Annotated in this window: 52 protein-coding genes, 1 tRNA gene and 1 riboswitch (2 of these 54 cut by a window edge); of the genes, 23 read left to right on the top strand and 30 right to left on the bottom strand. The window is 46.6% G+C overall.

All coding sequences use genetic code 11. The features are described from left to right. Window positions 1-742: the 5' end (the start) of a glycoside hydrolase family 2 TIM barrel-domain containing protein gene (locus ACI3EZ_RS03425; RefSeq protein ID WP_405025533.1), read on the bottom strand. The gene continues 2,276 nt to the left of window position 1, outside the view; the window shows 742 of its 3,018 coding nt (coding positions 1-742); the start codon lies at window positions 740-742; its stop codon lies beyond the left edge, outside the window. A 152-nt stretch (window positions 743-894) separates the two neighbouring features. On the opposite strand from ACI3EZ_RS03425, the gene ACI3EZ_RS03430 reads away from it, so the two are divergent. Continuing rightward, window positions 895-1,152 carry a hypothetical protein gene (locus ACI3EZ_RS03430; protein WP_405024545.1) on the top strand — a complete coding sequence of 86 codons (258 nt, stop codon included), beginning with the start codon at window positions 895-897 and terminating at the stop codon, window positions 1,150-1,152. 35 nt (window positions 1,153-1,187) lie between these two features. On the opposite strand, the gene ACI3EZ_RS03435 is transcribed toward ACI3EZ_RS03430, so the two are convergent. The 5 genes from ACI3EZ_RS03435 to mnmE form a co-directional block, all read right to left on the bottom strand. Next, entirely contained in the window at window positions 1,188-1,835 is a 648-nt protein-coding gene (locus ACI3EZ_RS03435; protein WP_405024611.1) for a uracil-DNA glycosylase, read from the bottom strand. A gap of 401 nt (window positions 1,836-2,236) precedes the next feature. Further along, window positions 2,237-4,198 (bottom strand): GH25 family lysozyme, encoded by a 1,962-nt coding sequence (locus ACI3EZ_RS03440; protein ID WP_405025534.1) that lies wholly within the window; start codon window positions 4,196-4,198, stop codon window positions 2,237-2,239. A gap of 154 nt (window positions 4,199-4,352) precedes the next feature. After that, window positions 4,353-5,780: a flippase gene (locus ACI3EZ_RS03445; RefSeq protein WP_405024547.1), complete on the bottom strand. Its 1,428-nt coding sequence runs from the start codon at window positions 5,778-5,780 to the stop codon at window positions 4,353-4,355. 263 nt (window positions 5,781-6,043) lie between these two features. Beyond that, a complete protein-coding gene (mnmG, locus tag ACI3EZ_RS03450) occupies window positions 6,044-7,951 on the bottom strand; it encodes a tRNA uridine-5-carboxymethylaminomethyl(34) synthesis enzyme MnmG (RefSeq protein WP_405024548.1) in 1,908 nt (635 codons plus the stop codon). A 13-nt stretch (window positions 7,952-7,964) separates the two neighbouring features. Next, window positions 7,965-9,359, bottom strand: a complete 1,395-nt coding sequence (mnmE, locus tag ACI3EZ_RS03455; protein WP_405024549.1) for a tRNA uridine-5-carboxymethylaminomethyl(34) synthesis GTPase MnmE — start codon at window positions 9,357-9,359, stop codon at window positions 7,965-7,967. Between the two features lie 196 nt (window positions 9,360-9,555). Here mnmE and ACI3EZ_RS03460 point away from each other — a divergent pair, with 196 nt between their 5' ends. After that, the gene (locus ACI3EZ_RS03460; protein ID WP_405024550.1) at window positions 9,556-10,533 is read left to right on the top strand and encodes an FAD:protein FMN transferase; all 978 of its coding nucleotides are present in this window, start codon (window positions 9,556-9,558) and stop codon (window positions 10,531-10,533) included. A 153-nt stretch (window positions 10,534-10,686) separates the two neighbouring features. Here ACI3EZ_RS03460 and ACI3EZ_RS03465 read toward each other — a convergent pair whose 3' ends face one another. The 16 genes from ACI3EZ_RS03465 to ACI3EZ_RS03540 form a co-directional block, all read right to left on the bottom strand. Further along, complete coding sequence (locus tag ACI3EZ_RS03465; RefSeq protein WP_405024551.1) at window positions 10,687-11,061, bottom strand: hypothetical protein; 375 nt, start codon at window positions 11,059-11,061, stop codon at window positions 10,687-10,689. A gap of 172 nt (window positions 11,062-11,233) precedes the next feature. Further along, entirely contained in the window at window positions 11,234-11,797 is a 564-nt protein-coding gene (locus ACI3EZ_RS03470; protein ID WP_405024552.1) for a redoxin domain-containing protein, read from the bottom strand. Between the two features lie 99 nt (window positions 11,798-11,896). Beyond that, complete coding sequence (locus ACI3EZ_RS03475) at window positions 11,897-12,781, bottom strand: LysR family transcriptional regulator (RefSeq protein ID WP_405024553.1); 885 nt, start codon at window positions 12,779-12,781, stop codon at window positions 11,897-11,899. 700 nt (window positions 12,782-13,481) lie between these two features. Then, window positions 13,482-14,777: an adenylosuccinate synthase gene (locus ACI3EZ_RS03480; protein WP_405024554.1), complete on the bottom strand. Its 1,296-nt coding sequence runs from the start codon at window positions 14,775-14,777 to the stop codon at window positions 13,482-13,484. Between the two features lie 149 nt (window positions 14,778-14,926). Then, a complete protein-coding gene (locus ACI3EZ_RS03485; protein WP_405025568.1) occupies window positions 14,927-15,706 on the bottom strand; it encodes an alpha/beta fold hydrolase in 780 nt (259 codons plus the stop codon). Continuing rightward, window positions 15,687-17,117, bottom strand: coding sequence for a citrate lyase holo-[acyl-carrier protein] synthase (citX, locus tag ACI3EZ_RS03490; protein ID WP_405025535.1), 1,431 nt, complete (start codon window positions 17,115-17,117; stop codon window positions 15,687-15,689). Before citX ends, ACI3EZ_RS03485 begins: the two co-directional genes overlap by 20 nt. A gap of 93 nt (window positions 17,118-17,210) precedes the next feature. Beyond that, the gene (gene citF, locus ACI3EZ_RS03495; RefSeq protein ID WP_405024556.1) at window positions 17,211-18,746 is read right to left on the bottom strand and encodes a citrate lyase subunit alpha; all 1,536 of its coding nucleotides are present in this window, start codon (window positions 18,744-18,746) and stop codon (window positions 17,211-17,213) included. Beyond that, window positions 18,736-19,641 (bottom strand): citrate (pro-3S)-lyase subunit beta, encoded by a 906-nt coding sequence (gene citE, locus ACI3EZ_RS03500; protein ID WP_405025536.1) that lies wholly within the window; start codon window positions 19,639-19,641, stop codon window positions 18,736-18,738. Before citE ends, citF begins: the two co-directional genes overlap by 11 nt. A 2-nt stretch (window positions 19,642-19,643) precedes the next feature. Further along, the gene (gene citD, locus ACI3EZ_RS03505; RefSeq protein ID WP_405024558.1) at window positions 19,644-19,934 is read right to left on the bottom strand and encodes a citrate lyase acyl carrier protein; all 291 of its coding nucleotides are present in this window, start codon (window positions 19,932-19,934) and stop codon (window positions 19,644-19,646) included. Then, a complete protein-coding gene (gene citC, locus ACI3EZ_RS03510; RefSeq protein ID WP_405025537.1) occupies window positions 19,924-20,976 on the bottom strand; it encodes a [citrate (pro-3S)-lyase] ligase in 1,053 nt (350 codons plus the stop codon). Before citC ends, citD begins: the two co-directional genes overlap by 11 nt. Window positions 20,977-21,361: 385 nt before the next feature. Continuing rightward, window positions 21,362-22,303: a DMT family transporter gene (locus ACI3EZ_RS03515; protein ID WP_405024560.1), complete on the bottom strand. Its 942-nt coding sequence runs from the start codon at window positions 22,301-22,303 to the stop codon at window positions 21,362-21,364. 150 nt (window positions 22,304-22,453) lie between these two features. Further along, window positions 22,454-23,875 (bottom strand): DASS family sodium-coupled anion symporter, encoded by a 1,422-nt coding sequence (locus ACI3EZ_RS03520; protein WP_405024561.1) that lies wholly within the window; start codon window positions 23,873-23,875, stop codon window positions 22,454-22,456. A gap of 258 nt (window positions 23,876-24,133) precedes the next feature. Continuing rightward, on the bottom strand, window positions 24,134-25,588 hold the full coding sequence (locus ACI3EZ_RS03525; protein WP_405025538.1) for an amino acid permease: 1,455 nt from the start codon (window positions 25,586-25,588) through the stop codon (window positions 24,134-24,136). A 197-nt stretch (window positions 25,589-25,785) separates the two neighbouring features. Continuing rightward, window positions 25,786-27,186, bottom strand: a complete 1,401-nt coding sequence (dnaB, locus tag ACI3EZ_RS03530) for a replicative DNA helicase (RefSeq protein ID WP_405024563.1) — start codon at window positions 27,184-27,186, stop codon at window positions 25,786-25,788. A 155-nt stretch (window positions 27,187-27,341) separates the two neighbouring features. Next, window positions 27,342-27,791, bottom strand: a complete 450-nt coding sequence (gene rplI, locus ACI3EZ_RS03535; protein WP_405024564.1) for a 50S ribosomal protein L9 — start codon at window positions 27,789-27,791, stop codon at window positions 27,342-27,344. An 11-nt stretch (window positions 27,792-27,802) separates the two neighbouring features. Then, window positions 27,803-29,845, bottom strand: a complete 2,043-nt coding sequence (locus tag ACI3EZ_RS03540) for a DHH family phosphoesterase (RefSeq protein WP_405024565.1) — start codon at window positions 29,843-29,845, stop codon at window positions 27,803-27,805. Window positions 29,846-30,989: 1,144 nt separating this feature from the next. On the opposite strand from ACI3EZ_RS03540, the gene nrdI reads away from it, so the two are divergent. Genes nrdI through ACI3EZ_RS03555 form a run of 3 tightly spaced genes read left to right on the top strand, consistent with a single transcriptional unit; the run spans window position 30,990 to window position 32,852 of the window. Then, complete coding sequence (gene nrdI, locus ACI3EZ_RS03545; RefSeq protein ID WP_405025539.1) at window positions 30,990-31,442, top strand: class Ib ribonucleoside-diphosphate reductase assembly flavoprotein NrdI; 453 nt, start codon at window positions 30,990-30,992, stop codon at window positions 31,440-31,442. Window positions 31,443-31,465: 23 nt separating this feature from the next. Next, window positions 31,466-32,446, top strand: coding sequence for a class 1b ribonucleoside-diphosphate reductase subunit beta (nrdF, locus tag ACI3EZ_RS03550; protein ID WP_405025540.1), 981 nt, complete (start codon window positions 31,466-31,468; stop codon window positions 32,444-32,446). Between the two features lie 25 nt (window positions 32,447-32,471). Beyond that, complete coding sequence (locus tag ACI3EZ_RS03555) at window positions 32,472-32,852, top strand: hypothetical protein (protein ID WP_405025541.1); 381 nt, start codon at window positions 32,472-32,474, stop codon at window positions 32,850-32,852. Window positions 32,853-33,077: 225 nt separating this feature from the next. Here the strand turns inward: ACI3EZ_RS03555 and ACI3EZ_RS03560 are convergent, their stop codons facing one another. From ACI3EZ_RS03560 to rpmH, 3 genes are all read right to left on the bottom strand, one after another. Continuing rightward, window positions 33,078-33,923 carry a membrane protein insertase YidC gene (locus tag ACI3EZ_RS03560; protein ID WP_405024569.1) on the bottom strand — a complete coding sequence of 282 codons (846 nt, stop codon included), beginning with the start codon at window positions 33,921-33,923 and terminating at the stop codon, window positions 33,078-33,080. Window positions 33,924-33,935: 12 nt separating this feature from the next. Beyond that, complete coding sequence (gene rnpA, locus ACI3EZ_RS03565; protein ID WP_405024570.1) at window positions 33,936-34,280, bottom strand: ribonuclease P protein component; 345 nt, start codon at window positions 34,278-34,280, stop codon at window positions 33,936-33,938. A gap of 73 nt (window positions 34,281-34,353) precedes the next feature. Continuing rightward, the gene (gene rpmH / locus ACI3EZ_RS03570) at window positions 34,354-34,488 is read right to left on the bottom strand and encodes a 50S ribosomal protein L34 (RefSeq protein WP_010581276.1); all 135 of its coding nucleotides are present in this window, start codon (window positions 34,486-34,488) and stop codon (window positions 34,354-34,356) included. A 543-nt stretch (window positions 34,489-35,031) separates the two neighbouring features. On the opposite strand from rpmH, the gene dnaA reads away from it, so the two are divergent. The 13 genes from dnaA (at window position 35,032) to ACI3EZ_RS03635 (ending at window position 48,215) form a co-directional block, all read left to right on the top strand. Further along, the gene (gene dnaA, locus ACI3EZ_RS03575) at window positions 35,032-36,429 is read left to right on the top strand and encodes a chromosomal replication initiator protein DnaA (RefSeq protein ID WP_405025542.1); all 1,398 of its coding nucleotides are present in this window, start codon (window positions 35,032-35,034) and stop codon (window positions 36,427-36,429) included. Between the two features lie 164 nt (window positions 36,430-36,593). Beyond that, window positions 36,594-37,733 carry a DNA polymerase III subunit beta gene (gene dnaN, locus ACI3EZ_RS03580; RefSeq protein WP_405025543.1) on the top strand — a complete coding sequence of 380 codons (1,140 nt, stop codon included), beginning with the start codon at window positions 36,594-36,596 and terminating at the stop codon, window positions 37,731-37,733. A gap of 249 nt (window positions 37,734-37,982) precedes the next feature. Next, window positions 37,983-38,219 carry a S4 domain-containing protein YaaA gene (gene yaaA / locus ACI3EZ_RS03585; RefSeq protein WP_405025544.1) on the top strand — a complete coding sequence of 79 codons (237 nt, stop codon included), beginning with the start codon at window positions 37,983-37,985 and terminating at the stop codon, window positions 38,217-38,219. Continuing rightward, window positions 38,206-39,366 carry a DNA replication/repair protein RecF gene (gene recF / locus ACI3EZ_RS03590; protein WP_405025545.1) on the top strand — a complete coding sequence of 387 codons (1,161 nt, stop codon included), beginning with the start codon at window positions 38,206-38,208 and terminating at the stop codon, window positions 39,364-39,366. Before yaaA ends, recF begins: the two co-directional genes overlap by 14 nt. Window positions 39,367-39,396: 30 nt before the next feature. Next, entirely contained in the window at window positions 39,397-41,355 is a 1,959-nt protein-coding gene (gene gyrB, locus ACI3EZ_RS03595) for a DNA topoisomerase (ATP-hydrolyzing) subunit B (RefSeq protein ID WP_405025546.1), read from the top strand. A gap of 73 nt (window positions 41,356-41,428) precedes the next feature. Continuing rightward, window positions 41,429-43,909: a DNA gyrase subunit A gene (gene gyrA / locus ACI3EZ_RS03600; protein WP_405025547.1), complete on the top strand. Its 2,481-nt coding sequence runs from the start codon at window positions 41,429-41,431 to the stop codon at window positions 43,907-43,909. A 180-nt stretch (window positions 43,910-44,089) separates the two neighbouring features. Further along, complete coding sequence (gene rpsF / locus ACI3EZ_RS03605; RefSeq protein ID WP_405024577.1) at window positions 44,090-44,380, top strand: 30S ribosomal protein S6; 291 nt, start codon at window positions 44,090-44,092, stop codon at window positions 44,378-44,380. A gap of 34 nt (window positions 44,381-44,414) precedes the next feature. Further along, window positions 44,415-44,975: a single-stranded DNA-binding protein gene (gene ssb / locus ACI3EZ_RS03610; RefSeq protein ID WP_405025548.1), complete on the top strand. Its 561-nt coding sequence runs from the start codon at window positions 44,415-44,417 to the stop codon at window positions 44,973-44,975. Between the two features lie 20 nt (window positions 44,976-44,995). Then, the gene (gene rpsR / locus ACI3EZ_RS03615; RefSeq protein ID WP_405024579.1) at window positions 44,996-45,232 is read left to right on the top strand and encodes a 30S ribosomal protein S18; all 237 of its coding nucleotides are present in this window, start codon (window positions 44,996-44,998) and stop codon (window positions 45,230-45,232) included. Between the two features lie 79 nt (window positions 45,233-45,311). Continuing rightward, window positions 45,312-45,542, top strand: a complete 231-nt coding sequence (locus tag ACI3EZ_RS03620) for a hypothetical protein (protein WP_405024580.1) — start codon at window positions 45,312-45,314, stop codon at window positions 45,540-45,542. Further along, window positions 45,542-46,462: an RluA family pseudouridine synthase gene (locus tag ACI3EZ_RS03625; RefSeq protein WP_405025549.1), complete on the top strand. Its 921-nt coding sequence runs from the start codon at window positions 45,542-45,544 to the stop codon at window positions 46,460-46,462. Before ACI3EZ_RS03620 ends, ACI3EZ_RS03625 begins: the two co-directional genes overlap by 1 nt. Further along, the gene (locus tag ACI3EZ_RS03630) at window positions 46,459-47,577 is read left to right on the top strand and encodes a glycosyltransferase (RefSeq protein WP_405025550.1); all 1,119 of its coding nucleotides are present in this window, start codon (window positions 46,459-46,461) and stop codon (window positions 47,575-47,577) included. The genes ACI3EZ_RS03625 and ACI3EZ_RS03630 overlap by 4 nt, the downstream gene beginning before the upstream one ends. A 92-nt stretch (window positions 47,578-47,669) precedes the next feature. Continuing rightward, window positions 47,670-48,215, top strand: a complete 546-nt coding sequence (locus tag ACI3EZ_RS03635; RefSeq protein WP_405024583.1) for a biotin transporter BioY — start codon at window positions 47,670-47,672, stop codon at window positions 48,213-48,215. A gap of 53 nt (window positions 48,216-48,268) precedes the next feature. Here the strand turns inward: ACI3EZ_RS03635 and ACI3EZ_RS03640 are convergent, their stop codons facing one another. From ACI3EZ_RS03640 to ACI3EZ_RS03650, 3 genes are all read right to left on the bottom strand, one after another. Continuing rightward, entirely contained in the window at window positions 48,269-48,961 is a 693-nt protein-coding gene (locus tag ACI3EZ_RS03640; protein ID WP_405024584.1) for a VIT family protein, read from the bottom strand. 12 nt (window positions 48,962-48,973) lie between these two features. Next, the gene (locus tag ACI3EZ_RS03645) at window positions 48,974-49,666 is read right to left on the bottom strand and encodes a VIT family protein (RefSeq protein WP_405024585.1); all 693 of its coding nucleotides are present in this window, start codon (window positions 49,664-49,666) and stop codon (window positions 48,974-48,976) included. A 301-nt stretch (window positions 49,667-49,967) separates the two neighbouring features. After that, complete coding sequence (locus tag ACI3EZ_RS03650) at window positions 49,968-50,411, bottom strand: universal stress protein (protein WP_405025551.1); 444 nt, start codon at window positions 50,409-50,411, stop codon at window positions 49,968-49,970. A 161-nt stretch (window positions 50,412-50,572) separates the two neighbouring features. Here ACI3EZ_RS03650 and ACI3EZ_RS03655 point away from each other — a divergent pair, with 161 nt between their 5' ends. From ACI3EZ_RS03655 to ACI3EZ_RS03665, 3 genes are all read left to right on the top strand, one after another. Beyond that, a complete protein-coding gene (locus ACI3EZ_RS03655) occupies window positions 50,573-52,156 on the top strand; it encodes an Nramp family divalent metal transporter (RefSeq protein ID WP_405025552.1) in 1,584 nt (527 codons plus the stop codon). A gap of 317 nt (window positions 52,157-52,473) precedes the next feature. After that, window positions 52,474-52,573, top strand: a riboswitch (TPP riboswitch). Between the two features lie 38 nt (window positions 52,574-52,611). Continuing rightward, a complete protein-coding gene (gene thiT / locus ACI3EZ_RS03660) occupies window positions 52,612-53,187 on the top strand; it encodes an energy-coupled thiamine transporter ThiT (RefSeq protein WP_405025553.1) in 576 nt (191 codons plus the stop codon). Window positions 53,188-53,299: 112 nt separating this feature from the next. After that, window positions 53,300-54,526 carry a NupC/NupG family nucleoside CNT transporter gene (locus ACI3EZ_RS03665; protein ID WP_405024589.1) on the top strand — a complete coding sequence of 409 codons (1,227 nt, stop codon included), beginning with the start codon at window positions 53,300-53,302 and terminating at the stop codon, window positions 54,524-54,526. 80 nt (window positions 54,527-54,606) lie between these two features. Here the strand turns inward: ACI3EZ_RS03665 and ACI3EZ_RS03670 are convergent, their stop codons facing one another. After that, complete coding sequence (locus ACI3EZ_RS03670) at window positions 54,607-55,065, bottom strand: MarR family winged helix-turn-helix transcriptional regulator (RefSeq protein ID WP_405024590.1); 459 nt, start codon at window positions 55,063-55,065, stop codon at window positions 54,607-54,609. 238 nt (window positions 55,066-55,303) lie between these two features. Beyond that, window positions 55,304-55,376 (bottom strand) — tRNA-Lys (locus ACI3EZ_RS03675). 206 nt (window positions 55,377-55,582) lie between these two features. On the opposite strand from ACI3EZ_RS03675, the gene yycF reads away from it, so the two are divergent. Next, the gene (gene yycF, locus ACI3EZ_RS03680; protein ID WP_405024591.1) at window positions 55,583-56,293 is read left to right on the top strand and encodes a response regulator YycF; all 711 of its coding nucleotides are present in this window, start codon (window positions 55,583-55,585) and stop codon (window positions 56,291-56,293) included. Window positions 56,294-56,302: 9 nt separating this feature from the next. Further along, window positions 56,303-57,671 carry the 5' portion of a cell wall metabolism sensor histidine kinase WalK gene (gene walK / locus ACI3EZ_RS03685; RefSeq protein ID WP_405025554.1) on the top strand. Its footprint extends 506 nt past the window's final position, so only the first 1,369 of its 1,875 coding nucleotides appear in the window; the start codon lies at window positions 56,303-56,305; its stop codon lies beyond the right edge, outside the window.

The following is a 57,671-nucleotide window of genomic DNA, read 5'->3' on the forward strand; positions in this document are numbered from 1 at the left end:
CTCCCAGCTTCAAATCAAGGTTTAACCGTCCTTTCGTGTACGTTTCATCGAGGTCCGGTTTAGCAAAAAGATCCATGACATGCGTATCCGGCACCGCGTACAGGAAAACATCCCGGAAAATTCCGGATAACCGCCACATATCCTGATCCTCAATCCAGCTAGCACTGGAATATTTGTATACTTCTACTGCAAGTTTATTGTCCCCTTCCTTAAGGTATTGGGTTACTTCGAACTCACTAGGGGTAAACGAATCTTCGCTATAGCCTACAAAGTGACCGTTCAGCCACACGTACATGGCCGTTTGCACCCCTTGAAAGGAGATAAACGTCCGTTTCCCCTTCAATCCATTAGCCACCCGAAAGGTTTTTACGTAACTTGCAACCGGATTATCCGCCATTGAAACGTACGGGGGCCGCAGGTTCTCCTTCCCATCCCAGGGGTACTGGGTATTTACGTACTGCGGCTTACCAAAACCTTCCATTTCAAGGTTGCTTGGAACGCGGACAGTATCAAACCCACTGCAATCAAAATCTGGTTGATAAAATTCCTTTGCCCGGAGTGCCGGACCATTTACCCAGGAAACCCGCCATACACCGTTAAGGCTTTGCTTTAAACTCGACTTATCGTGGACGGCCTCCTCCTGATTCTGGTAAAAATCAAAATCCGCGTGAGCCGCTACCCGGTTCACCGCAAACACCGTTGGATCCGTTAACCAGTCTAATGTTGGTTCCGTTGCGTTCATGTAAACTCCTCCTAATGCACTGCATTATTCTCTTCTACACTCATTATTGCCAGGAAAATCCCTTCCCTGTCATTATACCAAACCACTCCTCATTCCCCACGATCACAAATTAATGTACAATAAAACTAGATTATTTCCGGGGGAATATTTCCATGAAACACTTAAAACGCAACCTAATTCTTATTACAGGATTTACCATGATTTTAGCGGTTCTTTCCGTAATGGCAACCATTATCGTCACGCTGCTTACCCCTAAAAAAGGGGTCATCCTTGGCGCCATGTTTATTACCTTTTTGGCCCTCACCGCTTTTTTTACGGCTGTGACGGTAGATGTCCAGGTTATTCGGTGGTTGCGCCGAACGCAGAAAGAGAATAACCAGGTAAATAATAGGACTTCTAATGATAAATAACTAATCCCCGCTGGATAGAAATCCGCGGGGATTAGTTATTTACCGGTCGCAACGTACCTTGCAACCCGCCGCCAGTCTGCCTCAATTTGGGGCTGAAGTTTACGGTTGTAAAACACTGCTGCGGGATGAAACAAAGGAATCACCGCTGTCGGGCAGGCTGCCCGTTCGTATTTTCCGGTTAACCGGTTAGCTGCCCGTTGCAACGGTTGCATAAAGAGTTGACCGTGAACCGTTCCGACGGTATAACGGGATCCCAGTAACCGTTGAAGAGCAGTATTCCCGACAGTTGCAATTAACTGCGGGGCAACCTGATCCACTTCCCAGTCAAAAACCGGCGCAAACGCTCGCACTTCTCGCTTAGTCGGGGGGCGGTTAGGCCGTTTTTCAACGACCTGTCCACTCCGTTTGTCCCGAACGTGCTTGATCGCATACGGTCGACTCCGCACCACACTTGTAATGTATACGTCATCCCGATTAAGGCCGATTGTTGCTAATGATTTTGTTAATTCTTTTCCTGCCGCCCCACAAAACGGAACGTGCGTTTCAATTTCGGTTCTTCCGGGAGCCTCTCCCACAACCATTAGTTGCGGGTGGCATGGCCCCCGCCCAGTCACTAAACCTTCAAGTTGCTGTCCTGCTAGCTCTGCATTAACCCGCTGAATTAGCTTATCAGGATACCTCATTTTCATCCCTATTCCTCCGTTCGCCCAGCTTCTTCCCTACCATACCATGCTTTTCCTAAGAACGGTTCTTAAAATCGCCGTCCTTTTTAAGGATTTTACCCATACTATTCTTAAAAAGAGCAGCAAAAACTTACTTGATTATCATCAGGTTTTCAAGACAACCCCGTTATTCACTTGATAAAATGCAGGTGAAATCAAGGAAGGAGCTGTTTTCCCATAACATTAATTACTGAAGTAATGGATACGTTTGTTCGGTGTGCAGGCGCTCTGCCGCAAGAACCAATTAACCAGGCAGCAACGATCGCCAAGGAAAAGGAGTGCCGGAAGTAATGGCTGATGATAATAATAAACGCCCGTAGCGGATAAGAATTACCGCTACGGGCGTTTATTATTTTTTCTTACTAAACAAGGTTTCCTAAACCATCATAGTAAACAGCTTTGTTCTTATCCGCCAAATAGACATATTTATTCTTAGCTTGCGCACCAGTCTGCGGATCAAAGTACTGCCAGTGACCGTTGATGTACTGTTCACCGTAAACCATATTACCTAGCCCATCGTAGTAGACTTCTTCGTTCTTATCGCTCAGCCATACGTACCGGTTCTTGGCTTGCGCGCCAGTCTGCGGGTCAAAGTATTGCCAGTGACCATTAATGTATTGTTCACCATGAACCATGTTCCCTAACCCATCGTAGTAAACTTCTTCGTTCTTATCGCCCAGCCATACGTACTGGTTCTTGGCTTGCGCGCCAGTCTGCAGATCAAAGTACTGCTGCTGACCATCAATAGTTTGTTCGCCGTAAACCATGTTACCTACGCCGTCATAGTAAACTTCCTCATTCTTGTCACTCAGCCATACATAACGGTTCTTCGCCTGTGCGCCAGTCTGCGGGTCAAAGTACTGCCGATGGCCATTAATGGTCTGCTCGCCATAAACCATGTTGCCCATACCATCATAGTAGACTTCCTCATTCTTATCGTCTAACCATACATACTGGTTCTTAGCTTGCGCGCCGGTTTGCGGATCGAAGTATTGCTGGTGACCATTAATGGTCTGCTCACCATAAACCATGTTGCCCATACCATCATAGTAGACTTCCTCATTCTTATCGTCTAACCATACATACTGGTTTTTAGCTTGTGCGCCAGTTTGCGGATCAAAGTATTGCCAATGGCCGTTAATACATTGTTCACCATGAACCATGTTCCCCTGAGCATCATAATAAACTTCAATATTCTGCCCGGAAATCCACTCATAACCCTGAGAATGTTGCGCAGTGTTTTGCGTCTGCATCGGCAGCACGTTTACACTAGAATCAACGTTCATTCCCTTCCAGTTATCAGTGTACTGCCACATGATAACCCCATCAGTACTTGGAAAATAATTAAAATCAGGACCATCAACTGCTGCCGTCGTTGGATATGATGCGATCCATAGACAATTTCCAAACCGGCCAGTAATTGCGCTTAAATTAAGGTTGGTCTTCATGTAATATGCCCCAGAATATAGAAGTGGAATGTACCCAGCATCCTTAATTCGTTGCATGAATTCAATAACCGCATTTGTATTGGCATTAACGTCCCCACTTGCGTATTGTTCGTAGTCACATGCCAGGTACGTCCCCTTAGGTAACCCTACTTGCTGAGCGGCAGCAATGGCATGGGCCGCCTCAGCGTCAGCCGCGCCAGAATTTCCCCCAAACGTTGCGTAGTGGTACCCCTGCGTCATCATTCCGTTTGCTTCTGACGAACTAATCTGGCCAGCAGCATTAGGATTTACGTATCCCGTTCCTTGCGAAACCTTAACGATTGAGAACGTTGCTCCTGCCTGTGCGTACGAAGACATGTCCGTTCCCTGGTAACTTGAAACGTCAACCCCTAAGCTCCGGTTAGAAACCACGCCTGCTGAAAAGCAAGTCATGTTGTAAATATTTGCATTCTGGTTTTCCCGAAGTGTATTCTTTCCATTATCTAGAATTTGCTGATTGGTAGCCTCTTGCGTTGCCGTGATATTCGTCTGAGGAGTATCATTCTTCTCTTGACTTTGTTCATTTGCCGCCTTTGTTGCTGGTTGGGATGAAGCTGAACTTAACTGCGCATCCTTCTGTTGGGTAGAAGCACTTGCTCCGGTCGTTGCCGAAGAACTACTTGCTGCGGTCGCCGGTGTGTTCCGCAAAACAACTGTCCGGGAAGATTGAGCCACTGGCGTTGTTGTTGATTGCGTTGTTGCCGTTGCGGGTGCATCCGCCTTTACCCGGTGATTACCAACAGTAACCGTTCCAATCGTCGCTACTGCCGTAGTAATTCCCGCAATTACCCACTGCTTGCCACTTTTATACATCTTAAAATGCTTTTTCTTTTCCATGGTAACCTCCAAATAAATATCCTGAAGGCATTATGAAAGAAGCACTGCTTTTTTGTCAATTTAAAATCAACATTGTTATCCGTTTTTTAACCTTCCCTAAATAAAAAGCCGAATGATTTTCTCATTCGACACATAATTATTAGTTATTAACAAATCAATCGGCCCGCCGTTGCTTTATCAAAGCAACGGCTTCCCGCACAATTGCTGGATGTAAAAGAATGACCAAGACAACATAAATTACCGCGCCTAGGATGATCTCGATTGCAAAGTGAATTATTCCAGGTGTTAACGTATAGTTAAGGTAGAACACTGGAACAAACATTCCAGCTCCAGCTAGCAAATACTTCCACACGTTTTTAAACATTGCCTGGAACCGAACAATGTGGCGAATCGACCATAACTGATAACTTGTTACCACGATTTCTGATAACACGGTTGAAACCATTGCCCCGTTTAGCCCCCAGGTCTTGATTAGGAAAAAATTTGCACAAATATTAAATAACGATCCTGCAATAATCGACACCGTATACGGCCGAACCCGGTTAGTCGGAACCAAGAATTGCGTCCCAATGACATTACTCCACCCGATTACAAGAAGGACAACCGATTCAATCACCATCGCAGGACCAACCGGTTGAAATCCCTTCCCGTAAAACCACGGCCCAAGGCGCAAGCTAACCGCCGCCACCCCAAAGAACATCGCAGTACACAGCAGACTCATGGCATCAAACGACTTATACAGGAGTTCATTAATTTTCTCCTGGTTCCCCTTCGCAAACTCAGCTGCCACGTGGGGCAGCATTACAACTCCCAATGCCGTTGCAACCGACAATACCATTTTAATTACTTGATCAGAGTTATAGTAATACCCCGAATAAGTTGCACCAATCATTACCCCAAGCATTGTTTTATTTAACTGAACATAAATTTGGGTTGCAATAGTCGGAATAAATAAACTGATTGTTGGCCCGATGTGCCGCAAAGGACGAAGATCATGAAGTCGAACCGGTCGAAGAATCCGTCTCATATGCGGCCACAGGGTAAGATTACCCGCCAGATTAGAGCCAGCAACAATTAATATATATAATCCAACATCATGGATATTTCGAACCAGCGTAAAAATCAAAACAACGGACAGTAACCGAACAACCGTATTCTTAACAGCCGTTCGCTTAAAATCCTCGAGCCCCATATAAGCCCACGAAATATCAAACGCAACCCCGACAATATTAATCGCTTGAATTGCTAAAAAGTAAACGTACTTATTGTATGTCCTAACAAAAAGAAAGAAAATTATCAACGACACCATCGTCATAATAATCTTCACAATTTGAATTTCCCAGAAAACTTGTGATAATTTTCTCGGGTTTTCCCGTACATACGCAATTTCCCGGTTCCCGTACGTCTCGATTCCTAATCCAGCTAACAGCACAAAGTACTGCACAATTGAATTTGTGTACGCATTAATTCCCACCCCCCCGGCGTGTAAAACCCGGCTAATGTAGGGAGCCGTAACAAACGGGACAATTAATACTAAAAGCTGATAGCCCGCATTGTACAGAAAATTTTTAATGACCTTCATTTTAATTCACCGTGACCGTTCAATTAATTCACCCTATAATTTAGCACATTTTAATTCACTGGCGGTAATATAGTTTGCTTATTTTTTATTTAAGGTAATTTCCCGGGAAATATTTTGGCTTAATAAGTAAACGCATACCAAAGTTAAAAATAACCATAACGCAAGCTACAAAACTCACGGCTGGTGCATTCCTTCTCAGTTCGGTTATTTGTATCCAGCGAACGTAAAAAGGCTAGGACTGCTGTCCCAACCTTTATTCCTTACTATTCTGCTGGTAACTTATCAATCTTTCCCTGTTCGATGTACACCGCTAAAATCGACAGGTCTGCTGGATTAACCCCACTAATTCGACTGGCTTGAGCCATTGTTTCGGGCCGAATCTTATCGAACTTTTGCCGCGCTTCGGTTGCTAGTCCCTCAATCGCATCATAATTGATCCGGTCCGGAATCTTCTTGGCTTCCATCTTCTTTAACTTCTCAACGTTCCGTTCTTCCTTTTTGATATACCCTTCATACTTGAACTGGATTTCAACTTGTTCAATTTCCCGCCGTTTTAACGGTGTTTCAGGTGCCGGAATGAATTGAAGTAAGTCCCGATACGTTACCTCTGGCCGCCGAAGGAAATCAGCCGCTAACACGGCATCCTTCAACGGATGAGCACCGTGGGCTTTCAAAAATTCATCAACTTCCTTTCCCGGTTTAATCCGCAGACGGCGCAGCCGGTCCTTTTCAGCAGCAATCGTTGCCCGCTTCTGTTTAAACCGGGCGTACCGTTCCTCGTTAATTAAACCAAGTTCATACCCAAGGTCAGTTAAGCGTAAATCCGCATTATCGTGGCGGAGAAGTAGCCGGTATTCCGCCCGGGAAGTTAACAACCGGTACGGTTCGTTCGTTCCCTTCGTTACCAGGTCATCAATCATAACACCGATATATGCCTCACTCCGTTTAAGGACAACTTCGCTTTTCCCAAGTGCGTGCCGTCCCGCATTAATTCCGGCAATCATTCCCTGACCGGCAGCCTCTTCGTACCCGGAAGTTCCGTTTGTCTGACCGGCTGTATATAACCCCTTCACTAACTTTGTTTCCAGGGTTGGGCGTAACTGGTAGGGTTCAATAATGTCATACTCAATGGCGTAACCGGGACGCATCATTTGGGCGTGGTGCATTCCTTGGATTCCGTGGATCATCTCCTGCTGGACCTCTTCGGGCATTGAGGTGGACAATCCTTGAACGTACACTTCATCCGTGTTGCGGCCTTCAGGTTCTAAGAAAAGTTGATGCCGGGTTTTATCGGCAAATCGCACCAATTTATCTTCGATTGACGGGCAATACCGCGGGCCGACCCCCTTAATCACCCCCGAAAACATTGGGGCCCGATCAAAGTTATCGCGAATAATCTGATGGACTTCCGGGTTAGTGTACGTTAACCAACACGATAACTGCTGGGAAACAGGAAGGTAGTCTTCATCCGGCGTTGTAAAACTAAAGTGGTTGGGCGTTGCATCCCCCGGTTGTTCTTCCGTCTCATCATAGTCAATGGTGTTCCCGTCAATCCGCGGCGGGGTCCCCGTCTTAAACCGTTTTAGGCTGAAACCGAGTTTCTCTAAGTTGCCGGATAACTTCTCAGCAGGTTTCGTGTTATTTGGCCCTGATGAATAGGATAATTCGCCAATAAAAATCTTTCCGCGGGCCGCTGTTCCCGTTGTTAAAACAACCGCCTTAGCGCCGTACTTAGCACCGGTATTCGTAATAACGCCCTTAACCGTTCCGTCTTCAACAATCAGGTCGTCCACTACTGCCTGGCGAAGCGTCAGGTGCTCCTGCCGCTCAAGGGTATGTTTCATCTCGATCGAGTATTGCCGCTTATCTGCTTGGGCGCGGAGTGCCTGGACGGCTGGACCCTTCCCGGTATTCAACATCCGCATTTGGACGTAGGTCTTATCAATGTTTCGGCCCATTTCGCCCCCTAGGGCGTCAAGTTCCCGAACCACAATTCCCTTCGCTGGTCCCCCCACCGACGGGTTACACGGCATAAAGGCAACCATCTCAAGGTTAATCGTAATTAACAACGTTTCGTTTCCCATGCGCGCTGCCGCTAGTGCCGCCTCACATCCTGCGTGACCGGCACCAACTACGATTACATCATAGTTTCCGCCATCATATAACTTCATGTTCTTTCCCCCGTTACTTTCCTAAACAGAACTTACTAAAGAGTTCATCCAAGAGCTCATCCGTATAACTATCACCAGTAATTTCTCCCAACAGATCCCAACAATGAGTAAGGTCAATCTGGACCAAGTCAACTGGCATCCCATTCGCAATTCCCGTTAACACGTCATCAAGGGCCTGTTCCGCCTGGTTCAACAACGCGATGTGCCGGTCGTTAGTAACCATCACCGTTGTCTGGGAATTCTCAATTCCGCCGAAGAAAAGTTCCTGAATTTTATCCTCCAAAGCCGTTAAGCCATCATTTTGTAACACGGAGATTGACATTACTGGATCATCACCGCTTAATTGCTGGATGGTATCGCGCTCGATTTGCTGGGGGAGATCCGTCTTATTTAACAGAATGATCCGCTTCTTTCCCTGCGTAAACTGCAGTAAATCCCGATCTTCGGTGGTTAAGGGTTCGCTTGCGTTTAGCACCACAATTACAAGATCGGCGCGTTGAATTGCCTGCTTCGACCGCTCAACCCCAATTTTTTCAACCTTATCATCCGTTGCGTGGATCCCAGCCGTATCAATCAACTTTAACGGGACTCCGTGGACGTTGACGTATTCTTCAATCACGTCCCGGGTGGTTCCGGCAACATCGGTCACAATCGCCTTATCCTCATGTAAAAGGTAATTCAGCAAACTTGATTTCCCGACATTTGGCCGCCCAACAATTGCCGTAGCAAGACCATCCCGCAAAACCTTTCCTTGCTGGGCAGTTGCCAGCAATTCCTTAATTTTTTGCCGAACACTGATTGCGTGGTCATGCATGAGCTTCGTTGTGACCGTTTCAACGTCATCGTATTCTGGATAATCAATATTAACCTCAACCTCAGCCAGTACATCCAGAATCTCCTGCCGAAGGGCTCGAATCCGCGTGGCTAAGTTACCGTCCAGTTGTCCGAGCGCTACTTGCCGCGACCGGTCCGTTTTTGCGGTGATCATATCCATCACGGCTTCCGCCTGCGAAAGGTCAATCCGCCCGTGTAAGAAGGCACGTTTGGTAAACTCTCCCGGTTCCGCCAGCCGCGCCCCGTTTGTCAATGCCAGCTGAAGAATTCGGTTTGTCGGAACGATTCCGCCATGACAATTAATTTCCACGATGTCTTCCCGGGTAAACGTCCGGGGCGCTCGCATTACTGACACCAACACCTCGTCGATTTCCTCGTGCGTCTTTGGATCAACAATGTGACCGTAGTTAATTGTATGGGTTGGCACCTGCCGGAGGTCCTTTCCCCGGAATAACTTAGTCACTAATTCGACGGCATCATCCCCACTAACCCGCACGATCGAGATGGCTCCTTCACCTGGTGGCGTGGCAATCGCTGCAATCGTATCGTATTCTGTTGCCTTTGCTAACGGCATCTTCATTCCTCCTTGCCATAAAAAAAGTGCTTTCGTCCACACTCCGCCCCTGCGAAAACTTGTGGATAAAGCACTTTGACTACTTTACCGGTCTAATATTTACGCCGTTTATTATACCCCGTTTCCCCCACCTGTCAATTTTCTAAGTCCGCGAAATGATATAATGACACCATGAACTTATAGGGGGAACACGCAAATGACAGTCACTGAAAATACATGGCGGGCAACCACCCCGGCCATTCCAGGTGTCCGGCGCCGCCAAATTCAAAAACAATACTTTGCCCTTGGCACCCAAATCGAGCTAACCGCTTTTGGCACGGCAGCCGAAGCCGACCTAGATGATGCGTACCACCTCATCCAGGGGTATGAAGATCGGTTAACCGTTAACCGCGACCACTCCGAACTCATGAGCGTCAATCACGCTGCGGGGGACCATCCAGTTCAGGTTAGCGCCAGCACGTACGCTCTTACTAAACTCGCCGTGGCAGTAAGCCGGGAAAACTGCGGCTTTAACGCCGCAATCGGACCTCTCGTCAAACTCTGGCGGATTGGTTTTTCAGGGGCCAACGTTCCCTCAGAAACGGCAATCAAAAAGCACCAAGCACTATGTGATCCTAAAAACATTCTGCTTGACGATGACAACCTTACAGTCTTCTTGACTAAGCATGGGATGGAGCTTGACCTCGGGGGAATTGCGAAGGGCTACATTGCGGACCGTATCCGGGACCTCTGGCGCTCCCGCGGAATCCAATCCGGCATGATTAACCTTGGCGGCAATCTTTTAACAATGGGCCCGTGTCCCCTTCATCCTGATGGCTTATGGCGAATTGGGGTCCAAGACCCCGTCAAAGCCCGAGGGCGCGTAGTGGCCACTGTCCACCACGCCGCGTGTTCTGCAGTTACATCTGGCATTTATGAACGCTACCTCAAGAAGGATGGGCACACCTATCACCATATTATTGATCCCCGGACAGGTCACCCACTAGAAACCTCCGTTGCGGGGGTTACCGTTTTTACCCGTGATTCTGTTATCGGTGAAATTGAATCAACCCGGTTATTTTTTGCCGGACATGCTCCTAAAGGATGGGGGCAAAACAACCCCGCCATTTATGGTGCCGTTTTCGTTTACCAGGATCACCACGTTGAGCGGGTGGGATTTACGAATGAACCCTAATCGAATAACAAGAGGTTGTGACACAAGTCGCAACCTCTTTATTATCTTCACATAATTAGGTTCCAAAACAAGCGAGCTAAGTGGACGTTCGCACCTCTGGATCTTTGTTTCGTGATTTATTCGCTTCCTGTCCTCTTGATCCACCTTGTTTTCCTAACCGAGCCGTTGCTGTAAAGCAGCAATTAACTTTAATAAGATCTGTTGAAGATGATCATCATGGAAATAATAGTACCCGTCTTCTTCCTTGGTAAAATAGTGCATCTCCATCTTCTTACTAAAATCCCACATTGCTTTTTCCCGGACCTTAAGGGGAACATCCCGCATCATGTCCATGATCGGCTTTCCCTGCATTACAGGAACAATGTTGAGCTGATCATATAAATCCTCTGCCTGGTTTGCCTTGATAATTTTCTTAAGGGGAATAACCACCTTATTATATGCTCCCTCAGTTTCCGTCCGCTTAAACGCCGGCAATTCAGTTACCTGATCAGCAAGCTCCGTTAACCGGGTTAAATCTTCCTTTGCCATCCATACTTCCCTCTTTCTCAGGCTATTTCCGCGGAAATAATCCCGTCATTCGTACTTTAATTCTAACATTGATGATGTTTTTCCGGCAAACTGCTCAAAATAAGGGAAAAGGCTAGTTACCCGAAGGCAACAAAAAACCGCAACTTTCGTCACGGTTTTTTTAACACAATGTTTATAACTTCCCTACTAAGTCCATTCCCGGCTTAAGGGTCTTGTCACCCGGATGCCAATTTACCGGGCAAACCTGATCGCCGTACTTCCGAACAAACTGTGCGGCCTGAAGCGTCCGCAAAATTTCATCCACGCTCCGGCCAATCGCCATGTTATTTACCGTGTATGACTGGATCTTTCCGTCAGGGTCAATGATAAAGACCCCCCGGTATGCTTGCCCAGCCTCTTCGTCAAGGACATCAAACTGCCGGGCCAGTTTCCCAGCCGGGTCAGCAAGCATTTTGTACTGAATCTTCCCAATTTCTGGCGAGGCATCTGCCCACGCCTTGTGAACAAATTCAGTGTCCTCTGAAATCGTGTAGATTTCAGCCCCCGCCTGCTTAAACTCCTCGTACTTATCCTGAAGTGCTTCTAGCTCTGTTGGACAAATAAACGAAAAATCCGCCGGATAAAACAGGAAAATAGCCCACTTTCCTAAGACGTCTTGTTTCGTAACGTCCATGGTTTCACCTTGCTGGTATGCAGTTACTTTAAAATCATCAATTTCCTTATCGATGTAGTTCATTATCTCACCCCATTAGAAACTTAATTCATTGATAGTATACCGCCAAAAAGTCAATGATTAAAGCGTTTTGCTCGATAATTCAGAATTATTCCAACCAAGTTATTCCTGATACTGTTGCTTTAAAAACCGCCACAAATCGTCCGCAGCAGCCGTATGCTCTCCGGTAGGCCGAATAAAATATAACCCCAAAGCGATATTATGCGGAACCGAAATCACCTGAACGTTGGCGTTCGGCCGGTTGACAACGGATTTCCGCATTAATAACCCAACTCCTTCGCCGTTCCGCACTGCCTGCAAAATAAGGTCAACCCGGTGCTGCGGCCGTAACTCCCGTGGCTGGGCATCATTTTGGGCACACACCTTCAACGCTCCATCATATAGCCCCGTTGCCTGATCTAACGTGTACAACGGTTCATCCTGAACGTCTTTTAGGGTGAGATCCGGGCGGTGAGCCCACCGCCCATCCTTAGCAGTAACCAAAACATACTCGTCATCATCCACGGAAATATACTCGAACCTGTTATCCCTACAATTCTTAAAAATCCGGGTAAACATGATGTCCCCCGGATCAGTTACATTTTGCGGGTTAAAAATATGCTTCGTTGTTTCCCGGAACCGGGCATTAACAACTGGGTGCTCCCGAAGGAAGTGGGTCACCCGGTCAAAAGCAGCGTAATTAAGCATGGTAGGGATCGTAATTAGGTAGAGTTCATGGTCCCGCTGGTTCCTTAATCGATGCATTTGTTTTTCAACCCGCTGGTAATCAACCAGGAACCGCTGCACGGCAGGGTAAAGCGCCTGGCCGCTTCCCGTTAACCGTACTGCTTCAACCTCCCGCTCAAAGAGGGGGGCGCCTAATTGATCCTCAAACTCACGAATTTGTTCCCGTACCGCAGTTACGCTCATTTGTAGCTGCGCGGCTGTTTCCGGGTAACTTTTCGTTTTCGCAAGCGTTGCAAAAAGTGTTAGCTTCTGGATATCCAATTAATCTCATTCCTTTATCTCGTTTAGTTTGAATTAGCTTTCTAGTTTACGAAGCTATTCTTCCCCCTTATGATATGGAATTTTATAGAAAGCTGCAATTATTACTAGAAATAAAAAGAACGTGATGGAAAACACCTTCTCCATCACGCGCTCTTCGAACCTATTTACCCTGTGCAACTGCCAGCAATACCTCCAGCGCTTCCTGGTAACTGCACCCTTGTTGGTCCATAATTTGCCGCGCAAGCTCCGCCGCCGATGTGTGTGCCGAGATTACCACGTTAATCCCTCCATCCGTCCATTTATCCGAACACATGTTTCCGTTTCGGAACTACGTGTCCTATTCTAACGCGTTCCCTTACTACTGAACACCCCTTAATTTTAACTCTAAAAATTTACTTGACAGCGAATTAAGCGTGCTTTGGCAGTCCGTCTTCACTCTAAAAAAATTCCCAAGAAAACTTAATAAATTAAATTTCAAAATCCCTCTTCTTCGGTTAACATTTCAAAGCGAAACCTTCCACTAGCAAGAACTAACGCACCCCCAGCCAAATAATCCCTGTACCTAACTGAGAGTGCGTTTCTTACTAGAATTCTTCTAGACTTTATATAATTATATACTTATCTACGCATAATATTCTACATATAGCATTAATAGAATCGTTTTCTTTTACTGTTTTGCAAAAAGTCATTCAACTACTCTTTACCGGGTCATATCCCAGCAATTCTGCAAAACAATTGTCTGCTCCCTGTCCGGGCCAACCGAAAACATTGCAACGGGTACCCCTACCAGCTCAGCAACCCGTTTTACGTAATTTTGGGCATTTACCGGTAATTCCGCTAAGCTCCGGCAGCCGGTAATATCTTCTTGCCATCCCGGAAGAGTTTCGTAAACCGGGTGACATGCTGCAATCTCCTTCAGGGTGGCTGGATACCGGTCAATACGGTTACCGTCAAGTTCATACGCTGTGCAAACCTTTACCTCGTCAAGTCCGGTTAGTACGTCTAGACAGTTCAAACACATTGCACTTAGCCCGGATACCCGCCTGGAATGCCGTAACACAACCGTATCAAGCCAGCCAACCCGCCGGGGCCGCTTAGTAACCGTCCCGTACTCGTGCCCTCGTTCGCGAATATAATCGCCCGTCTGGCCCGCTAATTCCGTTGGGAACGGGCCCGCACCTACACGAGAAGTATATGCCTTGCAAGCACCGCAAACCGCGCCGATCTGTTCGGGACCGACACCGTTACCGGTTGCTGCACCCCCGGCAATTGGATTCGACGACGTGACAAACGGGTACGTTCCATGGTCAATGTCAAGCATTACTCCCTGAGCGCCCTCAAACAAAACGTTTTGTCCTGCATTCAAGGCATCATCAATCACAACCGCCGTGTCACAAACAAACTTCTTAATTTGCTGCCCGTAACCATAATACTCGGTGAAAATGTCATCAAATGACAGTGGCGCTACGTCATAAATCTTTGTAAATAGCTCATTTTTTACGGCCAAATTTTGCTTAAGTTTTGTCGCAAATGTCTCCTCATCAAGTAAGTCAGCTACCCGAATTCCTACCCGGGCAGCCTTATCAACGTACGCCGGGCCAATTCCCTTCTGGGTCGTCCCGATTTTACCATCCTGTTTAGCCCGTTCCTGTAATTTATCGAGAAGAATATGGTATGGAAGAATGACGTGGGCCCGATTTGAAATACGGAGATTTGTTGTATCAATTCCCGCCTGGTGCAGACCCGTTAGCTCCGCTACCAGCGATTTCGGGTTCAATACAACACCGTTACCAATCACACACTGTTTATCAGAATATAAAATCCCTGACGGAATGAGTTGCAACTTATGCGTCTTTCCCGCCGCCACAATTGTATGACCTGCATTATCGCCCCCCTGATAGCGGGCAATTACTGCTGCTTGCCGACTCAAAAAATCGGTAATTTTACCCTTACCTTCGTCGCCCCACTGACTTCCAACAACAACAATCGCTGTCATTTTACTTCACCTCAATAAATCGTTATGTTTCTCACGGCCACAACGATTATATCAATAAACGCACCGATAAACAATTTATTCCGAATTTATATTTTAAAAAAAGATAAAAACTAACCAAAAAAACGAACTTTCCCTTAACTAATTTTAATTCAGACAAGGAATTTCTGAACACACCGGTTAAATGCCGCTGGCTGCTCCGCCATCACGCAATGCCCCGTCTGATCAATTCGTTGGTGGGTAATCAACTGATTTTGAGTCGCCATCACGTCGCCAAATACGCCATTAAAGAACGGACTTTGGTTGGCCGTTACCAGTAACGTTGGAACCGTGGTTGCTGTCAAAGCCGCTCGCCAATCACGTCGCGCGTGGTCATACATCAATGGCATCAGCATCTTTTGGTCAACCGGATACTGTGCCTTCGCCTCTTTAAGGGCCAGGTAAACCTGGTCATCAACCCCGTTTAAAGTCTCCTTAACGTGACCAAATGCCGCAAGTTTCGTTCGGTAATTAGCCCGGGTAATATCCATAAAACCGTACTCCCAGTCCGGTGCGTTTAACATCTTAGGCGATTGATCAATTGCAACCGCTGCCCGAACAGGAATTTCGGGATAATAATGAAATAGACCATAAATCACCGCGGCCCCCATTGAATGCCCAATCAATACGGGTTGTTCCACGTGTAACACATGAATTAGGGTGACTAAGTCATCAACTAATTGTTTTATACTCGTTGGTTGGGGTTCCCGCGCTGATGCGCCGTGTCCCCGGTGATCATAGCTAATTACCTGGTAACCATGCGCAACGAGAAACGGCACCTGTCGGGTCCAAATTTGCCGGTAACCACCAAACCCGTGAATTAATATTACTGGTTGACCGTGACCAACCATGCTGTAACTAAGCAACGCCCCATCATTCATTCGTGCTTGCATCACAAAATTCCTCCTCAATCTCTGCCATTAACAGCGTTCCGCTTACCATATCCGCTACACCGCCGAGGCTAAGATGCCGGTTACTGTACTCTGCTTGCATTTCATCCAGTAATTTACGCCCCGCTGGCGTTACAATTCCTCCCGCCTCGATAATAGCGGTCACCTGCCGTTGTTTCTCCTGTTCAATCGCATCTGTCCCAGCCCGTTTATATAACGTACTATCCTGAACATGCTGGGCAAGCGCTAAAAAAGCGGTAATGATCCGGTCGTTTGTGGTTCCCTGGGTTTGTTTGTAAACTGGTAACCCAACCTCAAAAATAACGGGAAATCCAGCCTCCGCTTCGCCCCGTGCACCCTTCCGTCCGGTCAGATGATATTGCACTTCCCCGGCTGTCTGGGGAGTTTCTCGCTTCATCCGGGTAAAATCGTCCGTTAAGTGAGTGAGAAGCGCCTGCACCCGGTGTTGAATCGTTTTGAGAGTCACCTGCCCGGTTTGCCAACAACTGGCCGTTGCAGTTACCAGAATTCCCAGAGCAAATATGGCCCCTTTATGGGTATTAACGTTCCCCGTTGCTTGCATCATTGTATGCTCGGCCTGAATTCCATACTGCCGAACCGTATCAAAAAGTGCCGGATAATCTTTTCCCGAATAATTAATCGCCATCCGCGCACACTGACGAAAGTATCCTTCCAATGCAAGCGCGCTTTGTACAAAGAGGGGATAGTCCATATCTGGGTGTGCCCCATGTTCAACCGGATCAACTAATCCCGGTTTAGGCCACGCTGCCGCCTCGTTAATTAACGCTCGAACGGCCAAGGTAGCCAACCGTTGCACCACCCGTTCCCTTTTCGCTGCATTCACAGCTGCCATGACTAACGCTGCCACCTTCGCTTGAAGAGCAGAAACCGAATGGCGCCGGGACCGACCGCAATCCTTAGCAAGACGGTCACATAATAAGCACCGGCGAGCAGAAAGCCCCACTTCTTCCCGACTGATTGGACGAATGACGCCCTTATCCTTGACAAGAACATCCATGTCAAATAACCGGGCGGCCGGGGTTGCCGTTTCAAACGCAACTGTCAGGTGCTTAACTGCCTGAGCTGCTGAACGAACCACGTAAAATCGTTCTGGTCCCGTTGGCCGCTTATCTTCTATTACCACCTGCAGAATTAACCGCCCTGCTACCGCTAACTGTTTTTCAAAACAAGCAAGCTCCTCCCGAAAAAACCGCCGGATTACCGGACTTGTCTTGACCGGACCAGGAATATTAAGTTTAACCGCAATCACTGTTGCGCCGGGAAAGGTTTCCACGAGTTGGCGCTGCTGGGCCGCCCGCTGATCCCGGTTAGCTAATACTGCCGGGATATCCTGTTGACTCCCCCCAGCAAAAACCCTTTCGACTATTTCCATTCGTCCCGCTCCCTTCACTCCTCATCATTATAACCGATAAAACAACGGGACCGTTCGTTTCCGAACAGCCCCGTTATTTCACCAAAGCTTTACCTACTTAATTTCATGAATTTCGTCAATAATCGATCCGTCCCGGTATTCCATCAAAGCGACAACCCGGTCAGTGTATTCAAGCGGCTTCGGCTTACCAACAATTTGCTCTGCCTTCTGTTGTAACTCTTCAATTGTCATTAACGGAAGCCCTGGAACCTGCTTAAAGGCTGCCAAAAGGTCCTGCCGCCGTGGGTTAACGGCAATTCCGACTTCCGTAACCAACACATCAATGGATTCTCCCGGTGTAACTACCGTTCCAACGTGCGGAACAACCGTGGCAATCCGGCCCCGGGTTAATGGGGCAGAAATAATTGTCATCTTTGCCGTTGCGGCATCCTGGTGACCCCCGACGGCTCCCCGGATAACCCCGTTTGATCCCGTCATTACGTTAACGTTAAAGTCCGTGTCAATTTCAAGGGCGGATAAAATGCAGACATCAAGCTGATCAACCATGGCTCCCTTGTTGTCCGGATCAGCGTACCATGAAGCATCAATTTCCTGCTGGTTCCGGTTATTCTTCATTGAATCAGCCGCACCCTTATCAAAATCCTGCACGTCCATTACCCGGTTAACTAAACCTTCTTCGAGCAACTTAACAATTGGGGTCGTGATCCCGCCTAAAGCAAACGAAGCGGTAATGTTCTTATCAATCATTGATTCCCGCAAGTACCGGGCAACGGCCAACGCAGCCCCACCAGAACCCGTCTGGAATGAGAAGCCCTGTTTGAAGTATGGTGAATGGGTAATTACATCGTTAACCATCTTAGCGATCTTCAGGTCCTTCGGATTCTTCGTAAACCGTGTTGCCCCGGTTCCAATTCGGTCAGGATCCCCCACCTGGTCAACCTTAACCACGTAGTCAACCTGCGTTTGCTTAATTGAAGCAGGTGTATTCGGATAATCAACGATGTTATCCGTCAACAAAACAACCTTATCGGCATAATTTGCATCCATTAAGGCGTACCCAAGGGAACCGAAGACAGCATCACCTTCCATCCCGTTGGCATTTCCGACCCGGTCAGCATTTGGCACCCCTAAAAAGGCCACATCAATCTTGATATCACCATTTTCAATGGCCCGAGCCCGGCCACCGTGAGACCGGAAAATAACGGGGTTCTGCAATAACCCATGGGACACTGCTTCTCCTAGACTTCCCCGCATTCCAGAGCTAGTAATATTAGTAATAACTCCCGCCTTAATCGCTTCAATCACCTTATCATTCATCACGTTTGTCAGCGACGACGGAGCCAACGTTAAGTCCTTGAAGCCCTGCTTAATGATTTCATCCATTACCTGGTTAAAGATGAAATCTCCTTCCCGCAAATGATGGTGGAACGAAATTGTCATTCCATCTTTCAGGGTCTTCTTCACCACATCTGCAATGGAATCAACCAGCTTTCCGTCCCCGGTTGAAACACGCACGGTTGGTGCGGTTCGCTGGATTTCAGGGTTACCAATCGTCGCGTTTTCGAATGGCTGGTAGTCCTTTTCCTTTAACAGTTCGGCTGATAATTCCCGGTTAAGACTATTCTTCAATGTACTCGCCCTCCTCGTTAAGTAAGTGTGACGCCCGTGCTAACCGTAATACCCGTTGCGCCCGAAGAACAACTGGGCGGTCAACCATTTGACCGTTCATGGAAATAACCCCAGATCCCTTAGCATGCGCTTCTTTAATGGCCGCCTCAACGTCAAGTGCGTCTTCAACTTCCGCACGGGTTGGTTCGTAAACCTTATTGACCATATCAATTTGCCGTGGATTAATCAGGGATTTGCCGTCAAATCCAAGTTCATGGATATGTTCCGTCTCCCGCTTAAACCCAGCAATATCATTCATATTAGTAAAGACGGTGTCAAACGCTGCAATTCCAGCAGCCCGGGCAGCGTGGATAATCATGTTCCGTGCAAATTCAAGTTCTGCTCCATCCGGGTACCGGTGCGTCTTCATATCTGTTGTGTAGTCTTCAGCTGAAAGGGCCATTCCCATCATCCGGTCGGTACTTTCAGCAATCTCAAAGGCCTTCATCACGCCCCGAGCACTTTCAATCGCAGCCATTACCTTCGTTGAACCAATCTTTCGCCCAAAGTGTTTCTCAGCTTCCTCAACCGTTGCAACAAGGTCGATCATCATTTTTCCGGACTCAACCTTTGGCAACCGGATAACGTCGACCCCCGCCTTAACCATGGCATAAACATCCGCCTTAAAGAACTCCGTGTCGATCCCGTTTACCCGCACGACCAGCTCAGCATCACCATAGTCCTGGGTTTTCAATGCTTCATACACTAAAATCCGGGCTGCATCCTTTTCTGCCAAGGATACTGAATCTTCCAGGTCAAACATAATTGAATCTGCACCGTAAATTCCAGCATCCCGAACCATCCCGGCGTTATTTCCCGGGACAAACATCATCGTCCGCCGTAATCGTTCTTCCATTATTAGAGCACCTCCCAGTCTGGCGTTGCACTTGTTCCAAGGGCCCGCTGTGCTGCAGCCATTGTCCGCGCCTTGATTACACAATCCAGCGCACCTTTATCAACAGCCTTAACGTGGGCTCCTTCAATTCCGTACGCTGCTAGTGTTTCCTTAATCACCTTTTCGATTTGTTCACCGTATAAATCAGCGACTGATGAATCAAGATCAATCGTTAATTCTGGAGCGGCACTGATCGTAATTTGAATATCCGAGGATTCAAGCGTCCCCGCCATTGCAGTCTGCTTAATCTCCATTCTGCCTCATCCTTTCCTGCGCCCGCTGACGCAATTCATCCCAATTTTCTTTCACGTATGCCATCGTAGTTGAAGGAACCAACCGAGCAACCTGCTCCGCATCATCTGCAGCCAGCGCGGCGCGTACCTTTGTCGCCGTTACAATCGTCCCATCCGCAATTGCCGTCCGGTTAATAATCCGCACCGTAATTTCTGGCGGAAGGATTCGGTGCAACTCTTCGTTGTAAACCTCCGTTGTTTTCGAGTACGGCTCACTTCCAAGGTAACGGGCTGTAATGTTCAACGCCGGTGCAACCTGCTTCTTAAACAACGTTGCATCAAGTGCCGCCTGGTAACGCCCAACGTTTTGGTCATCTTTTAGGAAGTATGCCGGGAACGTTGCCCCGCTTACCATATATTCCCTTCCCGGAACAACTAAAACGTTTTTTAAATCAGCCGTCCCAGCCTGAACTAACTTTGTCCGCTCTGCAGTTGTAAATAACGATGCATCTTGGCTCACTACAAAAACATACACCACATCATTTTCACGACTTGCCTGCTCGACTAAAAACCGGTGCCCCCTGGTAAACGGGTTCGCGTTCATTACAATTCCGGCTACCCGCTTATCCTGTTGATTCTTTACCCGAGGAAGCCCCTTTAAGTACGTTGAAATCGTTGGCATTCCGGTTTCAAGAACGGCACCCATTTCCGTTTGCGCTAGGAGCGTAAACCCAACATACTGAAAACTCTTTACGTACTGCGGCTTAGTAAACACCATTAGGTGGAACTGCCCTTGCTGAGCTGCCGCGGACACAAGCTGACTAACCACCATATTGAAGGTTGCTCCGTTTTCTTGATAGTTCGAAGCAATCGCAATGTATTTGAGGACGTTTCCCGCAACGGAACCCGTTGCAACCAACTGATCACCATCAAACCACCCAAAGGTTTGCTCAACCGGCCGCACCTCCCGTTCATTAAAAACGTGGATTCCGTTTGCTTCAAGAAACTGCTGCCAGCGTTTAAAATCGCGCTGTCGATGAATATTCATCGTTCGCAAATCCATTCCAACCCCTCCTTCGTCATCATTGTAACGCTTACTTGACAAATTGCAAATTTTTGGTTGTTATTTTTCATTTTAAAAAAACGATTCTATTTCGTAAAAAAGCGAGCACATTAAACAAAGGAAATGAGCGCAGAAAACTAAAGCCGTATAAATCACAAAATATAAGTTTAGAAAATAATTCCATTCGACCCGTTTGTTTTAATCGCGGATTATGCGTAAACAACAAGGAGGTTGTAACTTTCGTCACAGCCTCCACATTCCTAAAACTATAAATATTTCTGTCACATGATTATTAGGCAATATCCTCCCTAAAACAAGCTCTCATTCGCTCTTCGCGAGGTTTTGCCTTGCGCTCCGGGCCCTTATCGGCTTTCGTACCTCACAGTTAATCATCAAACGCATCCTGTTGTATCTGCTTCTCCTCGTACTGCCGCCGACCGTGCTGTAATACGTAAATTCCAATCACAACAAGCACCATTCCACTAACTTCAATCAAACTCAACTTTACTCCTAAAAACAAGAAGCACAAAATTGACGTCACGGTTGGTTGTACGGCGTCCATAATACTAATAACATCGGAACTAGCAAACTTTGTCGCATACAATAACAAACTGAACGGCAAAATTGTTCCCGCAATCACCGTTGTGGCAACCGAGCCGATTACTGCTAAGCTGAGATGCGGCACTTGAACCCAAAATGGATGGTACAAGTTAAAGAGGATTCCTGCAATCATTGTCCCCCATCCAAGAATTACAATTGGTGGGTTCCCGTCCTTAACCAACGGCCGGGGAAGGGCCACATAAAACGCCGCCGTTAATCCCGAACCAAGTCCCCACAGCAGAGACGTCACCGAAATGGAAAGTTGCCCAAGGTTCCCCTTCGTAAGCGCAAGGACTACCCCAATAAGAGCAAGGATAAACGCAATTATGTCCGTCTTTAACGGCCGGTTTCCAATGAAAAGGCCGCCAATAACAATAAAGAGGGGCGCAAGGTATTGTAAAATTGTAGCAGCTGGTGAATTCCCCGTCTGAATCGCCAAATAAAATGTATACAGGTTAGCCATTAATCCAAGGGCGGCGTATGCTACCAACCACATCACTGATCGCCATGACCGGAAAACATCAAAAATTTTACGCCGATAAATTAACGCGCTGATTACTAGGAGAAGCACCCCTGAACTAAGCGTCCGGGCTGACAGAAGCCAAGCTTCTGGAACCTTTAAATTATGCGAAATTAACTGAAGAACCGTTCCTGAAATCCCCCACATTGCGGACGCAAGGGCGGCCAAAAAGATTCCCTTTACAACATTTTTTCCTGAAGAATTCATTGGTTACCTCACTAAATTAATGCTTATAGTAATTAACTACCATCAGATTATATGATAGATTATCTTACACAGGCAAGCATCATCCATTAAAAACTAAGGGGTTAGGACAACTGTCCCAACCCCTTAGTTTTTACGCTACTCAAATGACAACTACCACATTCCAATTAGTTTCATCCACAGCGGACCAACCAATCCGAAAACTAGCAGGTAAACAATTCCCATCACAACGTTTAACTTCCACCACGTTGACTGCTTAACGTACCCTGACGTTGCCAAGATAGAAGCCGGACCATTTGCGTAGTGCGTAGTGGAGCCCATCAGCGCCGTGACAAAAGCCAGCATCATTGCGGCTAACATTGTTGGCACGTGAGCTGCCAAAGCTACCCCCAAAAGAGCCCCGTACATCGCCGTAGAATGGGCGGTAGCACTCGCAAACAGATAGTGACTGTAGAAGTAGAAAAGCATTAAGGCTACCAGCACGACAATCCAATTGATTCCGTGTAGCATGCCACCAAAGGCCTTAACCATCCACGGAATAAAGCCCATTTTGGTCAACTGCGCTGCCATGAAGACCAGGATTGACAGCCAGATCAAAACATTCCAAGCACCAGTTTCGTTTAATAAATCCTTTACGCTCAAAACGCCCGTAACGAGTAGTAAAACAATGGCTAAGAACCCAACGGCATAGGCTTCAACCCCGATAAAACTCGAAATCATCCAAAGAACCAACGTTAAAATGAAGACGATTCCCATAATTTTTTCGGACATCTTCATCGGCCCCATTTCAGCCAACTTATCCTGCGCCCATTCCTTTGCGTTTGGCGTTTCCTTAACCTTCGGCGGGAAAATTTTATAAATCAAGAATGGTACCAGTAACAAACAAAGAACCCCCGGCAAAGCACCGGCGACAAACCAGCCAAACCACGTAATGTGCACCCCAAGCTGCTTAGCAAGAGCCACAACAACCAGGTTTGGTGCCATCGCCGTCATAAACATCGCACTCGTAATCAAGTTAATGTGGAATTCCGTAAATACCAGGTATGACCCGATCTTCCGTGCTGACGCCCCATTATCCGGCTGGGAATCAAACGTATCCGCCAAAGAAGCAACGATTGGGTACACGATACCCCCAGCCCGAGCCGTATTACTTGGCGTTGCAACCGATGTTACCAGGTCAACCCCAGCAACGGCATATCCTAAGCCCAATGACCGTTTTCCAAACCACTTAATGAAGTTTAAGGCAATTCGACGACCAAGCCCGGTCTTAATGAATCCCCGAGAAATCAGGAAGGCCATAGCAATTAGCCATGCCGCTGAGTTACTGAAGGCTGCCAGGGCTGGCTTCATTGGAACAAGGCCAGTGAAAATCATCAGCGTAAATCCAATCAAGGTAACCCCAGCAATTGAAATCGGCTGGGTGATACAGCCTACGATCGTAGCAATAAATAATGCCAGCATGTGCCAGGCAACGACCGAAACACCCGCTGGCCGCACCGGTGCCGTAAACCAGATAATTAATCCAATCACAATCGGAAAAATAAATCCTTTATATTTGACTTTCTCAAGTCCCATAAGTATCACTCCCCCTGAAGGTTTTTATCAACAATAGCACAAGCACAATATAACATATTTTTTCACAAATTGTTACTTTTTGCCAAAATAAGTATCGTTTTTCACAATTTAAAAAAGAAAATTCATCCCATTATGTAAATAACGCTTCCTTAAGCGTCCCCTCCTCCATCAACACAACAATCCCCCAAGCCGCAGCACTCTTTAGCCAAGACTTGGAGGAACATTATTTCATCATATTCTCACTACTTACTCTCGCTCTTAACAGTAATACACTAGGATAGCCCCCACAGCAATAATAATAATCGCTACAACAAACCAACGCTCCCCGCGGGTAAAAACAGGCTCACCAGGAGATTGTTCGTGCCGGGCCTTGATGAATAATGGAATCCCCAGTGCGTACACGACAAAGGCAATCATTACATACTTAACACCGGATACTAACCCCATCATCACGGTATAAATCACTGCTAAAATTCCGGTAATTAAGGCACTGATTCGTCCCTTATTTCCCGGGTAATTATCTGCCCGAAACGCTAGTTTTACCAGATAAAGGGCACTAATCATATACGGCGGAACCGTCATTGTTGCCACGACGGTGTACGCCAACTGAAACGCATTATTAGCAAAATGGGCTACTAATAAGACTACCTGCATTAAAAGCGTTGCCGCGAAAAGCGAAATTACTGGAACGTGGTTCTTACTTTCCCGGGCAAAAATGAGTGGAAAGGCTCCATCCTTAGCAGCAGCATACGGCATTTCCATCAGCATCATTGTCCACGTCAACCAGCATGAAAAGACGGACACCAGCAAACCACCAGCCATAATTACCCGGCCAGCCGGACTATGCAGTGCCATTGTTAAAAGACCAGCCGTTGACGGTGACCCTAACTTAGCGATTATGCCATACGGTTTCATTCCCATTGGTAATAAGGATACCAGCATATAAAGCGCTAAGCACCCGAAGAAACCGATAGCCGTTGCCTGGCGAACAGCTTGCTGAGATTTCGCCCGGTCCGATAACACAACAGCGCCCTCGATTCCGCCAAACGCCCATAACGTTGCCGGAAGGGCAAGAACTACTTGTTTCCCTAGGTGCCCCATTGCGGGCATGGCCGCGGTAAATGACCGTGTTGCCGTAAAGTTAGCGCTAAACCGAATCCAGCGAAACTGCGCTGCAACCGCAATAATGAAGATAGCAACTGCTGCCAACCGGACAATCGTTCCTACCAGGTTCACCCAGCTTGCCTGGCGAACACCGAATAAGATAATTAACGACATTCCCCAAAGAACAATACTGCCGCCAATAACTGCCGCCCAATTATTTCCTCCTGTAAAGTCCCCCGGAAAGAAATAGTTAAGCGTGCTCATTAATAAAATGGCATAAGCAACGTTGGAGAAACTTTCGCATACCCAGTAGCCCCACGACACAAAGAAGCCAGCAAATTTCCCGAAGCCAGCTTCACCGTATTTATACAACCCAGTTGTAAGGTTAGGTTTTAGCTCCGCCAACTTAAGGAACATTGCCGTTACAAACCACATTCCAATCCCGGCAATGCCCCACGCCAAAATGGTTCCGAGCGGGCCAGCACACACTGCCATGTTTTTGGGTAAATCAAAAATTCCCCCCCCAAGCATCGCGCTCAAAACAATGGCACTTAACCCAATTACACCAAGCCGTTCGCTCTGCTGCTTACTATTATTCTGTTTTTTCATTAATGGTCACTTCTCCTTGTTAACGATTGTTATCCCGATCATTTTTCCGAAGAAGCACCTGATGTCGGTGGGCATGTAGTTCAACCACGTATTGCTTGGTTTCATTCTTAATTTCAAATCCCATGACATCATCCCTTATCATAAATTAATTAATAGTTGCATTTTACCGGTATTTTTACCAAAAAACAAGATAAAATCTACGGTTCATCTTGATATGCAAGGTTAGCAAATTTGTTGTACGCCTTCATGAACATTAGGTGCACCGTTCCCCGGGATCCCGCCCGGTTTTTTTCAATGATTAACTCCACATCACCGGCATCTGAATCGTTGGAGTCGTTTGCTTGCTCTTGCTGGTCCTCCTCATCATTACCATTATCCCGGTCATAGTAATCCTCCCGGTATAAAAAAGTAACAATATCAGCATCCTGTTCAATTGACCCAGATTCCCGAATATCAGACAACACTGGCCGTTTATCCTGCCGTTGCTCAACCCCCCGGGATAACTGGGACAGGGCGATAATTGGAACATTTAGCTCTTTAGCAAGCTTTTTAAGTTGTCGGGAAATCTCCGATACTTCCTGCTGCCGGCTTTCCTTGGTCGAGCCTTCAATCAGCTGGAGGTAATCAACAACAATCAGATCTAACCCGTTCTGCTCCTTAGCAAGCCGGCGAGCCTTTGCTCTGATTTCGCTCATTTTGATTCCCGGTGTGTCGTCAATGTAAATCGACGCCCCACTTAAGGCACTTGCCGCCATCATTAAGCTTTCCCATTCATCGGCAGACAGATTACCACTCCGAAGATTATCCGCCTTAATCGTTCCCTCAGCACACAACATCCGGCTAACCAATGATTCTGCGCTCATTTCCAAGGAAAAAATCGCTACCGTTTTGCTTTGATCACTAACGGCGACATTCTGTGCAATATTAAGAGCTAACGCCGTTTTCCCTACGGCTGGCCGGGCAGCTAAAATAATCAGGTTATCCGGCTGTAACCCCGATGTTTTAAGGTCAAACTCCCGGTATCCGGTCGGCAACCCAGTAATCTCTTCATTATTATCCGCTAATTCACTAATATGATCTAACTCAGCGGCAATAACATCCCGCACCCGGCGAAAGCCCTCGCCGGAACGTTCATCCGCAACGTTCATGATGGCTTGCTCGGCGTTATCTAAAAGCCCCGTAACATCATCATTTCGCTGGGCATCCGCAATCATTCCGTTTGCCACGGTAATTAACCGCCGCCGGATTGCGCTATTTCGTACCAATTGCGCATAGTACGCCACATTAGCGGCTGATGGACTGGCATCAACCAATTCGGCCAGGTAATCAAGGCCACCAATATCGTCCAATTCATTATTTCCGCTTAGTTCCGCCTGTAAGGTGACCATATCAATTTCGTCACCGTTATCATCTACCGTTAGCATTGCCTTGAAAATCAACTGGTTTGCCTTGTGATAAAAGTCGTCTGGCTCGACGAATTCATGAGCCGCCGCCAACGTATCGCCTGCAACCCCACTAATTAATACCGACCCCAAAACCGCTTGCTCTGCTTCTAAGTCCTGGGGTGGGACGTTTCCTAAAATCTCACTATTATCCATTGGTTAATTCCCCGTTAGCTAATTGATAAAGAGGTTATCAGCCTCTCTTATATAAAACAAACGAGCTAAGCGGAAAAACACGCCCTTTCCAATTTGGCACGCTCCGTTCAGGGATTATTTCCACCACGCTCGTTTTTTCCATTTTTGTGCCCCTTCTATTTCTCTGCAATATGCACGCGAATCGTCGCCGTAACATCGTTGTGCAATTTCGCTGGGACGTTCACATAACCCATCGACCGGATTGGCGCAGTCAACTTCATCTTACGCTTATCGACGTGGAGCCCGTATTGCTTCGTTAATTCCTGGGCAATTTGCTTCGTCGTAATCGACCCGAAAAGGCGTCCATCCGTTCCCGCCTTAGCCCGCATTTCAACAACGTAGTCCCCGGACTCGAGCTTCGCTTTCAACTCCTTCGCTTCCGCTAGTGCAGCCGCTTCCTTTTTGGCCTCTGCTCGTTGCTGCCCGCGAAGTTGGCTCATTGCCTGCGCACTTGCTAGTTTCGCCTTACTATTCTTGATTAGAAAGTTAGCGTAGCCATCGGGAACTTCCTTAACTTCACCACGGCTTCCCTTACCACGGACATCTTGGGTAAAAATAACCTTCATTCTTATCACTCCTAATCATCATTTGGCTGGTCAATCTCTTCTGCCGGTTCCTCACCAGCAGTGCCATTCAAAATTTCCAATAATCGTTGCTTAGTATCAGCAACCGTCACGTCCGTTAGCTGCGCAGCAGCATTAGTTAGGTGCCCGCCACCGCCAAATTTTTCCATTATCAACTGGACGTTTGTCTTCCCGATACTCCGAGCTGAAATTCCCACGGTTTCCTTATCCCGCCGGGTGATCACAAACGAGGCTTCAACGCCACTTACATCAAGTAATGCATCCGCTGCCTGTGCGGCGGTTACCGGATCATACTGGCAGTCTTCTTCACCCATCACAATTACATTATCATCAATAAATTCAGCCCGGTCAATTAGGTGGTTCCGTTGCATAAAGTTATGCATGCTTTCCCGCATAAAGTGTCGTACCATTTGGGCATCCGCCCCTGCTGATCGTAGGAAACTAGCCGCATCAAACGTTCGCGTTCCGGTGTGGTTGGCAAATGACTGGGTATCCACCACGATTCCGGCTAACATTGCCGTTGCTTCCAAACGATTAATTGGCTCACTATCCCGGGACTGGTACTCAAACATTTCCGTCACCAGTTCACACGTAGAACTAGCATACGGTTCAATATAAACCAACTGTGGGTTTTCAGGGAACTCTTCGCTTCGCCGGTGATGATCAATTACTACTACCCGACCCTTTAATCGCTCATACAATTCCGGACTAATGGTAATTGACGGCCGGGAATGATCTACCATGATTAGCAACGTATCGTCCGTTGCCATTGCCAGCGCTTCTTTGGGGGTAACAATTACCTGATCTAATTCAGGATACTTCGCCGTTTCAGCTAAAAGGCGCTCAACATCCGTGTGCACCTTTTCGGGGTTTACAACCACCTGACACTCCTTCCCGTTCATCGCAGCAATTCGCCGAATCCCAAGGCTTGCTCCTAGTGCATCCATATCCGGTTGTTGGTGCCCCATGACAAGTACCTGACTCGCCTGAGAAATTAATTCTTGGAGTGCTTGAGAAATCATCCGCGCCCGCACCCGGGTTCGCTTCTCCATCGGATTCGTCTTTCCCCCATAGAACCGGGCATCACCGGTTTCGCCCCGAACAACCACCTGATCGCCGCCCCGACCAAGAGCAAGATCAAGATTCCGTTGCGCCTGACCGGATAAGGAAGCAAGGTCCGCACTTCCGAACGCAATTCCCATACTAAGGGTTACCGGGAAGTTTGTCTTGGCCGTCCGCTCGCGAATTAGATCAAGAATTTGAAATTTATCCTTTTCCAGTGCCGCCAACATCTTGGTATACCCCACTAAGAAAAAGTGATCCTCATCAATCCGCTTTAAAAACAGGCCAAACTGGCGCGCCCAGTCTGATAATTCATTGGTGATAAAGTTACTTAGATTTGAGACCCGCTTATCCGACATCGATTCCGTCACTTCATCGTAGTTATCCAGAAAGATTTGTCCAATAACAACCCGCGAATCGTCATATTCCTGCTGAATCTCGGCATAGTGCGTAATATCCATCAGGTAAACCGCATTAATTTCCCGCTGAATCATCATCCGGAAAGTGTTCCCCTGCCAGGTCACCTCCACCGGCTTCTTGGCATCCTGATGTTTCGTAATCAATTGCATTAATTGTGGGGCACTTTCACCCAATGACTTACCAAGAACATCTTCCTTGCCAAAGTACTGTTGCATGTACGGGTTCAGCCATTCAACGACATTATCACCGTTATAAAACAGTACCCCGATTGGCATCCTAATCAGCGCTTCTTGCTCCCCTTGATCAATCCGGTGTGATAGGTTCGCAATGTAGTTATTAGTATCGTGGGTAATCTGCCGCAAAACGCCATACACCATCCCGAGCATTCCGCTCCCTAAAATAAGCACAATTATACCCACGATCCAGTTTGCCCAGCAGGCCATTCCGGCACACAAAACCACGATTAATGTCAAAAGAACCGCAATTAACCTTAACCGCCGGTTATGCCAAAAGTCAGGCAATTTCCAAAACTCCCGTGTAAAAATTCGTTTCATTCTGTTTAAATCCATCCTTAAAAAACAATTACTAAATAAGTTCACCCAAGAGGCTTTATTCCTGCTTTTAGCCTCTCCTCCATTTTATATTTTAGCGCATCTTCCCTGTTCTTTTATTACACTTTTATGTTTTTTACTGGATCCGACGCAAAAAACGGGCCGCTTTCGTAATGAAAACGTCCCGTTTGAAACGTGCAACTTAGCTCATTTGAGCCGTTAATGGGATAGAAAAACACGTCTCGGCTTCCCAGTTGATGGAGAAAAATTTAATAAATCACCTAAATTTTCTCAACCCGAAAATGGATATATCATGAAAAAGGAGGACCGCTAACCATGGCTAACGGCCAGGAGAACTTTGTTTTCGGGCGCCACTAACCTGAGAAGTATTTAAATTAGCAGCTTGTTATAAGAGGTTATGGTTTTATTTTAGGGAATAATTGTGACGCTTTATGCCGCGTCTTCAATTCATTTTTACAAACATACGTTCACACTAACACTTCCACCCATCCTTGCTAATGTCGCTCACGGAATGTACGCTACCGTTAGCCTTCTTGAAGCCCCAACAACGATCCTCCCGTTCACGTGGTGCTCACCCATTGTCTCCTGAATTACCCATAGGCAGCGCGTTTAGTTTAGTCATCATCCTCTTCTTGCATCCGCAACTCCGCGTTAAGATGCACATTTGCGTAGCGATACGTGATAATTGCAACCGCAGTAAATGCTCCCGGCTCAATCGCGTCCTAAAAACGTCTTTCCGGCGGGGCCAAAGAGAAGCCGAACCACTCCCCTGTAAAAATAATTGCATTCTTAACCCATAAATTACTACTAACATAAGAACAATTCCTAGATCCCAATTTTTGTTGTTTCTACATGTTATTTCACCACCACCTAAGTCTACTATCGTATTCATAAATAATTAGCCCGGCCCCTATTATTACCGGGCCCACTGCATAAATTAAACAAACGTAATAATATGCATAAAAATTAACAAACTATGGCGAAATAATTACATAAAAGTTCCCTAGTTAGGAAATCACCCCTTGCAAGTTAACGGAATATCTTGTAAGCTAACAAGCGTTAACCACAATATATTGTGGTTTGATGTGGAATAGTGCACCGTGAACATCAAATTACCGGGGAGGCTGTGAGGATGATTAATATTTTGTTTATTTCCATTGAAGGGAACACGCGCACGTTTATTCAAAAATTAACGGACTACGCTGAACAACAGCACGCCAAGGATGACCAGGCACCGCTAATCAACGCTAAGGAGATCAGCGACGTAACGCCATTTGCAGATGAAGCCGCTGATTTCTTTGTTTTCGTCCCGACGTATCTGGACGGAGGGAATGGCATTGATAATGGGGTCAAGGAGTTAATGACTAATTCCCTCGGCGAATACATTGAGTATAATGATAACAGTGCTCATTGTCGCGGTGTTATTGGTTCGGGGAACCGGAACTTTAATCAACAGTATTGCTTAACTGCGCGGCGATATGCGGAGCAGTTCAACGCTCCGTTCCTTGACGATTACGAACTGCGGGGAACAACCAGTGACGTTGCTCGCATTTACACCACACTTGTTGAAAACAATTAATTAAAGCGGAGGGGTTATTCACTATGGTAGATAAAAGTTACAAATCAATTAACTGGAACCAGATCAACGATGAAATTGACAAGGCAACCTGGGAAAAACTTACCGAACAATTCTGGCTTGATACTCGGGTTCCGGTTTCTAACGACCTTCCTGATTGGCGGAAGCTCGATGATAAGCACAAGTACCTAGTCGGCCACGTCTTTGGCGGATTAACCTTATTAGATACTGTTCAATCCCAAGACGGAATGGCCTCCCTCAGACGACACGTCCGGACACAGCATGAAACGGCAGTCCTTAACAACATTCAGTTCATGGAATCCGTCCACGCTAAAAGTTACTCCACGATCTTCTCAACATTAAATACACCAGAAGAAATCAATGAAATCTTTGAGTGGAGTGATTCGGAAGAATACCTCCAAAATAAGGCAAACTGGATTGCCGACATTTACAAAGACACGTCCGCTGACCCGCTCAAACAAAAGGTCGCCAATGTTTTCCTTGAAACATGCCTCTTTTACTCCGGGTTTTACACCCCACTGTACTATCTTGGCCATAATCAGCTTGCTAATACGGCTGAAATTATCAAGCTAATTTTACGGGATGAATCGGTTCACGGTACGTATATCGGATACAAATTCCAACTTGGTCTAAAGGAACGGAGCCAAAACGAACAAGATGCCGTGAAGGACTGGCTATATGACTTCTTATACCAGCTCTATGACAACGAAGAAAAATACACGAAGCTTCTTTATGATGAAGTTGGGTGGACAGATAAAGTTCTCACATTCGTTCGGTATAATGCCAATAAGGCACTGATGAACCTTGGAATGGATCCAATTTTCCCGGACACCGCTGACGACGTTGAACCGACTGTTATTAACGGAATCTCGACCACTACGTCAAACCACGATTTCTTCTCGCAGGTCGGTAATGGCTATCGTCTTGGTCAGGTTGAGGCCATGAACGATGACGACTACAACAAGTGGTCAAACACAGATAAGTAACTAGCATACTATTACGGGGGACAAAATGGAACAAGTACGAAACATCACTGCATTTATGCGCAAAAACCTCTCAACCGGAGTAATTACGGTTGACAATATCATGTTAGATTTTAGTGCTGTTGATCATAAGCGCGTTTTTCTTAAAAATCTTGCTAAGCAGATTCTTAACGGCCAAACATGGTACACGGGGGTTTATTTCCAGTTCAATGATGACCGGGATGTTCGGGAAGCTATTTTGGCAAACTACCAAAAAATTGCTAATTGGTTACACACGGTAGACACCATGGTTGTTAACCGTGAGCTAACGGAAAATGCCGATCCAACCACTACAAACGAAACGAAGTGGCTGCGCATTACGGATCATGTAAGTATGAAGCTAATCCGCGAACCAATCGCTGCCGATTAGCCAAACACGTAAAGAAGTTAAAAGACGAGTGGCGTTGGGAACAAAGTACGGAGGATGAATTCCGCGGTTGATTCGCACTCCACTCGTTTGTTTTATAATATTAGATTATGACAAAACAAGGAGGCTGTGACGTAAAGTACAGCCTCCTTGTTTCGTTACTATAAAAAACATGGTGTATCCACCTCACTACGATGATGACACCATGCTAAAGCCTTAATCACAATGCTAACCCTTTTTTCGGTTTTTCAGCGCCTTTTGCCGCGCCTTTTGTTTCCTTCGCTGCGCTTCTTTCGCTTGCCGTTCCTGTTCCTCCCGTTCACGTCGAATCTTAAACGGATTTGAAATTAACAAGATTTGTCCAACAGAAAAGGCATTGGTAATCATCCAGTACAGCGACAATGCGGCCGGGAAATTAATAGCCATGATAAGTGTCATAATTGACATTCCATACGTCATGACCTTCGTCATTCCATTTTGTTCTGGCTGGGACATCATACTTAGATATGACGTTAAGAACGTAAACAACGCCGCCAAAATTGGCATGATGTAGTACGGATCTTTGTCCCCCAGTTCCATCCAGAAAAAGTGGCCAGATTTAAGAACTGGTGACCGAAAAATTGCCTGATACAGGGCAATCAACACGGGCATCTGAACCAACATCGGCAAACACCCGGCAACCGGCGAAATTCCGGCATCCGCATATAACTTTTGCTGCTCTTCTTGCATTGCCCGCGCCTGGTCCGGATCAGTTCGGGCATCAGGGTACTTCGCCTGCAACGCCTTAAATTGCGGCTGTAGTTCAGTTGTCTTCCGCATTGACTTATTTTGATAGAACATCAGCGGGAGAATAATAATCCGCACAATTACGGTGAAAACAATAATTCCCCACCCGTAATTGTTACCAAATAAGTGACTAAGCCATTCAATTGCCCGGATAAAGTTCCAAATTACGTAATGGTCCCAAATCCCTGTACTATGAGCAGTGACATTACTCGTTCCGCACCCCGCTAATAGTAACGGCAGTACCATCACACTTAGAATAACAAGTCCGCGCCTGTGTTTTTTCTTCATGCGTAATTCCTCTTATTCAGCTGGTAAAATCTTCGCGAGTCGCAGAACGTGCACTAGGTGACGCTTAACGTCCCTCATTGCCATTCCAGAAACGGTCGGCCGCGCAATTACCAAAAAATCGCAATCCTGCTTTAATTGGGGCTTAAGTTCCGTTAGGCTCTGCCGAATCCGCCGCTTAACCCAGTTCCGCGCCACAGAATTACCAATCTTTTTCCCCACTGAGATCCCTACCCGAAAATGAGGCTGATTTGGCTTTTCTAAAACGTACACAACAAACTGGCGGTTAGCATACGATTTACCGGTCGTGAAGACCCGCTGAAACTCCGCTTCTTTTTTGACGCGATATGATTTTCTCATAATCCATCTCCAAAAATCCGTGGCTTTTTTCCTTATAACCGTAAAAGAAAAAGACCACTGACGGTCCAGTGGCCTATGCAGACAATACTTTTCTGCCCTTCCGACGACGCCGTGCAAGCACCTTCCGGCCATTGCTCGTGCTCATCCGCTTCCGGAAACCATGAACCCGTTGCCGGTGCCGCTTCTTTGGTTGGTATGTTCGCTTCATGCTGCTGCACCTCCTATTCAATTTCCTAACAAGATTGACCGGCTTCCCGAATCAACTGCTAGGCTAAGACTTACCTTATAAGCCTACCATACCGCCTCATAAATGAAAAGAAGTTTTTCCCGGAAAATCCGAGCACTCCTTTATGAATATCCACAAAAACAGTGGACATTGTTGTGGATAGTGTGGATAAAATCAAACATTATTCGCACTTAATCCCCACATTTTGCAAAATTATACGCAAATTAACGCCCCTTGGATAAGAGTGTGCACAGCTTTGTGGATTTTGTGGATAAGCTTTAATGTGCTTTATTTTTTAGGGGTTTACATGGTGTAAAACTTCTGTGATTTGTTCGTAACTTTTTTGAAATATCCCCACAATTCACATTTCTTGTGGACAAATTATTCTTTCTTTGTGTGTTTAGGGGATTTTTTTACTCGCAATCTGTGAATTAATCCCATAAAAACAAAACAGTTGTGGAAAAAAAGGAAACCATTATGGTAGACTAGGTGCGTAATTCTAAGTTAAGTAAGGAGGAATTTGTCGTGGCGAATCAAAGTCAACCAAGTTTAGCGACCATCTGGCAATTCATTAGCGACACCCTCCGTCAGGATCTTTCTCCAACTTCATTTGCAACCTGGGTCGAAACGGCAACTCCTGAATCATTTACGGATAACGTGTTAACAATTACCGTTCCAACTCAGTTTCACGCTGACTTTTGGCGTGATACGCTTGCAGAGAAGGCAAGTGCCCTATTAAAAAAATCAACAAAGGACACCATTACAATCCTGGCGCAGGTGCCAGAAGACGCAAACCCGTTATCCCAAACGGTGACTCACGATACCGGTCAATCCCCAAAATCCGCAGCTCAAAATGGGATTAACAACGACTTCGATCAGGTTCCAGCATACATGAAACCCTCATCCCTCAACGATCATTACACCTTTGAAAACTTCGTTGTGGGTGAAGGTAACCGGATGGCCCAAGCAGCAGCCTTATCAGTCGCCGAACAACCGGGGTCAATGTATAATCCACTATTAATTTATGGTGGCGTTGGTTTGGGAAAAACCCACTTGATGCAGGCCATTGGGCACCGTATGCTTGAAATTAACCCCAATTACACCATCCGGTTTGTTTCCAGCGAAACATTCACGAATGACTTTATTGATTCAATCCGGAATAATCGCCAATCTGAGTTCCGTGATGCATACCGGAACGTTGATCTCCTTTTAATCGACGATATTCAATTTTTTGCGGATAAGGATTCTACCAAGGAAGAATTCTTCCATACATTTGAGGATTTATTTGAAAAAAATAAGCAAATTGTCTTTACCTCTGATCGCCAGCCGGAACAAATTCCTAACCTGGAAGACCGCCTCGTTTCCCGCTTTAAAATGGGACTTTCCGTTGACATCACTCCCCCTGATCTTGAAACCCGGATTGCAATCCTCCGGAATAAGGCTGACGATAACCACGTAAGTGCAACCGATGATGCCCTTAAATACATCGCTAATAACCAGGCAGATAAAAGTGTGCGTGACCTTCAGGGAGCGCTCAACCGGGTAATTGCCTATTCTCGGCTAAACAACAAACCAATTACAACAGATCTAGCCGCCCAAGCGCTCCAAAACTACAACACACAAGTAATCAGGCCGGAACTGTCAATTGCTCTTATTCAAGAAAAGGTTGCTGCCCATTTTCACGTGACCGTTGCCGATTTGAAGGGCCGAAAGCGGGTTAAAACAATCGTTGTTCCCCGTCAAATTGCAATGTATCTTTCACGGACAATGACGGATGCCTCCCTTCCCCGGATTGGAAATGAGTTCGGTGGAAAGGACCACACAACGGTGATTCACGCCTACGACAAAATTGATGCTGCCCTTAAAGAGGACGCAACTTTACGGCAAGCAGTTGCCGATATTAAAGCTGCTTTACAGAAATAACCTGTGCATAATAACGAGGTAATCCCCAGTGGTTATCCACAAGTTGTTAACAAGCTAGTTTCGTGCTTTTTCTCTATTTTCGGGGTTATCCACAAAATAAACAGCCCCTAATACTATTACTGTTATTCTTTATAATTAATTATTAATAACCAGGAGGGACATCCATGGAATTCTCTGTAAACCGAAATGCTTTTTTAACAGAACTCAATGCAGTTCAACGAGCTATTTCAACTAAAACCGCAATTGAGATTTTAACGGGATTAAAATTAGATTTAACTGATGAAAGATTAACGTTAACAGGAAGTAACGCTGATATCACCATTCAAACGCAACTTCCAGTAACCGCACCAAACGCTGATTTAATCATTGATTCAACGGGCTCCATTGTACTTCCTGCTCGATTTTTCAGTGAAATCGTTAAAAAACTTCCTGAAAAAACAATGAAGGTAACGGTTAATGATCATTACCAAGCAACCATTACGTCAGGTTCAGCTTCCTTTACAATTAATGGGTTAGATGCTGTTAATTATCCTCATTTACCAGAAATTGATACGGCGGAGCAACTAACAATTGCGGGTGACGTTTTAAAGCAAATTATTAGTCAGACCGTTATTGCCGTATCCAAGCAAGAAAGCCGGCCAATGTTAACCGGTATTCACGTAACAATTCATAACGGTGAATTGCTAGCAGTTGCAACGGATTCTCACCGGCTAAGCCAACGAAAAATTACGTTAGCAACCGCCCCTAAAGTCGATTATGACATCATTGTTCCTGGAGATGCGCTGCGGGAACTATCCCGGATGCTTAGTGATGACGATGCACAGCTCCATCTCCGAGTTGCTGAAAATCAAATTTTGTTTACGTGGGGGACAACGGCATTTTATTCTCGGTTGCTTGATGGAATGTACCCGGAGACATCCCGGTTAATTCCCCAAGATTCAAGCACCCAAGTGGAATTTAATGCGGGTATTTTATTCCAAGCAATTGAACGGGCGTCATTACTGTCGCATGCTGGCCAAAATAACGTTGTTAAGCTGGAGCTTGATACTAATGCTCAGCGGGCAACCCTCTCTGGAAATTCGCCAGAGGTCGGAAACGTCGAAGAAGAACTGCAGTTTAATTCCCTTTCCGGCGAAGGAATTGCGATTTCGTTTAATCCGGATTACATGAAGGATGCTTTGCGGTCATTCGGACAAGCGACCATTAAGCTGGCCTTTACCCAGCCACTCCGGCCGTTTACACTTGTTCCAAGTGATGATCAGGGTGATTTTATCCAGTTGATTACCCCGGTCCGGACGGTTTAAACCGGTATAGTAAAAACGAAAAGAGTAAAAGAAGAAGGCGTTGTTAAAAACATGCCTTCTTTTTTTATTTAAATTTAGCTTAGGGGCTATAAGCGATTTTAAGGACGTTTACAGGGATTACGCTCGGGGTACGTAGAAAACCATTCAATCATTATAAATGAGCTGAAACCGGCCGTTATGCGCTTCTGATTGTTTTTAGGGGGCAAAAAAGCTATAATTAGAGACGGACACGAAAGTGAGGGATGCTGTGTGAGAAATGAATTTCGGCTGCGAAAACCGGTAATTACCTTGGGGCAGTTACTTAAGAGTATAGATTTGATTTCTTCGGGGGGACAGGCTAAGTGGTACCTAGCAACCAACGAAATCTTGGTTAACGGTGAGCCCGAAAAGCGGCGGGGAAAGAAGCTCCGCGCTGGTGATACGGTAACGTTTCCCGACAAGCAGGTAGTTACACTGAAAGCGATGGGTCCCCGTGCACCTCGATAGTTTACACCTCAAGAATTTTCGGAATTATGCGGACCTCACAGTTGAGTTTTCACCCCAGACGAACGTGTTACTCGGACAGAATGCACAGGGGAAAACAAACCTATTAGAGGCAATTTACCTCTTAGCAATGACGCGAAGTCATCGAACGGCGAATGACCGGCAACTTATCCGGTTTGGTCAGAAAACCGCTCACGTTGACGGAGTGGTAGTCCGGGAACTGGGACCATTGCGGTTGAGTGTTTCCCTTGGTGTGAACGGAAAACGAGTTCGGGTTAATCAGTTAGAACAGGCTAAGTTGTCTCAATATATTGGGCAGATGAACGTCATTTTATTTGCGCCCGAGGATCTTGCTTTAGTAAAGGGAGCTCCCGCTATTCGCCGGCGGTTTATTGACATGGAGTTTGGTCAGATTGATGCGCGGTATCTGGCCGCTCTTAGTCAGTACCGGACAGTTCTTCGCCAGCGGAACCAATATCTTAAGCAGCTCCAACTTAACCAAACGCATGATGAGGTGTATCTTGATGTGTTATCTGCTCAGTTAGCTGAATTAGGTGGAACGATTATTGCCAAGCGGGTTGGGTACCTTGCACAGTTAGAAGAGTACGCCCAGGAGTTTCAACGTGGGATTACTCAGGGAGATGAAAGGCTAACAATTCGTTACCACGCTCGCCTTTTGAAGGAGATTGGGACAACCGCTGAAGAAGTTGGGGAGCAGTTAACTGCAAAGTATCAGGAAATTCGGGTAACCGAGGTAGAAAAAGGAACGACGTTAGCGGGACCGCACCGGGACGATGTTTACTTCTACCTTAACGGGAAGAATGTTCAGTCGTATGGCTCGCAAGGACAGCAGCGGACCACAGCGTTAGCGGTTAAACTGGCCGAGATTGGCTTGATGCAGGGGGCAACGGGAGAAGCGCCGATTCTTTTACTTGACGATGTCTTGTCTGAGTTGGACGGAATGCGGCAGACGCACCTTCTTCGGGCAATCCAGAATCGGGTGCAAACGTTTTTAACATCTCCGGCGTTAAGTGATGTTGCCCGCCAATTAATAAACGCTCCCCGAATTTTTACGGTTAGTGCGGGAACGGTAATGCCAACTAAGGATATTTCCCCGGAAATAACAGATAGTAAATCTACCACCGATTGATGTTAATTAGGAAGGAAGGAAGGAATCACCTTGACTGAAGAAGAAAAAACAACGGCGGCTAAACAGGCTGCGGCGAAGGAATATGACGCCAGTCAAATCCAGGTGTTGGAAGGACTAGAAGCTGTCCGTAAACGCCCAGGAATGTACATTGGTTCGACTAGTTCTCAGGGGCTGCACCACCTTGTGTGGGAAATTATTGATAATGGGATTGATGAGGCCCTTGCAGGCTTTGCAACGGAGATTAACGTAACCGTTGAGGAGGATAATAGCATTACCGTTCGGGATAACGGGCGGGGAATTCCGGTTGATATTCAACCCAAGACTGGACGGCCTGCTCTTGAGACCGTCTTTACTGTTCTGCATGCCGGTGGAAAATTTGGCGGTGGCGGATACAAGGTGTCTGGTGGTCTTCACGGGGTGGGAGCTTCCGTCGTAAATGCTTTGGCAACTGAATTGGATGTTCAGGTAATGCGGGCTGGTGATACAAACATCTACGGGATGGATTTTAAGCGCGGGAAAGTTGTTCACGCGATGGAAGTAATCGGTCATTGTGATACTGCCACGCACGGAACGATGGTGCACTTTAAACCTGACGCTGATATTTTCCGGGAAACAACGGTGTATGATATTAACGTATTGACGACCCGGATTCGCGAACTTGCTTTTCTAAACAAGGGACTGCGGATCACGATTGATGATAAGCGGTCGGAAGAACCGATCCACGCGGATTTCCATTATGCGGGAGGAATTAAACACTACGTTGATTACCTAAATGAAGGGAAGGAGAAGCTTTTTCCGGAACCGATTTACGTTGAAGGTGAGGAAAATGGGATTACCGTTGAAGTTGCGTTGCAATACACGGATGACTTCCATTCAAATCTACTAACGTTTACGAATAACATTCATACGTATGAAGGGGGGACGCACGAAGCCGGATTTAAGACTGCATTAACGCGGGTAATCAACGACTACGCGCGGAAGAATGGAATCTTAAAGGATAACGATCCCAACCTTTCTGGGGAGGATGTTCGGGAAGGATTAACAGCCGTGGTGTCGGTTAAGCATCCGGACCCGCAGTTTGAGGGACAGACGAAAACGAAGCTGGGAAATTCTGATGCTCGGCACGCCACGGATAAACTTTTTACCGCCACCTTCTCAAAGTTTATGCTGGAAAATCCAACGGTTGCAAAGCAGATTGTTGAAAAGGGAATGTTAGCCGCTAAGGCGCGGGTTGCCGCTAAGCGTGCGCGCGAGGTAACGCGGAAGAAGAACGGATTAGAAATTAGTAATCTCCCTGGGAAATTGGCAGATAATACCAGCAAAGATCCTGAGATTTCAGAGTTATTCATCGTTGAGGGGGACTCTGCTGGCGGCTCCGCTAAACAGGGGCGGTCGCGGTTAACACAGGCAATTCTTCCAATTCGGGGAAAGATTTTAAACGTTGAAAAAGCAAGCTTAGACCGGATTTTAGCAAACGATGAAATTCGTTCCTTATTTACTGCCTTAGGAACGGGTTTTGGGGATGACTTTGATGTTGATAAAGCGAACTACCATAAACTGATTATTATGACGGATGCTGATGTTGATGGGGCGCATATTCGGACGTTGCTCTTAACGTTATTTTACCGGTTTATGCGGCCAATGGTTGAAAAGGGTTACGTTTACATTGCTCAGCCACCACTATATCAGGTTCGGCAGGGAAAGATGATTAAGTACATTGATTCGGATGAAGAACTTGAGGAAGTACTTGGGCAACTTCCGCCAAGTCCGAAACCGGTTATCCAACGGTATAAGGGGCTTGGTGAAATGGACGCCGAGCAATTGTGGGAAACTACAATGGATCCGGCAAACCGACGGCTTCTACGAGTAGATTTATCTGATGCAGAGGAAGCAAACGGGATCTTCGAAATGTTGATGGGGGATCATGTTGGTCCGCGCCGGCAATTTATTGAAGACAACGCAACATTTGTTGAAAACCTGGATATTTAAAGAATTTTGCTGTTGCTCAAATGGTGGAACAGAATGTTTCATGTGAAACAATAACGTAAGGAGGATGTGACAAGTGGTTGAATTACCAGACCGCATAAAGGATGTTGACCTATCAAAGGTCATGCGGGAATCGTTCCTGGACTACGCAATGAGTGTAATCGTTGCCCGGGCGTTACCAGATGTGCGGGATGGCCTTAAACCCGTTCACCGGCGGATTTTATACGGGATGAACGAGCTTGGGGTTACTCCTGATAAGCCGTATAAGAAGTCGGCCAGAATTGTTGGGGACGTAATGGGGAAGTTCCATCCACACGGGGATGCGGCAATTTACGAGTCAATGGTTCGGATGGCGCAGGACTTTAGTTACCGGTACCTGTTAGTTGACGGGCACGGAAACTTTGGTTCGGTTGATGGTGATGGTGCGGCCGCAATGCGGTACACCGAAGCCCGGATGAGTAAGATTACGCTGGAAATGCTCCGGGATATTAACAAGGACACAATTGATTTTCAGGACAACTACGATGGAACAGAACGGGAACCAGAAGTGCTTCCGGCTCGGTTCCCCAACCTCCTGGTTAATGGGGCAACTGGAATCGCGGTTGGGATGACAACCAATATTCCGCCGCACAACATGGCGGAAGTAATTTCGGGGCTGCATGTTCTGATGGAAAATCCAGATGCGACAACGACAGACTTAATGGAGGCAATCCCAGGACCTGATTTCCCAACTGGTGGGGTTGTTATTGGTAAATCCGGAATCCGGAAGGCATACGAAACGGGACACGGAACGGTAACCTTGCGGGCAAAGGTTGATATTGAGGAGCAACCGAACGGCAAGGAACAAATTATTGTCCATGAGATTCCATACATGGTTAATAAAGCCAAGTTAATTGAGCGGATTGCTGAGTTAACACGGGAAAAGAAGATTGACGGGATTACTAATATCCAGGACGAATCTGACCGGGATGGGCTTCGGATAACGATTGATGTCCGGCGTGATGCGAGCGCATCGGTAGTGCTTAATAACCTTTACAAGCTAACGTTGATGCAGACGTCGTACACGTTTAACATGCTTGCAATTGTGAACGGCACGCCGAAGCTGCTTAGCCTAAAAGAAATTTTACAGTACTACCTGGATCACCAAGAAAGTGTTATTCGGCGGCGGACGCAGTTTGACCTGAAGAAGGCGAAGGCGCGGGCCCATATTCTTGAGGGATTACGAATTGCGCTGGATCACATTGATGAAATTATTAGTATTATCCGAAATTCGCAGACAGCTGAGATTGCGAAGAACCAGTTGATGGATAACTACCAGCTGAGTGATAAGCAGGCGCAAGCTATCCTGGATATGCGCCTTGTTCGATTAACCGGATTGGAACGCGAAAAGGTCGATAACGAGTACAAGAAGACGATGGCGGCCATCGCTGACTACGAGGACATCCTGGCTCACGAAGAACGAATTAAGGAGATTATTTATAACGAACTTCTTGCCATTCAGGAGAAGTTTGGTGACAAACGGCGGACAGAACTCATGGTTGGTGAAGTTCTGAGTATTGAAGATGAAGACCTAATCGAAGAAGAAAACGTCGTGGTAACCCTCACGCATAACGGTTACATTAAGCGCCTTCCAACGAAGGACTTTAAGTCCCAAAATCGGGGCGGCCGGGGTGTTCAAGGAATGGGCGTTCATGATGATGATTTCATCGAACACCTCTTAACAACGTCAACCCATGAAGAACTTCTCTTCTTTACGAATAAGGGAAAGGTTTACCGGATGAAGGGGTACGAAATCCCAGAATACGGCCGGGCTGCAAAGGGGATTCCAATAATTAATCTCCTTAATATCGCAGGGGATGAGCGGATTCAAACCGTGATTAACCTGTCTAAGGATGCCCGCGATGGAAACCACTATTTCTTCTTTACTACCGTTAAGGGCGTTGTTAAGCGTACGGCGGTAGCTGAATTTGAGAATATTCGGAGTAACGGGTTAAAAGCGATTAACCTGAAAGACGATGATGAACTGATTAACGTTGCCGTAACGGATGGTAATCAAAATATTATTATTGGAACTCATAGCGGCTATGCGGCAAGTTTCCGGGAGGACCAGGTTCGATCAATGGGGCGGTCAGCCACGGGAGTTCGGGGAATTCGGCTGCGGGATGATGACTATGTGATTGGTTCTGATTTGTTAATTCCAAGAGCACAGGTGCTAGTTATTTCTGCTAATGGTTACGGAAAACAAACACCAGTGAGCGAGTATCCCGTTAAAGGCCGAGGCGGCAAGGGAATTAAAACGGCTAACATTACCGCTAAGAATGGCCCACTAGTTGGGTTAACTACCGTTACGGGTGACGAGGATATCATGGTGATTACCGATAAGGGGGTTATTATCCGCTTCGCTGCGGCGAGTGTCTCATCGACTGGTCGGGCAACGATGGGGGTTCATTTAATTAACTTAACGGATGATTCTCATGTTTCTACGATGGCAAAAGTAGTGCCAGAAGAAACCGTTTCGCCAGATGAAGGTGTTTCGGGAAAGCAAGACGAAAAATAGTACAAAAAAAACGACGAAGGGGGCCCTTTTTGACGTAGTTATAAATAGCTACGGGTTGTAACTCTTCGTTGTTTTTAGTTTGGAGGAATGATACAATAATTAACCGTGAGTACCTTACGATAGGTTACTCCTTGTTCTTATCATTTAAGAACCAATAGTCCATAAGGAGGTGACACAGTCATGACAAAGTACGAAATTACGTACATCATTAACCCATCACTGGATGAGGCAGCTAAGAACGAACTGGTTAGCCGGTTTGATAAAGTATTAGCTGATAACGGTGCTGAGGTGATTGATTCAAAGGACTGGTCAAAGCGGCGTTTCGCATACGAAATTAACGGCTACAGTGAGGGAATGTACCACATTGTAAACGTTAAGGAAGAGAATGCAGACGCAATCAACGAATTTGACCGGCTTGCTAAGATCAACGACGGGATTCTTCGTCACATGATCGTTAAGCGGGAAGATTAGTTTTAAATAACTGACTTTAAAGGAGGAATGCACCATGATTAACCGGGCTGTTCTTGTTGGGCGGTTAACGCGTGATCCGGACTTACGGTACACACCGTCAGGGGTTGCCGTGGCGAACTTTACGTTGGCCGTTGACCGCCAGTTTAAGAACCAAAATGGCGAACGGGAAGCTGATTTCATTAACTGCGTAATTTGGCGGAAATCAGCCGAAACGTTGGCAAACTACACCCATAAAGGGGCTTTAATTGCCGTTGAGGGGCGGATTCAAACCCGGTCATATGATGATCAGAACGGGAACCGGGTTTACCGGACAGAGGTTGTTGCTGATAACTTCTCGTTCTTGGAATCAAAGGCAGATTCAGACCGGTACCGGCAGCAGAATGGTAATCAGGGTGCACCTCAAAGTAATGGTGCGGTGCAGAATACGTTTAGTGATAATCAGGACTTTGGGATGCCAGCGGGGGGCACTTCTACTCCGGCACAAGGTCCGGCGGATTCAGCACCAGCAAATGGCCAGCAGGACGGCAACGATCCGTTTGCAGATAATGGGACTGGGGATACCACAACGATTTCTGAAAACGATCTGCCGTTCTAGCGAGCGAAGGAGGGATTTTCATGGCACAACAGCGTCGTGGTGGCCGGCGGCGGCGGAAGATTGATTACATCGCCGCAAACCACATTGAATACATTGATTACAAGGATACAGATTTGCTGAAGCGGTTCGTTTCAGAGCGGGGAAAGATTTTACCACGTCGGGTAACCGGAACAAGCGCTAAGAACCAGCGGAAGTTGACGGTCGCAATTAAGCGGGCGCGGATTATGGGTCTGTTACCATTTGTGGCCGAAGATTAATCAGTAATTCAAAAAGAAGCCTGGATTTTGGAATCCGGCTTTTTTTTGCGGCAAAAAGTGGTTAACGTGATGCGGTATAATGGAAACTGAGGTGATCCAAATGGCGGAGATGCTAACTAAGACATTAGAGCTAGTTAAGATTCCGGCGATGGGCCGTAATATGCTGACGGTTGGCAATAACTATGTTGTCCGGTGTCACCGGTGTGGCCACGTAGAGGAAATTAACGCACAGTTTTGGCGGGATTTTATTCAACACCCATATTGTGAGCAGTGTCGGCTAATTGCCCAGCATCATCCCGAGGAAAACTGATGTATTGGGAAATTACACAAGAGGTTGGGTTAACCCAGGGAGAACAATCTCTTCGTGAGTTACTCCAACGAACATGGCTTCTTCCCCGCCGGATTGTTCATTATTTGCGGGTTAACCGGGCAGTTACCGTAGACGGCAAATATCAAGCAATGAATACGTGGGTTAAACGTGGTATGCAGGTGCATATGGTCTTTAACGGTGAGGAGTTTCGTACCCCAGAATCGCATTATGTTGTTAACGAGACTTTACCATGTACGGTGTTGTATGAAAATCGTGATTTAATGGTCGTTAATAAACCTCGAGGACTAAAAAGTCATCCAAACTGGCAAACAGAAAAGAAAACCATGATGAATGCGGCTGCTGGGTACCTTGCAGGTCATTCCCAGGAAGCTCCGTATATGGTTCACCGGCTTGATCAACAAACAAGCGGGGCGATGATTATTGCTAAAAATCCGGTCGTCGTTCCGATTCTTGACCGGAATATTAGTTTAGGAAGAATAAAGCGGCGGTATGTGGCGGTTGTCCAGGGTCAGTTTTCACAGTTATCCGGAACGTGGACCCAGCCAATTGGGCGGGATCCGCAGGACCGGCGGAAACGGAAGGTTGAGGGAATGGCAGCCAAGCCAGCGGTTACCCATTACCAGGTACTCCGCCGAACATATACCGCAACGCTACTGGCATTGACGCTTGAAACGGGGCGGACCCACCAGTTACGGGTACATTGTGCGGCTAATGGCCATCCAATTATTGGTGATCCTTTATATTTCCCAGGAAATACTTCCCAGCAGGGATTGATGCTTCATGGAATTCAGCAGCGGATTGTGGTTCCATTTACTAACGAGCACCGGGTAATTACGGCGCCGTATCCGTCAGAGTGGCCTCATGCACTCCGGGAAATGATAACGGAGGAAGATGAATGAAGACAATTACACTTTTAGGACCTTTTAATCAAGATAACGGAATAACCGCTTTTGTCCGGAATAATTATACGCAACTTTGTTCGCAGGGATTTCGTTTTCGGGTAATTAACATTGCGCGGGAACATCCGGATGAAGGGTTACGTCAGTTAGGAAAATACCGGACGGCAGCTCCCTTTGGGAAGCGTCCGGATCAACTAATGAAGCATTTACGAACAGTACGCCGGGAATTACAGGTCGCGCGGCAAACAAGTTCAATAATTCATCTGCATCTGGATACACTTGTGAACTTTGCCCCTATTTTATTAGCACGAGAAGAAGGGTTTCAACGGATTATTATCCACGCTCATGCTGACCGGCGGGGACAAGATCGGTGGGAACGGGATCGGCTTCACCGACTTGGAATGATTGTGGCGGCACATAAGGCAACGGATTTCATTGCGTGTTCCCAGTTTGCGGCTGATTATTTTTATCCACCGGCAGTGCAACAGCGAGCCACCTTTAAGGTGATTGTAAACGGTGTGGCTCCTGAAAAGTATCGGTTTGATGCCCACCAGGCACGAATAACACGGCAACGTTTAGGGATTGCTCCGGATAAGTTTGTAATTGGCCACTTGGGCCGGTTTCTTCCCCAGAAAAATCAACAATTTTTATTACGGACTTTTGCGCGGGTTCACCAGCAAAATCAGGCAACCCACCTTGTTTTAGTGGGCGACGGGAAACAACTGGCAGCTACCCGGGAGTTAGCTGCTCAACTTGGAATTACGGCAAACGTTACGTTTACTGGTTTTTTGCGTAACCCACGTTTGGTGATGAACACCTTTGATTTATTTGCCCTGCCATCACTTTATGAGGGGCTTTCTCTTTCCTTGCAGGAAAATATCGCAAATGGTACCCCCGCACTCATTTCACCTAACCAATCACCAGAGGCCCATCAGGTGGGGCAGGTACGGGTTTGTCCCCTTGATGAGCAACAGTGGGTGGATGAACTGGTAGCGGCTGCGGCGCATGGCCATCCTGATAAGTTGACTTATAGTGTTGCTAATGCAGTGGCCTTTGTAAATGCGGGCTATACGTTGACGACGACGGTGCAACAACTCGCAGCCCTGTATGAATAAAAAAGCTTGCGTTTTGAAACCTTTCTAGTATAATCATTTGTGTTAACTAATATCAAATTTAAGTTAACGTAAATAAAGAGGGAGGTTTTTTTGTGCAACTTAGACTACGGCACCTGCTTCAAATTGCAATGATGGCGGTAATTATTTGTGTAATGGGACTATTACCTCCGATTCCGGTTGGGTTTATTCCGGTCCCAATTATTTTGCAAAACATGGGAATTATGCTGGCAGGGACCCTGTTGGGCGGTCGGCGCGGGTTACTGGCCGTTTTGGTTGTGATGCTTCTGGGAATTTGCGGGATTCCTGGTGGTGTTTCACCGTTGACGGTTCTTGTTAGTCCAACGGGCGGATACGTAATGGCGTATCCCCTAGCAGCGTTGCTGATTGGGGCAACCGTGCACCATTTTGGGGTAATGACGACTTTTTGGCGGCAGTGGCTTCTCGTAATGCTTTGTGGGGTTCTTCTAATTGATGGATTAGGGACGTTATGGTTAGCGCATATTAGCCATATGGCTCTCGGAAAGGCGGTTGTGGCGAACTTGGTGTTTTTGCCGGGTGATACACTTAAGGCCCTTGGAACGGTGGTTATTACACAAATCTGCTACCGGACACAGCACCTCCAGGAACTTTTTCGATAAGAAAACCGGGCTTCGCACGAGAAGCCCGGTTCTTTAGTAATTGAATTGAAAAATTAAAGAAGTAATCCCACGTAGTAGTGAATGAACATCGTGATAATTCCAATAATAACGTTCCGGATCATTGCCACCCGGATAGTGCCATTGCCAAGTTTAGCACTTAAAAAACCGGTAAGAGCAACCGAGAGGATTACTGCAATGATGGTTCCGGACCATTGAATTGCAGTTGGGAGAAACGTCATGGCAACGAGGGGGAAGATTCCCCCTGAGGCTGCTGATACAAGAGATGAAAAGGCAGCATGCCATGGGTTGAGGTAATGACCTAAGGTAAGGCCGTGCTTGATCCGGACAATTGTTCCAAGGGGGTCCTTATCCATGAGTTCCGCTGCAATTTCCCGAGCTGTTTGGGCAGAGACGCCCCGCTCTTGGTAATACCGGGTAACAGTTGCAAGGTTTTCTTCCCGACGTTCACCCAGATGGCGTTTTTCATCTGCGACCACGGCTTTTTCGGTATCCTTTTGGGAACTAACGGAAGTATACTCCCCTGATGCCATGGAAAACGCACATGCTAATAAGTCAGAAAGTCCGGCCATGAAGATAGCGAAGTGGTTAGTTGTCGCGACCGCCATACTAAATAGCACGCCCACAACTGTTAAAATTCCGTCGTTGGCCCCAAGGACTCCTGCGCGTAATGTATTTGCCCGTTCGGCTAGGGTCTGGTGTTCTTTTTTACTAGCTTTTGTTGTCATGAGTGCTCCTCCTTACGCGAAAAGGGTCCCGATTACATAGGTTACAATCATTGTAAGTAACCCAAAGAGAACGTTTCGCCTTAAGGCTTTTCCCCGCTGCGCGTTTCCTAAAACGGCGGCTGCATACCCCGTGATTGCAAGGGCAAGCGCAACTGCAATAATCGTTGCCCCAATCCGAATTGATGCCGGGAAAAGGGTGATTGCAAGAAGCGGAAGAAGTGAGCCAGTTGGAAATGAAATCATTGAAGCAATTGCCGCCCCAACCGCACTTGTCTTATCAGCTGGGTCAAACCCGTAACGTTCCCGCACTGCCACGGTCAGCCTATCACCAGCGAGCATTTCCTTCGTTGCTTGGGCTGCCAGAGCAGGCGAAATGCCCGTTCGTACGTACTTATTCTTAATGAAGTTGAATTCTTCATCATAATGTTCATCAAGAGCCATTGTTTCGTCCGTAATGGCTTGTTTTTCGGTATCCCGTTGGGAGCTGACAGATACAAATTCACCCATCGCCATGGAGACGGTTCCGGCCAGCATTCCCGAAAGACCAGATAATAGAATGTTATGGGGGCTAACCGCCGCCCCCGCGACACCCAGAACAATTCCGGCAATCGAAAGAATGCCATCGTTTGCGCCCATAACTGCTGCCCGAATAAGGTTAATCCGGTTAGCAAGGGAAGGCGTACGGCGTTTTTTTGGTTTATGCATACCGTTCACTTCCTAATTTAGAAATTTTAAAATCATCGGTTACATTTTACCATTCCTTCAGGGAAACACAATATTAAATTTGTTTGTGTTAATTTCCCGGGAAATAAAAGAAAAATGTGACAGAACGAAGAAAATAATCATGGTGGGATAATAGCAAACTGACCGAACTATGTAGTAAGGATGATGGTTTGTAAAACTGTACCATGGTTGCTCACTTCAGCATTGAATCAGTTGAAAATAACAAGAAGGTTGAGACTGCTTGTCCCAACCTTCTTTATCATTTCATGATAAAGGATGGATTTTACCGAACAACGAAGACGGAGCATGGAGCATATTTTGCCATATATGCAGCTTGCGAACCAAAGTACTTGCGAATTCCCTGTTTTGAAAGGGCCCCAATAATAAGAAGGTCAGGATTAATGCTTGGGATAACTTCCTTGACAATTGTTTCGCCGGGATCTCCCTCGGCAATTACAATGCGAACGTCGATGACCCCAGCTTCCTCGGCAATTTTTTGGTAACGGAGAAGGTGTTTTTTGAGTTCTTCTCGTTCGCCATGAACGTAATCGTCATCCAGGACTTGAAAGACGTTCATTTCATCCTTTTCTAAGACTGACACGATATAAAGGGTGGCATTAAGGTCAATTGCGCGGCGCATGGCAACCCGGAATGCAAGTTGGGCATCAGCCGAATCGTCAACACCGACAAGAATCTTTTTGATGTTTTTAACATTTTCAGTATCCATCTAATCTTCCTTTCTAATGGTTACATATGTTCACCGCTATTCTAACGTAAGTTGTTTGATAACACCAGCAAAACTTTTGGCACCCCAAAAAAAATATCTATCATTTACTAAATGCGTGTGCTATATTAATAGTGGAATTTTTATTGGGGAGGAAATTTTCAATGGCTGAAAAGAAACACCGTTTGCTGGAATACGCAAACGGAAAGTCGCTTGAGGAAATTAACGGGACCGTTGAAGTCCCAAGGGGAAAGGGATTCTGGCGCACACTTCTTGCGTATTCCGGCCCAGGAGCGCTGGTTGCAGTGGGATACATGGATCCCGGAAACTGGTCAACGTCAATCACGGGGGGCCAAGACTTCGGTTACCTCTTAATGTCAGTAATCCTGATATCAAGCTTGATTGCGATGCTCTTACAGTACATGGCAGCTAAACTTGGTATTGTCACGCAAATGGACCTGGCGCAGGCAATTCGGGCGCGGACGAGTAAAGCACTTGGAATTGTTTTGTGGATTCTGACGGAACTTGCCATTATGGCAACGGATATCGCGGAGGTAATAGGAGCCGCAATTGCGTTAAATCTTCTCTTTCATATTCCTTTAATTATTGCGGTTTTCATTACGGTTGCGGACGTAATGGTGCTGCTTTTACTAACGAAGATTGGGTTCCGGAAGATTGAAGCGTTGGTCGTTTGTCTGATTCTCGTAATTCTTGGAGTGTTTATTTACCAGGTTGCGTTGTCTAATCCAAGGTGGGGCGCTGTAATTGCGGGCTTTATTCCAAGCGCAAAGGTGATGGCAAGTCATCCAGTGGTTAACGGAACCACCCCGTTAAGTGGAGCGCTTGGGATTATTGGGGCGACGGTAATGCCTCATAACCTATACCTCCACTCGGCAATTTCACAAACGCGGAAGATTAATTATGATGATGAGGAAAGCGTAAAGCAAACGGTGCGTTTTACAACGTGGGACTCAAACATCCAGTTGACGGCAGCATTCTTTGTGAACGCCTTGCTATTAATCATGGGAGTTGCTGTCTTTAAAACGGGCGCGATCAAAGATCCATCGTTTTTTGGGCTATATCAGGCACTCCACAATCCCAACACTGTAAGTAACGGGATGCTAGCGACGGTTGCCCGGTCCGGGATTCTCTCAACCCTCTTTGCGGTTGCCCTGTTGGCTTCCGGACAAAATTCAACAATTACCGGAACGTTAACCGGACAGGTCATTATGGAAGGTTTTATTCACATGAAGATGCCGCTGTGGGCCCGGCGGTTAGTTACCCGACTGCTTTCTGTTATTCCTGTACTCTTGTGTGTTCTGACAACGGCAGGTGAATCGGAAATTCGACAGCACATTGCCATCAATAACCTGATGAATAACTCGCAGGTTTTCCTGGCCCTAGCGCTTCCATTTTCGATGTTGCCGCTTTTAATGATGACGGACAGTGAACTAGAAATGGGACAGTACAAGAACACCTGGTGGGTTAAAGTTCTGGGATGGGTTTCGGTTATCGTTTTGACGTTCCTTAATATGCAGGGGCTTCCTGATCAGATGACTGCCTTCTTTAGTAGCAACCCAACGCCGGCTGAGCAGCACTTCGGCGCAATGGTTGCGTACATCCTTGACGTGTTCATTATCGCTTTATTGGTTTGGACGGTCGTTGAACTAAGGCGGGGGAATGAACGCTATAAGCAGCAGCTTGCCACTCAGCAAGGGCAAACGCCAACAGCAAAGAAAAATAAATAATTAGTTTTCCGGTCCCCCTAGTTGAGGGTGGGCCGGATTTGTTGCCCTTATAAGTAAAGCGCTTTGTAAGGGGGAATTAATGGTAAACTGGGGCATAATTGGAACGGAAGTAGACTTACAGATCCGGTCGCCCTTTGGAAAGGTGTACGTCGCGGGGGACGTTACGATGCGCAGAATTACAATGATGGAGAATTAGTGATGAGAGCTGATATCGCTTTGGACGAAATTAGGGTTGATTGGGAACGGCGGTGTCCCAATGATAAATAATTGCATGGGGAAAACCGGTGTACTAAAATGAAGGTGATTTGAAAACGTTTAACCAACACAGGGGGAGCCAGTTGGCTGAGAGTGGATTTGTTCCTGACCCTTTGAACCTGTTCGTTAGTACGAGCGTAGGAATTGTGTGGTATCGAAGTAACCTTCGCTGTGTTGGAAGAACGCAGGGAGGTTTTTTTATGGCAAAGCAGACACTGCAAGCAGTAATTGAAGGAACGTTGATGGCGGCCCTAGCGGCGGCCCTCACAATGGCGGTGCCCACCGTTGAATGGATTGACCTGTCTTTGGGAATTATTCCGATTGTCCTGGTTAGTTTGCGGCGGGGGTGGAAGATCGGCGTATATGCGGGCCTTCTTTGGGGGATTCTTCCTGTTTTATTTGGACGGGCAGAAATTTTGACGGTCTGGCAGGGGATTTTAGAATACCCGGTGGCAAGCATGAGTGTAGGGTTGGCTGGAATATGGGCATCCCGATTTCATGCTGCCCTTCGTGCTAACCGGCCGGTGTTTCACTGGATTATGGTAGCGTGTTTAACTGGGGTTGGGGTGAAGTATCTCATTCATTTTTATGCAGGTATTGTTTTTTGGGGCGCGTACGTTCAGTGGGGGCTTGGTCCGGTGGCGTATTCCGCCGTTGTAAACGGATCAAGCTTTGTTCTTAACATGGTAATTAGCACAACGGTGTTGGAAATTTTGTTGCGGCACCTTCCCCACTTAGGAGGTAGTATTCCAGATAAAACGAACAATCGCAGATGAAAAAGGCTGAAAGATCGGCGAAATAATTTACATTTTTTGAAAAAACAGGTACAATATGAGCGTTTATGTTTTGTGTTGTGCAATTGTTTTTTATTTTTGAGGAGGAGAAGTTGTGGAGTTAGCAATTAACATTCTTGGGCTCATCATCTTCCTTGCGGTTGGGTGGATTTTTTCCAAGGATCGCAAGCATATTAACTGGTACGGAATCATTGTGATGGTTGTGCTGAACCTGTTCTTAGCATGGTTTATGACCAGTTTTAGTTGGGGTCAGGATATGATTAAGTGGGCGGCTGGTGCGTTTGATACGTTGGTAAAGGAAGCCTACGTTGGGATTGCATTTGCAATTCCAAGCATGGTGCATGTTAAGCAGATGGACTTTTTTGTTAGTTCATTGCTACCAATCTTAATGATCGTGCCGCTGTTTGACATCTTGACATACATCGGGGTGCTCCCGTTCATTATTAAGTGGGTCGGAAAGATTTTGGCATTCATTACACGGCAGCCGAAATTTGAGTCATTCTTTGCCGTTGAAATGATGTTCCTCGGGAATACAGAGGCACTGGCCGTATCACAACTCCAGTTAAAGCAAATGAAGGCCAAGCGGAACCTAACGCTTGCTATGATGTCAATGAGTTGTGTGACGGCGTCGATTCTGGGATCATACATGCAGATGATGCCTGGACAGTTTATTCTTACGGCTGTGCCGCTAAACGTGGTAAACGCGCTAATTGTTACGTCAATGCTGAACCCGGTTCATATTGACAAGGAAGAGGATACCGTGGCAACGATTACCGGAGCAGCAGCCGAGGCATCCGGTGACGTTGAAGCAGATGGTAAGCGGGAGCCATTCTTTTCCTTCTTGGGGGACTCAATCTTAGGTGCTGGCCGGTTGGTTCTGATCATTGCAGCTAACGTTATCGCCTTTGTAGCCCTGATTGCTTTACTAGACAAGATATTAGAGTTATGCCACATTTGGACAGTTGAAAAGATTTTGGGTTATGTTATGTTCCCGTTTGCATGGTTATTAGGGTTAGATCCGCATACGGCGCTTCAGATGGGCCAGTACATGGGAACAAAGTTGGTAACGAACGAGTTTGTGGTAATGTTAAAAGTTATGCACCAGGTCGGCCACTTTGCACCGCACTTTAAGGCGGTTTTGACGGTCTTCCTGACGTCATTTGCTAACTTATCAACGATTGGGATGATTATCGGGTGCTTTAAGGGAATTGTTAACCGTGAAAAGAACGATGTCATTTCGGCAAACGTAGGTTACATGCTTCTTTCTGGAGTTCTGGTATCGCTGCTATCAGCCGCAATGGTTGGGCTGTTTGTATGGTAAAAGAAGGATAAAGTTGCCAATCTTACTGGTAGTATAAAAAAAGCCCTGGTGGTTCTAATAACCACCAGGGTATTTTTATACTATTTAAACGTTTCGAAATAGTCGCTCATTTGCTGAAGGGCGTTGATTAGTGCTTCAACTTCGTTCTTGTCCATTCCGCTTAACAAGGAGCTCATCGCCCGCTGGTGAAGCTTATTGTGGGCCCGGTACAAAACGCGTCCTTTCTTAGTAAGGCCAATGTTAATGACCCGCCGGTCCTTTTTACTACGAATCCGCTCCACATAACCCTTCCGTTCTAACTGATCAATGCTCTTTGTCAGGGTCCCCTTTGTTAGGTTCAATTGCCGGGCAATCCGAGAAATCGGTTTTTTGTCATGGAGAGAAACGACGTGAATCAGGTGAAGTTCCCGAGCAGTGATATCGCTAAACGGACTCTTTTTTAATTCACTGTCTTCTACGTACCGAACCCGGTCGTACAGCCGGAATAACAGGTCGTTAATCGTGTTTGATTGTTGCTTTGTAATGCCTTCGTTTGCCATGGCGCACCTCGTTTTCATAATTTATTACTATCGAACCATGACGATTGTATCACGGGTAAAAAGTTCTTGGCTAGTATTCCCAGCGAATGAAAGAAAATCGTAAAGAACTAAATGTATTAGCCTAACCTAAAGAACATAGTATTAGTTGTAAAATATCAGTAGATGAGGGGTATTTCTGACTAACGTACGAAAACAAAAAGCCCCCGCTCTAAAAACGAAGACTTGAATAAATCTCTGATGGGTGGTCAGGGGATCGAACCCTGGACCCACGGATTAAGAGTCCGTTGCTCTGCCAGCTGAGCTAACCACCCATATTTTTAATTACCGTAAGAACAACTTCCGTTCCAACGACGATATATATACTACCAGCTAATCATGATGATTGCAACCCTCTTTTTCAAAAAATTCATGATGAAGAGGATTAGCAAAATGACAAGGGTTTTAGCGCTATTCGGGAATGATGTATAATTAGGCCGAGTTAGTAGAGAATTTATCCCCAAAAAAGGAGGACAACAAGATGAAAAAAATTCTGGTTGTTGACGACGAAAAACCAATTTCTGATATTATCAAGTTTAACCTCTCAAAGGAGGGGTATGAAGTGCATACCGCCTACGATGGGGAGGAAGCTCTCACGAAGGTTAAAGAGATTGTCCCTGACCTGATCGTTTTGGATCTCATGCTTCCAAAGATTGACGGCCTTGAAGTTGCCCGGGAAGTTCGGAAGGAATATAACATGCCAATTATTATGGTAACAGCCAAGGATGCAGAGATTGACAAGGTTCTTGGACTTGAAATGGGGGCGGATGATTACGTAACCAAGCCATTTTCCAACCGGGAACTGGTAGCTCGGGTAAAGGCCAACCTGCGGCGTCAGGAAGCAAACGTCACGAGCGCTCAGGAAGAGGCTGCGGAGGACCAAAACATTGAGGTGGGCTCCCTCGTGATCTACCCAAAGTCGTATACGGTGGCAAAAAACGGGGAAAAAATTGAATTAACCCACCGGGAGTTTGAGTTATTAAGTTATTTAGCTCAGCATTTAGGCCAAGTAATGACCCGGGAACACCTATTACAAACGGTTTGGGGGTATGATTACTTCGGGGATGTTCGGACGGTCGACGTAACGGTACGTCGGCTACGGGAAAAAATTGAGGATACTCCGAGTCGACCGGTCTGGCTTGTAACCAGGCGGGGAGTAGGCTATTACCTGCGGAACCCAGAAGAAGAGTAGGCTAATTCCATGAGCTGGAAAGAACGGATTAAACAGCGGACTAACCCGCTACGATCAATCTACGTTAAGATTGCCTTCTCGTTTGTGTTGTTATTACTATTGATTTTTCAAATCGTGGGCATTATTTTTGTTCAGCAACTTAAAACGGATAACCTGAAGACGTTTAAGCAGCGGACGGAGCTTTCATCGTACGTTGAAAATACATTGGTTTCGGTGATGAGTCATCCCACGAAGGATATGGATGCCCGGATTCATAAGGTGATCGCGGGGATTAACAACGATAACATCATGACGATTCAAGTGGTTGATCCTAAGGGGGTTATTCGGGGAGTTAGCAACACTGACGGGCGTAACCTGGTTGGTCAAAAGACAACGGATAATGATATTAAGCGGGTCTTGTATGACGGCAAAACGGATACAAAGATGCTGGTTAACCGCTCAGATAACCACCGGTATTACGTCACAATTACCCCGTTGTTAAGTACGACGGGGAACACGAACACGGTTGTGGGGGCCGTTTATATCCGAGCAAGCCTTGACGCCGTATATAACGCTGTAAATAACGTAACGATGATTTTTGCAACGGCATCACTGATTGCAACGGTGGTCGGATTGTTGTTGGCACTACTAATTGCCAGAACGATTACCCAACCAATTGAAGAAATGAAGCGGCAAACCACCCGAATTGCCCGGGGGGATTACTCGGGACGGGTAAAGGTGTATGGCAATGACGAATTAGGCGAACTGGCAACGGCGGTTAACGACCTTTCGGTTCGGGTGGAGAATGCCCAGGCTTCAACAGAAGCGGAACGGCGGCGGCTGGATAGCGTGCTGACCCACATGTCTGATGGCGTGTTAGCGACTGACCGCCGGGGGTTGATTACCATTATTAACGATAAGGCATGTGCACTACTGGGGGTGGCGGAACATGACGTGATTGGGAAATCAATCTTAGACGTTTTAGGGATTCGTGGTCAGTACGCTTTCCGCGATCTTCTTGAAAAGCAAGATGAAATTAAGATTAACCTGTCTGATGATGGTCATGAGCAAATTTTGAAGGCGTTTTTCTCTCTAATTCAGCAGCAGACAGGGTACACGGCGGGCTTGGTTTGTGTGCTCCATGATGTTACCGAACAACAACGTGTTGACCGGGAGCGGCGGCAGTTTGTATCCAACGTTTCGCATGAACTCCGGACACCGTTGACAAGTGTCCGAAGCTACATTGAAGCCCTTAACGAAGGAGCGTGGAAGGACCCGGAAGTTGCTCCGGAATTTTTACGGGTAACGCAGGATGAGACCGACCGGATGATCCGGATGATTAACGACCTGTTAAACCTTTCCCGGATGGATTCTGGAACAGTTAAGCTTGAACTGGAAC

It is taken from the genome of Ligilactobacillus sp. LYQ60 (assembly GCF_045033015.1).
In the GTDB taxonomy this organism is placed as follows: domain Bacteria; phylum Bacillota; class Bacilli; order Lactobacillales; family Lactobacillaceae; genus Ligilactobacillus.

Excerpts from the sequence above, each read along its gene's own strand:
- ACI3EZ_RS03430 (WP_405024545.1), top strand. The coding sequence starts at position 895 with ATGAAACACTTAAAACGCAACCTAATTCTTATTACAGGATTTACCATG.
- ACI3EZ_RS03435 (WP_405024611.1), bottom strand. The coding sequence starts at position 1,835 with ATGAGGTATCCTGATAAGCTAATTCAGCGGGTTAATGCAGAGCTAGCA.
- ACI3EZ_RS03440 (WP_405025534.1), bottom strand. The coding sequence starts at position 4,198 with ATGGAAAAGAAAAAGCATTTTAAGATGTATAAAAGTGGCAAGCAGTGG.
- ACI3EZ_RS03445 (WP_405024547.1), bottom strand. The coding sequence starts at position 5,780 with ATGAAGGTCATTAAAAATTTTCTGTACAATGCGGGCTATCAGCTTTTA.
- mnmG (WP_405024548.1), bottom strand. The coding sequence starts at position 7,951 with ATGAAGTTATATGATGGCGGAAACTATGATGTAATCGTAGTTGGTGCC.
- mnmE (WP_405024549.1), bottom strand. The coding sequence starts at position 9,359 with ATGCCGTTAGCAAAGGCAACAGAATACGATACGATTGCAGCGATTGCC.
- ACI3EZ_RS03460 (WP_405024550.1), top strand. The coding sequence starts at position 9,556 with ATGACAGTCACTGAAAATACATGGCGGGCAACCACCCCGGCCATTCCA.
- ACI3EZ_RS03465 (WP_405024551.1), bottom strand. The coding sequence starts at position 11,061 with ATGGCAAAGGAAGATTTAACCCGGTTAACGGAGCTTGCTGATCAGGTA.
- ACI3EZ_RS03470 (WP_405024552.1), bottom strand. The coding sequence starts at position 11,797 with ATGAACTACATCGATAAGGAAATTGATGATTTTAAAGTAACTGCATAC.
- ACI3EZ_RS03480 (WP_405024554.1), bottom strand. The coding sequence starts at position 14,777 with ATGACAGCGATTGTTGTTGTTGGAAGTCAGTGGGGCGACGAAGGTAAG.
- ACI3EZ_RS03485 (WP_405025568.1), bottom strand. The coding sequence starts at position 15,706 with ATGCAAGCACGAATGAATGATGGGGCGTTGCTTAGTTACAGCATGGTT.
- citX (WP_405025535.1), bottom strand. The coding sequence starts at position 17,117 with ATGGAAATAGTCGAAAGGGTTTTTGCTGGGGGGAGTCAACAGGATATC.
- citE (WP_405025536.1), bottom strand. The coding sequence starts at position 19,641 with ATGGAAGAACGATTACGGCGGACGATGATGTTTGTCCCGGGAAATAAC.
- citD (WP_405024558.1), bottom strand. The coding sequence starts at position 19,934 with ATGGAGATTAAGCAGACTGCAATGGCGGGGACGCTTGAATCCTCGGAT.
- citC (WP_405025537.1), bottom strand. The coding sequence starts at position 20,976 with ATGGATTTGCGAACGATGAATATTCATCGACAGCGCGATTTTAAACGC.
- ACI3EZ_RS03515 (WP_405024560.1), bottom strand. The coding sequence starts at position 22,303 with ATGAATTCTTCAGGAAAAAATGTTGTAAAGGGAATCTTTTTGGCCGCC.
- ACI3EZ_RS03520 (WP_405024561.1), bottom strand. The coding sequence starts at position 23,875 with ATGGGACTTGAGAAAGTCAAATATAAAGGATTTATTTTTCCGATTGTG.
- ACI3EZ_RS03525 (WP_405025538.1), bottom strand. The coding sequence starts at position 25,588 with ATGAAAAAACAGAATAATAGTAAGCAGCAGAGCGAACGGCTTGGTGTA.
- dnaB (WP_405024563.1), bottom strand. The coding sequence starts at position 27,186 with ATGGATAATAGTGAGATTTTAGGAAACGTCCCACCCCAGGACTTAGAA.
- rplI (WP_405024564.1), bottom strand. The coding sequence starts at position 27,791 with ATGAAGGTTATTTTTACCCAAGATGTCCGTGGTAAGGGAAGCCGTGGT.
- ACI3EZ_RS03540 (WP_405024565.1), bottom strand. The coding sequence starts at position 29,845 with ATGAAACGAATTTTTACACGGGAGTTTTGGAAATTGCCTGACTTTTGG.
- nrdF (WP_405025540.1), top strand. The coding sequence starts at position 31,466 with ATGGTAGATAAAAGTTACAAATCAATTAACTGGAACCAGATCAACGAT.
- ACI3EZ_RS03555 (WP_405025541.1), top strand. The coding sequence starts at position 32,472 with ATGGAACAAGTACGAAACATCACTGCATTTATGCGCAAAAACCTCTCA.
- ACI3EZ_RS03560 (WP_405024569.1), bottom strand. The coding sequence starts at position 33,923 with ATGAAGAAAAAACACAGGCGCGGACTTGTTATTCTAAGTGTGATGGTA.
- rnpA (WP_405024570.1), bottom strand. The coding sequence starts at position 34,280 with ATGAGAAAATCATATCGCGTCAAAAAAGAAGCGGAGTTTCAGCGGGTC.
- rpmH (WP_010581276.1), bottom strand. The coding sequence starts at position 34,488 with ATGAAGCGAACATACCAACCAAAGAAGCGGCACCGGCAACGGGTTCAT.
- dnaN (WP_405025543.1), top strand. The coding sequence starts at position 36,594 with ATGGAATTCTCTGTAAACCGAAATGCTTTTTTAACAGAACTCAATGCA.
- rpsF (WP_405024577.1), top strand. The coding sequence starts at position 44,090 with ATGACAAAGTACGAAATTACGTACATCATTAACCCATCACTGGATGAG.
- ssb (WP_405025548.1), top strand. The coding sequence starts at position 44,415 with ATGATTAACCGGGCTGTTCTTGTTGGGCGGTTAACGCGTGATCCGGAC.
- rpsR (WP_405024579.1), top strand. The coding sequence starts at position 44,996 with ATGGCACAACAGCGTCGTGGTGGCCGGCGGCGGCGGAAGATTGATTAC.
- ACI3EZ_RS03620 (WP_405024580.1), top strand. The coding sequence starts at position 45,312 with ATGGAAACTGAGGTGATCCAAATGGCGGAGATGCTAACTAAGACATTA.
- ACI3EZ_RS03625 (WP_405025549.1), top strand. The coding sequence starts at position 45,542 with ATGTATTGGGAAATTACACAAGAGGTTGGGTTAACCCAGGGAGAACAA.
- ACI3EZ_RS03630 (WP_405025550.1), top strand. The coding sequence starts at position 46,459 with ATGAAGACAATTACACTTTTAGGACCTTTTAATCAAGATAACGGAATA.
- ACI3EZ_RS03640 (WP_405024584.1), bottom strand. The coding sequence starts at position 48,961 with ATGACAACAAAAGCTAGTAAAAAAGAACACCAGACCCTAGCCGAACGG.
- ACI3EZ_RS03645 (WP_405024585.1), bottom strand. The coding sequence starts at position 49,666 with ATGCATAAACCAAAAAAACGCCGTACGCCTTCCCTTGCTAACCGGATT.
- ACI3EZ_RS03650 (WP_405025551.1), bottom strand. The coding sequence starts at position 50,411 with ATGGATACTGAAAATGTTAAAAACATCAAAAAGATTCTTGTCGGTGTT.
- ACI3EZ_RS03655 (WP_405025552.1), top strand. The coding sequence starts at position 50,573 with ATGGCTGAAAAGAAACACCGTTTGCTGGAATACGCAAACGGAAAGTCG.
- thiT (WP_405025553.1), top strand. The coding sequence starts at position 52,612 with ATGGCAAAGCAGACACTGCAAGCAGTAATTGAAGGAACGTTGATGGCG.
- ACI3EZ_RS03670 (WP_405024590.1), bottom strand. The coding sequence starts at position 55,065 with ATGGCAAACGAAGGCATTACAAAGCAACAATCAAACACGATTAACGAC.
- yycF (WP_405024591.1), top strand. The coding sequence starts at position 55,583 with ATGAAAAAAATTCTGGTTGTTGACGACGAAAAACCAATTTCTGATATT.